47 protein-coding genes (2 of these 47 cut by a window edge) are annotated in these 57671 nt (G+C 49.8%); 22 read left to right on the top strand and 25 right to left on the bottom strand.

The features are described from left to right. Positions 1-142 carry the beginning of a glycosyltransferase family 2 protein gene (locus B153_RS0113255; RefSeq protein ID WP_020597206.1) on the bottom strand. Its footprint begins 551 nt before the window's first position, so the window shows 142 of its 693 coding nt (coding positions 1-142); its start codon is at positions 140-142; the stop codon falls past the left edge of the window. Between the two features lie 40 nt (positions 143-182). Then, positions 183-785: a TIGR04282 family arsenosugar biosynthesis glycosyltransferase gene (locus tag B153_RS0113260; protein ID WP_020597207.1), complete on the bottom strand. Its 603-nt coding sequence runs from the start codon at positions 783-785 to the stop codon at positions 183-185. A 96-nt stretch (positions 786-881) separates the two neighbouring features. On the opposite strand from B153_RS0113260, the gene B153_RS0113265 reads away from it, so the two are divergent. Next, a complete protein-coding gene (locus tag B153_RS0113265; RefSeq protein WP_020597208.1) occupies positions 882-1703 on the top strand; it encodes a purine-nucleoside phosphorylase in 822 nt (273 codons plus the stop codon). 1 nt (position 1704) lies between these two features. On the opposite strand, the gene arsS is transcribed toward B153_RS0113265, so the two are convergent. From arsS to B153_RS0113295, 6 genes are all read right to left on the bottom strand, one after another. Further along, positions 1705-2751: an arsenosugar biosynthesis radical SAM (seleno)protein ArsS gene (gene arsS / locus B153_RS0113270; RefSeq protein WP_020597209.1), complete on the bottom strand. Its 1047-nt coding sequence runs from the start codon at positions 2749-2751 to the stop codon at positions 1705-1707. A gap of 89 nt (positions 2752-2840) precedes the next feature. After that, the gene (locus B153_RS0113275) at positions 2841-3173 is read right to left on the bottom strand and encodes an arsenosugar biosynthesis-associated peroxidase-like protein (RefSeq protein ID WP_020597210.1); all 333 of its coding nucleotides are present in this window, start codon (positions 3171-3173) and stop codon (positions 2841-2843) included. Between the two features lie 67 nt (positions 3174-3240). Continuing rightward, the gene (locus B153_RS0113280) at positions 3241-4170 is read right to left on the bottom strand and encodes an SDR family oxidoreductase (RefSeq protein WP_020597211.1); all 930 of its coding nucleotides are present in this window, start codon (positions 4168-4170) and stop codon (positions 3241-3243) included. Beyond that, the gene (locus B153_RS0113285) at positions 4154-5164 is read right to left on the bottom strand and encodes an NAD-dependent epimerase/dehydratase family protein (protein ID WP_020597212.1); all 1011 of its coding nucleotides are present in this window, start codon (positions 5162-5164) and stop codon (positions 4154-4156) included. The genes B153_RS0113280 and B153_RS0113285 overlap by 17 nt, the downstream gene beginning before the upstream one ends. Then, positions 5164-5856, bottom strand: coding sequence for a TIGR04283 family arsenosugar biosynthesis glycosyltransferase (locus B153_RS0113290; RefSeq protein WP_020597213.1), 693 nt, complete (start codon positions 5854-5856; stop codon positions 5164-5166). Before B153_RS0113290 ends, B153_RS0113285 begins: the two co-directional genes overlap by 1 nt. Before the next feature lie 76 nt (positions 5857-5932). Continuing rightward, complete coding sequence (locus tag B153_RS0113295) at positions 5933-7039, bottom strand: BamA/TamA family outer membrane protein (protein ID WP_020597214.1); 1107 nt, start codon at positions 7037-7039, stop codon at positions 5933-5935. Between the two features lie 130 nt (positions 7040-7169). Here B153_RS0113295 and B153_RS0113300 point away from each other — a divergent pair, with 130 nt between their 5' ends. Genes B153_RS0113300 through B153_RS0113315 form a run of 4 tightly spaced genes read left to right on the top strand, consistent with a single transcriptional unit; the run spans position 7170 to position 11518 of the window. Continuing rightward, positions 7170-7925 carry a DUF547 domain-containing protein gene (locus tag B153_RS0113300; protein WP_020597215.1) on the top strand — a complete coding sequence of 252 codons (756 nt, stop codon included), beginning with the start codon at positions 7170-7172 and terminating at the stop codon, positions 7923-7925. A gap of 21 nt (positions 7926-7946) precedes the next feature. Next, a complete protein-coding gene (locus B153_RS0113305; protein WP_020597216.1) occupies positions 7947-9320 on the top strand; it encodes an NAD(P)/FAD-dependent oxidoreductase in 1374 nt (457 codons plus the stop codon). A 12-nt stretch (positions 9321-9332) separates the two neighbouring features. Next, on the top strand, positions 9333-10883 hold the full coding sequence (locus tag B153_RS0113310; protein WP_020597217.1) for a 4Fe-4S binding protein: 1551 nt from the start codon (positions 9333-9335) through the stop codon (positions 10881-10883). Further along, positions 10880-11518 (top strand): DUF6134 family protein, encoded by a 639-nt coding sequence (locus B153_RS0113315; RefSeq protein WP_020597218.1) that lies wholly within the window; start codon positions 10880-10882, stop codon positions 11516-11518. The genes B153_RS0113310 and B153_RS0113315 overlap by 4 nt, the downstream gene beginning before the upstream one ends. Before the next feature lie 188 nt (positions 11519-11706). On the opposite strand, the gene B153_RS0113320 is transcribed toward B153_RS0113315, so the two are convergent. From B153_RS0113320 to B153_RS0113360, 9 genes are all read right to left on the bottom strand, one after another. Continuing rightward, a complete protein-coding gene (locus tag B153_RS0113320; protein ID WP_211221673.1) occupies positions 11707-13311 on the bottom strand; it encodes a S41 family peptidase in 1605 nt (534 codons plus the stop codon). A gap of 75 nt (positions 13312-13386) precedes the next feature. Continuing rightward, positions 13387-13800, bottom strand: coding sequence for a hypothetical protein (locus B153_RS0113325; RefSeq protein ID WP_020597220.1), 414 nt, complete (start codon positions 13798-13800; stop codon positions 13387-13389). Between the two features lie 56 nt (positions 13801-13856). After that, entirely contained in the window at positions 13857-14306 is a 450-nt protein-coding gene (locus tag B153_RS0113330; protein ID WP_020597221.1) for a hypothetical protein, read from the bottom strand. Next, the gene (locus B153_RS0113335; protein WP_245564881.1) at positions 14303-14854 is read right to left on the bottom strand and encodes an RNA polymerase sigma factor; all 552 of its coding nucleotides are present in this window, start codon (positions 14852-14854) and stop codon (positions 14303-14305) included. The genes B153_RS0113330 and B153_RS0113335 overlap by 4 nt, the downstream gene beginning before the upstream one ends. A 497-nt stretch (positions 14855-15351) precedes the next feature. Continuing rightward, entirely contained in the window at positions 15352-16692 is a 1341-nt protein-coding gene (locus B153_RS0113340; RefSeq protein ID WP_157634672.1) for an aspartyl protease family protein, read from the bottom strand. 458 nt (positions 16693-17150) lie between these two features. Further along, positions 17151-17999 carry a metallophosphoesterase family protein gene (locus B153_RS0113345; protein WP_020597224.1) on the bottom strand — a complete coding sequence of 283 codons (849 nt, stop codon included), beginning with the start codon at positions 17997-17999 and terminating at the stop codon, positions 17151-17153. Then, on the bottom strand, positions 17992-19344 hold the full coding sequence (locus B153_RS0113350) for a sodium:solute symporter family transporter (RefSeq protein WP_020597225.1): 1353 nt from the start codon (positions 19342-19344) through the stop codon (positions 17992-17994). The genes B153_RS0113345 and B153_RS0113350 overlap by 8 nt, the downstream gene beginning before the upstream one ends. Positions 19345-19354: 10 nt before the next feature. Further along, entirely contained in the window at positions 19355-20803 is a 1449-nt protein-coding gene (locus tag B153_RS0113355; RefSeq protein ID WP_026262126.1) for a SusD/RagB family nutrient-binding outer membrane lipoprotein, read from the bottom strand. A gap of 37 nt (positions 20804-20840) precedes the next feature. After that, the gene (locus B153_RS0113360) at positions 20841-24065 is read right to left on the bottom strand and encodes a SusC/RagA family TonB-linked outer membrane protein (protein ID WP_020597227.1); all 3225 of its coding nucleotides are present in this window, start codon (positions 24063-24065) and stop codon (positions 20841-20843) included. Between the two features lie 159 nt (positions 24066-24224). On the opposite strand from B153_RS0113360, the gene B153_RS0113365 reads away from it, so the two are divergent. Further along, positions 24225-24773, top strand: coding sequence for an RNA polymerase sigma factor (locus tag B153_RS0113365; RefSeq protein WP_063672822.1), 549 nt, complete (start codon positions 24225-24227; stop codon positions 24771-24773). Positions 24774-24962: 189 nt separating this feature from the next. Here the strand turns inward: B153_RS0113365 and B153_RS0113370 are convergent, their stop codons facing one another. The 6 genes from B153_RS0113370 to B153_RS0113395 form a co-directional block, all read right to left on the bottom strand. Beyond that, positions 24963-26096, bottom strand: a complete 1134-nt coding sequence (locus B153_RS0113370; protein WP_020597229.1) for an efflux RND transporter periplasmic adaptor subunit — start codon at positions 26094-26096, stop codon at positions 24963-24965. A 16-nt stretch (positions 26097-26112) separates the two neighbouring features. Further along, on the bottom strand, positions 26113-29376 hold the full coding sequence (locus tag B153_RS0113375) for an efflux RND transporter permease subunit (RefSeq protein WP_020597230.1): 3264 nt from the start codon (positions 29374-29376) through the stop codon (positions 26113-26115). 10 nt (positions 29377-29386) lie between these two features. After that, a complete protein-coding gene (locus tag B153_RS0113380; RefSeq protein ID WP_051097279.1) occupies positions 29387-30826 on the bottom strand; it encodes a TolC family protein in 1440 nt (479 codons plus the stop codon). Between the two features lie 74 nt (positions 30827-30900). Then, positions 30901-32292: a sensor histidine kinase gene (locus tag B153_RS0113385; protein ID WP_020597232.1), complete on the bottom strand. Its 1392-nt coding sequence runs from the start codon at positions 32290-32292 to the stop codon at positions 30901-30903. A 2-nt stretch (positions 32293-32294) separates the two neighbouring features. After that, positions 32295-32969 (bottom strand): response regulator transcription factor, encoded by a 675-nt coding sequence (locus B153_RS0113390; RefSeq protein ID WP_020597233.1) that lies wholly within the window; start codon positions 32967-32969, stop codon positions 32295-32297. 359 nt (positions 32970-33328) lie between these two features. Beyond that, entirely contained in the window at positions 33329-35794 is a 2466-nt protein-coding gene (locus B153_RS0113395; protein WP_020597234.1) for a glycoside hydrolase family 95 protein, read from the bottom strand. A gap of 824 nt (positions 35795-36618) precedes the next feature. On the opposite strand from B153_RS0113395, the gene B153_RS36615 reads away from it, so the two are divergent. The 16 genes from B153_RS36615 (at position 36619) to B153_RS35090 (ending at position 52639) form a co-directional block, all read left to right on the top strand. Beyond that, entirely contained in the window at positions 36619-38445 is a 1827-nt protein-coding gene (locus tag B153_RS36615; protein WP_020597235.1) for a serine/threonine-protein kinase, read from the top strand. A 51-nt stretch (positions 38446-38496) separates the two neighbouring features. Next, complete coding sequence (locus B153_RS36620; RefSeq protein WP_083928198.1) at positions 38497-39810, top strand: protein kinase domain-containing protein; 1314 nt, start codon at positions 38497-38499, stop codon at positions 39808-39810. A gap of 85 nt (positions 39811-39895) precedes the next feature. Continuing rightward, positions 39896-40576 carry an FHA domain-containing protein gene (locus B153_RS0113415; RefSeq protein ID WP_020597237.1) on the top strand — a complete coding sequence of 227 codons (681 nt, stop codon included), beginning with the start codon at positions 39896-39898 and terminating at the stop codon, positions 40574-40576. A gap of 109 nt (positions 40577-40685) precedes the next feature. Next, a complete protein-coding gene (locus B153_RS0113420; RefSeq protein ID WP_020597238.1) occupies positions 40686-42080 on the top strand; it encodes a hypothetical protein in 1395 nt (464 codons plus the stop codon). A gap of 50 nt (positions 42081-42130) precedes the next feature. Then, positions 42131-42910 carry an FHA domain-containing protein gene (locus B153_RS38560; RefSeq protein ID WP_026262129.1) on the top strand — a complete coding sequence of 260 codons (780 nt, stop codon included), beginning with the start codon at positions 42131-42133 and terminating at the stop codon, positions 42908-42910. A 31-nt stretch (positions 42911-42941) separates the two neighbouring features. Further along, complete coding sequence (locus B153_RS36625) at positions 42942-44582, top strand: protein phosphatase 2C domain-containing protein (RefSeq protein WP_020597240.1); 1641 nt, start codon at positions 42942-42944, stop codon at positions 44580-44582. Positions 44583-44586: 4 nt separating this feature from the next. Further along, on the top strand, positions 44587-45357 hold the full coding sequence (locus B153_RS0113435; RefSeq protein WP_020597241.1) for a caspase family protein: 771 nt from the start codon (positions 44587-44589) through the stop codon (positions 45355-45357). A 162-nt stretch (positions 45358-45519) separates the two neighbouring features. Next, on the top strand, positions 45520-46098 hold the full coding sequence (locus tag B153_RS0113440; RefSeq protein WP_026262131.1) for an RNA polymerase sigma factor: 579 nt from the start codon (positions 45520-45522) through the stop codon (positions 46096-46098). A gap of 49 nt (positions 46099-46147) precedes the next feature. Next, positions 46148-47026 (top strand): tetratricopeptide repeat protein, encoded by an 879-nt coding sequence (locus tag B153_RS0113445; RefSeq protein WP_020597243.1) that lies wholly within the window; start codon positions 46148-46150, stop codon positions 47024-47026. Between the two features lie 38 nt (positions 47027-47064). After that, the gene (locus B153_RS0113450; RefSeq protein ID WP_020597244.1) at positions 47065-47505 is read left to right on the top strand and encodes a hypothetical protein; all 441 of its coding nucleotides are present in this window, start codon (positions 47065-47067) and stop codon (positions 47503-47505) included. A 45-nt stretch (positions 47506-47550) separates the two neighbouring features. After that, a complete protein-coding gene (locus tag B153_RS0113455) occupies positions 47551-48162 on the top strand; it encodes a hypothetical protein (protein ID WP_020597245.1) in 612 nt (203 codons plus the stop codon). An 81-nt stretch (positions 48163-48243) separates the two neighbouring features. Next, positions 48244-48807 (top strand): BUD32 family EKC/KEOPS complex subunit, encoded by a 564-nt coding sequence (locus B153_RS35085; protein WP_020597246.1) that lies wholly within the window; start codon positions 48244-48246, stop codon positions 48805-48807. A 138-nt stretch (positions 48808-48945) separates the two neighbouring features. Continuing rightward, positions 48946-49446 carry a hypothetical protein gene (locus B153_RS0113465; RefSeq protein ID WP_020597247.1) on the top strand — a complete coding sequence of 167 codons (501 nt, stop codon included), beginning with the start codon at positions 48946-48948 and terminating at the stop codon, positions 49444-49446. A gap of 98 nt (positions 49447-49544) precedes the next feature. After that, positions 49545-50237 (top strand): DUF4339 domain-containing protein, encoded by a 693-nt coding sequence (locus B153_RS0113470; protein WP_020597248.1) that lies wholly within the window; start codon positions 49545-49547, stop codon positions 50235-50237. 172 nt (positions 50238-50409) lie between these two features. Then, positions 50410-51303, top strand: a complete 894-nt coding sequence (locus B153_RS0113475; protein ID WP_211221674.1) for a hypothetical protein — start codon at positions 50410-50412, stop codon at positions 51301-51303. 7 nt (positions 51304-51310) lie between these two features. After that, positions 51311-52639, top strand: coding sequence for a PrsW family glutamic-type intramembrane protease (locus B153_RS35090; protein ID WP_020597250.1), 1329 nt, complete (start codon positions 51311-51313; stop codon positions 52637-52639). A gap of 12 nt (positions 52640-52651) precedes the next feature. On the opposite strand, the gene B153_RS0113485 is transcribed toward B153_RS35090, so the two are convergent. Continuing rightward, complete coding sequence (locus B153_RS0113485) at positions 52652-56617, bottom strand: FtsW/RodA/SpoVE family cell cycle protein (RefSeq protein WP_020597251.1); 3966 nt, start codon at positions 56615-56617, stop codon at positions 52652-52654. 47 nt (positions 56618-56664) lie between these two features. Continuing rightward, positions 56665-57671: the 3' portion of a protein phosphatase 2C domain-containing protein gene (locus B153_RS36630; RefSeq protein ID WP_051097282.1), read on the bottom strand. 487 nt of this gene lie beyond the right edge of the window; the window shows 1007 of its 1494 coding nt (coding positions 488-1494); the start codon falls outside the window, past its right edge; the stop codon is at positions 56665-56667.

Raw genomic sequence — 57671 nt, forward strand, 5'->3', positions numbered from 1 at the left:
CCACAGCGGTCTGATCGTTGGAGTTGTTATTGACGACAATAACTTCCTGTACAAGTTCAGCGGGTATTTCACGGATCACCTGCCCAACAGAATTTTCCTCGTTGAAGGCGGGAATAATAACGACGATAATTGGCGGGTTCAAACGGAGTGGGGTAGTGAGGGCGAAAAGTATATTGCACGGATCATAACGGCTGGCCTGTTTTCAGAAGATAAGCTTCATAATCAGCCCATTCGTCAATGTCGGTTAGTTCATCGAGTTGGGCGAAGGTTAGTCCATGCTGCATAATCGCCAATTCGGTCAACTGCCTTAGTTCGGGCTGGCTCCAGGGCATATCCTGAAATAAAAAAGGCTGAAGCTGATTCATGCCCAGCAAATAATACCCGCCGTCGGTAGCTGGCCCGATAACCACGTCTACGGTATCGAGTGTGGCAAACGCAGTATGAATATGGCTGGGCGTTAGATCAAAACAGTCGCTGCCAATGATAACCACTTTTCCGGCCCCGGCTCTAAATTGTTCCGCAAACGCATGATGCATACGCTCGCCCAGATCCGCCCCAGATTGCTGATACTTGACAAATGGATTCCAGCCATCATCGGCATTCACAAAATCGCCGTAATACACCGCGCAACATTCCCTGAAATCAGATGCCAACGTTTGGGTGTACGTCAGTAAATGCTGGTATACGTCCAACGCTTTCGCATCACCCACCGTTCGGGCAATGCGGGTTTTCACCTGACCCGGAATGGGATTTTTGACAAATACAATCAGTTGCTCTGGTGTCATGAATACTGATAACGAAACAAGCGAACAATCGGTTAATGAAATCGTGTGATTAATTTTCAACGATTATCTTGCAAAAAAGATAGCCTACTCTCATTTATGACCATACTTGAACAGGTTCAGCAGACCACCCAGTTTATTCAATCGAAAACGCAGCTTACCCCCCAAATCGGGATCATTCTGGGAACAGGTCTTGGCGCGCTGGCGCAGGAGCTAACCATCGAAATGACCTTACCCTACGAATCCATTCCTCATTTCCCACTGTCGACGGTTGAGTTTCACTCGGGGAAGTTGCTGCTGGGTACGCTTGGCGACAAACCTGTGGTAGTGATGCAGGGACGGTTTCATTTTTATGAAGGCTATTCCATGCAGCAAATTACGTTTCCGGTACGGGTCATGCACGCCCTGGGCGTTCGAACGCTGCTGGTCTCCAACGCAGCTGGTGGCCTGAATCCCGCTTTTCAAACGACAGATTTGATGGTCATCGACGACCACATCAGTTTGCTGCTTCCTCAAAACCCGCTGGTAGGGCCAAACCCTCCCGAATTTGGCGACCGTTTTCCCGACATGAGTGAACCCTACAGCAAAGCCCTGGCTGATCAGGCATTTGCTATTGCCGATGAACTGGGCATTCGTCTCCAGCGAGGGGTCTACGTCAGCGTAACGGGGCCACAACTCGAAACCCGGGCTGAATACCGAATGCTCCGCCAGTGGGGAGCCGATGCCGTGGGTATGTCGACTGTGCCGGAAGTGATCGTAGCCAATCAGATGGGAATGGCCGTTTTTGGCGTATCCGTCATCACAGACATGTGCATACCCGAAACTCTGGAAAAAGCCGACATTCAAAAAATCATAGCCGCTGCGGGTACCGCAGAGCCCCATCTTACTCGTCTGATGCGGTCGTTGGTCAGTCGGTTATAAATCAGGCGGTTGTGCCTCCGCAACTGGACCCCGCCCCGGCGGTGCAACCGTAGCAATGCTGATTGATAACTATCGAGCGCTGATTTAAGGTAGTCAGGTCGAAATCCGCTACGTGCTGGACTGGACTGGCTACTTTTAAATCGAGCATCTGGTTAAAATCACAGTCGTAAATAAACCCATCCCAGCTGATAGACAGGGTATTTCGGCACATGACGCCAGCAGCCGCTACGGGATTGAATGCATTGACCAGTTTTTCCATGTAGCCGTCGTAGTTACCGGACGAAATCAGGTAATCCAGGAATCGACTGATCGGTATGTTGGTAATGGCGTACAGATCATTGAACTGAATCCCAAACTCATCCTGCAAAACCCGCTTGAACTGTCGTTTCAAACTCTCCTGCGAACCCGGCAGAAAAGCGCCATTCGGATTATAGACCAGATTCAGCAGCAGACCCGTATCGGGCTGACCATAGCCCACCGCGTTCAGCATACGTAACGCCCGAACAGAGTCTTCAAAAACGCCTTTCCCGCGCTGACGGTCGGTTTTGTCGGCATTGTAAAAGGGCAATGAACTAACGACCTCAACCTCGTGCTGCCGAAAGAAATCAGGCAAGTCATTGTATTTAGGGTTGGCCACGATGATCGTCAGATTGCAACGTACCATGACCTTCCGGCCCAGCTTCCGAACCTCTTCTACGAACCAGCGGAAATTTGGATTCATTTCTGGTGCGCCCCCCGTTAGATCGACCGTGGGAATGTTCGTTTGGGCCAGCGCATCCAGACAAGCCTGCATGGTTTCGCGGGTCATGATTTCCTTCCGGTCGGGACCCGCATCGACATGGCAATGCCGACAAACCTGATTACACATTTTTCCCAGATTGATCTGAAAAACAGCCGGTTCAACGGTGCTTAGCGGAAACAGTCCAGCGGTTTGAAGTTTCTGGTGAAATAGGGGTAATTGCAACGTATCGGCCACTTCGCTTTGCAGCGTTTGCAGTTGTACGTCAACGTTGGCTAACTGATGCCCACTGGCTTTAAGTGATTTCATAAGCATAATGAGCGAAAGAGTGAATGAGCGAAAGAGCGGGCTGCCGGATGGCTTTCGCTCTTTCATTCTTTCGCTCTTTCACTCTTTTATTACATCGATAATTCTTTGGCTTTGTTCATCATTTGGACGCCGTGCACCAGCGAAGCCCCGCCACGAATGGCGGCTGCTACGTGGACGGCTTCCATCATTTCGGCTTCCGAACAGCCTTTTTCGAGCGTATCGGATGTGTAGGCATCAATACAATAAGGGCATTGCACCGTATGCGAAACCGCCAGGGCAATCAGTGATTTCTCGCGGGCTGTCAGAGCACCTTCCGCAAAAACAGAACCGTAGTACGAAAAAAACTTGTCGGCCAGTTCTTTCTGAAACTCACCAATTTTGCCAAACTTCTTGAGGTCTTCAGGATTATAATAGGTCTGCATAGGGATCGGGCCGGTGCACCGGCTGAATTAAGTTAATATGAATACGAGAACAAGCTAAAAATAGATTTCACTCATAAAAGTGCCGGAGTCTTCGGGTCGTGGTGAGCACAATCCAGTCGCCTAGGCGGGGCAGGTGTGTATGAACCAGCACGATCAATCTTCCCAGTGCCGAAATCACGGTCCGTTGCCGACGTCGCCGAATATGATTGAGAATGATCCGGGCAACGTCGGCCTGACTTTTCTGCCAGCGGGGAGGCCGATGCGCAATGGGTACAGGCCGGCCCGTTGCATCGAGTACGCGTTTGTCTGGATCATTCTGCGTGAACCCTATGTGTACGACACCAATCTGAATACTTGTATGAGCCAGTTCGAGACGTAGCGTATGAGCTAAATTAGCCACGGCTGCTTTTCCGGCACAATAAGCGGAGCCGCTGGGCATGCCATTCAGCGCCGAGATGGATGAAATGAACGTAACGACGCCCTTAGTTTTGGTTAGATGCGGTAAAGCGGCTTTCAACGGATATACCGTTCCATACACGTTGCTATCGAGCACCTGCCGGAATACGTCGGGAGTCATATCCGCAAAGTAAGCCCGCATCGAAATACTGGCGTTCGTGATCAGAATATCCAACTGCCCGAAATTGTCGATAGCGGTTGCAATCAACCGTTCGCAGTCGTCGAAGCAGGTTACATCGGCCAGGCAACTCACGACGTCCAGGCCCTCGTCAAGCAGCTCATCTTCTGTTTGTGCCAAACGCTCCGTTGTGCGTCCGTTTAAAATCACCTTCGCCCCAGCTTTGCCCAATGCCCGCGCTGTAGCTTTACCAATGCCCGATTCCGAACCGGTCACAATGGCAACTTTTCCAGCAAACGGCCCTGTAGGAGTTACTACCCCGGATTTACGCTTTTTCGAGGCCTCCGAAACAGCAGTGGGTAAAGCCGACGTTTGTAGGTCTACAGGTTCCGTTGATGTGATGGGCTTAGTTAGTTCGAGCACGTTGAGTAAGGTAGTTATGTTGTGTAAACCAGTTGAAGGCTTCGTCTATGGCTTCTTCAATCGGCGTTTGGGGTAGTCCCAGTTCGGTAATGGCTTTCTGCGAACTGAAATAATGACCATCGTTCGCTACGGCAATCATGGCTGAATTTAGCCTTCCCGGACGACGGGTTAGTTTGGCAAAAGCGTCGCAACCGATACCATACAGCCTGGCCAGGCCGGGTGGAATGGGCCAGCGCGGAGGGGCTACCCCCATGCGTTGCGCTATTAGTTGAAACGCTTCCTGATAACTCATGTTTGAATTTCCTAGTATATACGACTCCCCCAATCGTCCCTGCATCAGGGCATTGACCGTGGCTACTGCTACGTCGCGTACGTGAACATAATTTTTTCCACCGGCTGGGTAACCCACCACGCGCCCTCGATAGAGTTCCAGAAGCATTTGCCCAGACGTCGGTTTGGCATCAAATCCGCCCAGCATAAAGGTCGGATGCACCAGAATGGCGGGAAGACTACCCCGTTGAACCGCTTCCTGAACCCGATCAGTAGCCGCCCGTTTACTGTCGATGTAATCGGAGCCGTATCGCTTTCCCGCAAACGGATACGTTTCATCGCCCGGTTGTTGCTTTGTCCCGAACCCAAAAACGTTGGCCGTTCCAACATAAACGAATCGTTGAACGCTGCCCTGCCGGGCTGCTTCAATCATGTTTTCGGTTCCGGTCTGATTCACGGCCCATACCACCGGATTTCGGGCCGGGTTCACCTGAGCCTGAGCTGCTGCGTGAATAACCGCGTCACAACCTGCCACTGCTGTTTGCAACGACCGAACATCTAAAACATCACCTTCAAACCACTCAATAGGCAGACCCGCCAGCGTCGGGCAGCGCTGTTGATGCCGAACGAGTACCCTAACCCGGTATCGACGTGCCAGCAGTTCGCGGGTCAGATTAGCCCCCAGAAAACCATTGGCTCCGGTTAGTAGTACGGTTGTTTTCATCAACGATAATTCAGCATGGCTTTATAAGTGCGGGCAATCCGACCGGGCGACACGTTCATAAAGAACAGCGAAAAAGCGGTTAGGTTGGCTATTTGTACACGGAACCAGCTATTGGTGTCGTATTTTCGGGCCGATACCAGTACGTCTTTCGGGATGATACAAAACCGGGCAACTTTCCGAATCCGGATGATGATGTCAAAATCCTCCATGATGGTGTAGTATTCATCGAAGCCGCCCAATCGGTCAAATAGCGCACGGGTTATGAATAGAGTCTGATCGCCCCCGCGACTCATAATCCCCGGAAAACGGGTTCCATAACTGTTGAACCGGAGCATGATTTTGTCCGAATTGAACCGAAACCGATAACAACCCGCTTCATAACCCGCTTTTACGGCCTGCTCAATATCTGCAACAAAATCAGGGTTAATACCGACGTCGGCATGGACAAAATACAGAACGTCCCCTTTGGCCAGCGTAGCCCCGAAATTCATCTGAGCCGCCCGGCCCGGCTTGGGCGATTGCCTGACTACAGCACCCGCCTGTCTGGCCACCTCAGCCGTACCATCAGGGCTTGCGGCATCAATCACCAAAACCTCCAGTAAAGAACTTCCCCCGAGTGTCAGCAAATTCTGAACTAACCGGCCAATTGCCTGGGCTTCGTTGTAGGTGGGAATGATAATGCTAAACGTCATTGGCAATTGATAAGTAAGCAAAATAGGGTTTTTATCAGCCTCTGACAAACCCTCCAGACGGGAAGCTTCTTTTCCGTTAAAAAGCCTCTCCAATGGTTAGATAAAAACCGCTCGACTGCCGTCCCATCCCGTAATCCAACCGGATGTTAAGATGGTCGCGACGGTTCATGGTAAAGCGCAATCCGGCTCCGTAGGCCACTTTGGGCTCATTAACTCGTAGCCATGATTGCGCATCTCCCAGAATACCAGCGGCTCCGAAAACCACGCCCCCCAACCGTTTGTACAGATCGAACCGGAGTTCACTCTGAAGTAAGGCTACATTCTGGTTGCGGTAGCGACCTTCGTAATAGCCCCGCATTCGTTTGGTGCCTCCCAGCAATGACAGGGCATTGAAGGGAGCCTCGCCCGTTGTAAAACTTACGAAATAATTGACCGCTAAGATTGCATGATCGCTCAATGAATGATAGGACGATACATCGGCAGTATAGCGGTCGAAGCGGACATTGCCGCCCAACACCTGATTATGAGCCAGATACGCAATGTCGGCTACAACGCCTTTGGAGGGAAAGAAAATGACATTACGTGAATCATAAAACAAGCCGAGTCCAGCCCCCGACAAACGACTGCCCAATCCGCCAGCTACGGAACCCGACGCCAGCAACCCGCCCGGCTCGACGCTAGTTACCTGATAATCTTCGTATTGATACCGAATCCCAGCATAGAGCTTTCCTCGACTTATATTGGGACTGATACGCCGGAAGGCATTGATCCGTATACGCGGGAAGTTTACGCCGTATAACTCACGGGGAACTTCCTGCTGGCCAACGCCATAGAAATAATAATTGTAGCGATAATACCCAGCCTCGCCATTGATGTAATAGTTGTCGCGGTCGTAAAAAATCTGAAAAGGCAGGTAAAACAGGATTTGCTTGTTCTGGGTATAGGCAAAGCCCAGCGTAACCTGCGACGGACGAATGGAGGCTCTGGCCCGCCCGGACGAATCGGATCGCAAGAAGGCCATATCGCGCTTAAAACGGAACGTAGCTGTGGCCGCTGCCCCATACGCCACCCGGGTTTCGGGTGTATAATAAACGAGTGGAAGGGGTAAGATACTGAACGCCTTTGGAACACTGTCGGGCGGAGGGGAAATCAATAAGGCAGTTACCAGCGACGAAAAGAGCATTGAAAAGTTGAGTTGCTTACCGTATCATACGAAAAGAGTGTCGACAGGGTTTGAATTCATGAATATTAAAACCATTCGGTAGATTGGGCCGTATATCTCTGTATAGCAAAAGTTGAACTGAATTATGACAATGCACCCCACGTATAAATTCCTGCTGGTTGGATTGGTATGCCTGCTAACCTCGGCCTTCACCGAACCAGTAGTAGCGCCTGTCGATCACAGCGCCTATGACCGATTGCTGAAAAAGTACGTCAACGAAAAAGGTCTGGTCAATTACAAAGGCTTTAAATCGGATGAGAAAGCCTTGAACGACTATCTGGCTACGCTTAGTAAAAATCCTCCGGCGGCTTCGTGGAGCAAAAATGAGCAGATGGCTTTCTGGATCAATGCCTACAATGCGTACACGATTCGGCTCATTCTCGACCATTATCCCGTAAAAAGCATCAAGGACATTGGCTCCAAAATCAAGATTCCGTTTGTGACTACGCCCTGGGCTGCCAAGTTTTTTACGATCGGTGGCGAAAAAATGAGCCTCGATAACATCGAGCATGGCATTCTGCGCAAAAAATTTAACGACCCCCGTATTCACTTTACCCTGGTCTGTGCGTCCATTTCGTGCCCCCGCCTTCGGAATGAAGCGTATACAGCCGATAAACTGGATGCCCAAATGGACGATCAGGGACGCGATTTTCTGAATAATCCGAGCAAGAATAAAATCGGTAAAGACGAAGCCCAACTGTCGAACTACTTCAACTGGTATAAAGGCGACTGGACCAAGAATGGGCAGTCGGTCGTGAAATGGGTCAATAAATATTCCAATACAAAAATTTCAGATAAGACCGACATCGAGTTCCTGGATTACAACTGGAATCTCAACGAGCAGTAATCACTGTTGAAACGGGCGGTTATGAAGCACCTGATCATCATCGGAAACGGCATTGCCGGTATCACAACCGCCCGGCATGTCCGCCAGCAGGATTCCAGAGTAGGGATAACGGTCATTTCGGCTGAATCCGAGCATTTTTACTCGCGAACCGCGCTCATGTACATCTACATGGGGCACATGACCTACGCGCACACGAAGCCCTACGAAGACGGTTTCTGGGCCAAAAACCGTATCGACCTGCTACAGGGATACGTCGAGCAGGTCGATACGTCGACGAAGCGGATCCGGCTGGCTGATGGAAAATGGCTCGATTACGACGTACTGGTGGTAGCTACCGGCTCGGTGTCGACTACGTTCGACTGGCCTGGTCTTACCGCTTCGGGTGTACAGGGGCTATATGGGCTGCCCGATCTGGAGCGGATGGAGCAATTCACTACGGGCATCGACCGGGCGGTAGTCGTGGGTGGTGGACTCATTGGTGTCGAGCTGGCCGAAATGCTCCGATCCCGACACATTGCCGTAACGATGCTGGTCCGCGATCCCCACTACTGGAGTTCGACGTTGCCCGCCGAAGAAGGTAAGTTGATCGGTCGTCATTTGCTCCGGCATGGCATCGATCTCCGGCTTGAAACCGAGCTAAAAGAAATTCTGGCCTGGCGTGGCCCGGCCGGGCCGCGTTCGGCGGATGCATCGGGTCGGGTGCGGGCGGTCGTGACGAAAGCAGGCGAAGAAATTCCCTGCCAGTTTGTGGGCCTGGGTATCGGTGTCACACCGAACGTAGCCTTTCTGAAAAACTCAGGAATTGAACTGGGGAAAGGGGTTTTGGTCAACGAGTATTTCGAAACCAACGTAGCCGATGTGTATGCCATTGGCGATTGCAACGAATTCCGGCAACCCATAGTGGGTACAGACGGAGCTTTGCGCAAACCCATCGAACAAATCTGGTATACGAGTCGGATGCACGGTGAAACCCTGGCCCGAACGATTTGCGGCTCGCGAACGGCTTACCGACCGGGTGTCTTTTTCAACTCGGCCAAATTCTTCGACATCGAATACCAGACCTATGGAACCCTGAACGCCCAACTTACCGACGACGAACAAACCTATTACTGGGAGCATCCGGCTGGTGAGCAGTGTCTGCGCATCAACTACCGGAAAACTGACCAATCCGTTGTTGGTATCCATGCCTTTGGGCTACGGTTGCGTCAGGCTGTCTGCGAACACTGGATTCAGCAGCGTACCCCTGTCGAGAATGTACTGAGTCAGTTTCGGCAGGCCGATTTCAATCCCGAATTTTCAGAATTCTACACCGACCAACTGGCCGGGCACACTCCTGCCGGATCGCCGAACCGCCGAAAGGGGTGGTTTAGGCGGTTATTTTCAACTACGCATTAATCCGTTATCACTATGCAAACTACCGGGCAACGCATTGGTCTCACCGCTTTTCTGATCGGATTTGCGCTTTTTATAGCCACCCTTCCCCTGAGCCGGTATGTATTGACAGACAAGGTCCTGAGCCAAACCATCAATAAGGAGCAGTTAGCGGCTGTCCGAATGGCTACGGCATCCATGCAGGGAAAGGTGTACGGGTCGTCGGTCGGATTTGTCGGGGATTTTCGGGCTGCCATTGCCCGGCTTAATGAAGGCTATAAGCAGCGTAATGAGACTAGTCGTTTTATTCATGATTATGCTTTTCCGGTAACGAAAGCCGCCAGCACTGGCTTTTTTTCGGATAATAGCCAACTGTTTTTCTGGCTGATTCTATTGCTGTGTGTTGGCGGAGCCCTGCTTTATATTTTACCAGCTCAACGGGCGTTGCCCGGTATAAAAAACAATGGCATCTATCAGGACCCGGCAACCAACCGGGGCTGGATTGGTGTCGTGGTGTGTGGTTTTCTGATTGGGTTCTACGTCCTGCTCTATTTTTTTCCAGAATACATGACCAATTGGGTGTTGCTGTTCGACCCACTGAGCCAATTACTGAACGGTGGGCCCGCCAGCCAGTGGTTCGTATATGGGACGCTGTACACGCTGGTGATTCTGGTAATGGGCGTGCGGATGATGGTTAAGTACCGACATAGCCGCTACCAACAACTGCGCACGCTTTCGGTTATGTTTTTCCAGGTGGTCTTTGCGTTTCTGATTCCTGAATTGCTCGCTTTTTTTCATCAGCCCGCGCAGGATTTGAAAAATATGTGGCCGCTGGATTATAGTTTTTATTTCGATTACCGAATCGACGAAAAGATAAAGGCGGGTACGTTTGGCATCTTTCTGCTCGTCTGGGGAACGGCTCTCTGGATGCTGGGTGTGCCGATCCTGACGTATTTTTACGGCAAACGCTGGTACTGCTCGTGGGTATGTGGCTGCGGTGGTCTGGCCGAAACCCTGGGCGATCCGTACCGACAGCTATCCGATAAGCGGCTGGTTGTCTGGAAGCTGGAGCGTATTATGGTGCATTCGGTACTTGTATTTGCGGTTGTGATGACGGCATTGGTGCTATACACCTACTGGAGTGGGCAACCGTCACTATTCGGATTTCTGGATTCCTATGGTATCCGTTCGGTATACGGGTCTGCTATCGGGGCTATTTTTGCAGGGGTATTGGGCACTGGATTCTATCCCGTTTTCGGGAGCCGCGTCTGGTGCCGGTTTGGCTGTCCGCTGGCGGCTTACCTGGGGCTGGTTCAACGCTTTAAATCCCGATTCCGCATCACGACAAATGGCGGTCAATGCATTTCCTGCGGCAACTGCTCGACCTACTGCGAAATGGGTATCGACGTGCGCTGGTATGCACAGCGGGGACAGGATATCGTACGCTCGTCCTGCGTCGGATGTGGTATTTGTTCAGCTGTTTGCCCACGGGGTGTTTTAAATCTGGAAACGGATTCAGTAACCACCCGAAACACCAATCCTGGCCCAATTTTGCTGGGAAATAACAGTTTTCGTATTCAACCATGAACGTAGATTACTTTCGAACGGGGCTGATCAGCCTTGTCGTATGGATGGGGCTGACACTGACGGGCTATGGACAAAATACTCCGGCCGATACAGCGCGCACAAAAGAATATGCGATTGAAGTGGCCGGAATTAAAGTGGGTACGATGACCGTTAATCGGCAGCAACGCGATAAACAAAATGTGATTTATACCCTGATCAGCGACGTAAAAGTCAATTTTCTGGTTTACAAGATCAAAATCTACTATAAAGTCATCAGCCTGGTTCAGCAAGGCAAATTAATGCGGTCTACGGTCGAAGCCCATACGAATCGGGGGGATTTCTCGTCCCGGACCGAGTGGAAAGGCGACCATTATGAGATTGCTGCCAACCAATATAAATACACGCACAACGCTACCGAAACCCGGCGTATCGATTATACGGTTACGGATATGTTCTTCTCAGAGCCAACGAATCGAAATCGGGCCTATTCGGAATATTTCGGCGATTATTTTACACTGACCTCCTCCGCAAAAGGAACCTATCAGGCTAAGTTGAATGACCGGGAAGATGAATACCACTACGAAAACGGGCAACTCGTAAAGATCATCAAGAAAAATTCGTTGAAAAACTTCATTATTCGGCCCATCGGGAAATGAAGTATAAGAGGCTACTGGAAAATCACGGGTAGTTTTGCCTTTTCGTTCAAAATCTGTCACTTATGATTAATTCCGTGTAGTACGAACGGAGCATTTACTGAGAATGTAAAAAGGGAGTTACAAAGTCACAGTATAATGCCAATCAAGAGCTTGCAAGGTACATCACCCCAAAAATCAGCTATGGATGGCTATTTCTTTTGGAGTAAATCCAGGCAGTATTGTAGTTGAACATCCCGCTTCGTTAGCAAGTCATTAACTGTTGGAATAATCTCATAATCCGGCAGTATACCCCGATCTGGATAGAGGATTGGTTTGACGGCATTTACATACTTGAATCGGGGAATTAGCACATTTAGTTTACTATGGGGCAATTCTATTTTTAGCAGTTGGCCCGACGTGTTTCCGTAGTAGCCTCCCCCAGTTTCTTCGCCAATAAACCGCGCTCTTCCGTGACTTCTAGTAATCGCACAGAACTCCGCCGTCGTTGAAAACGATAACCCATTAATCAGGATATAAACGTCCCCTTTGAAGGTAGACTCCTGGACTAACTGACGTTTCAATAAGTGATTTTCTGCCTCCGTCGATTTTTTATGCGTAGATTCAACAGAGGTAAAGTAATTGAATGGACCTTCGGCTAAATACGAATAAAGTAAGGCACCATATTCATCTAATCCACCCGCATTGTTGCGTAGGGCCAGGATTAAAGTAGCCGGTTTAGTTTTGTTGAGTTCTGCAAAAGAGCTTCGAAGAAACGCTCTAAAATCAAGATTTGCATTGCTGAGTCTAGGTTCATCAAACGTGGTTATCGTCATCAGGGCCACATTCGGTCGCGGGAAGCTTAAATCCAGCAGTTTACCCGTCGATGCCCGTCTATCGAACGTACAGGTAAAATTTTTAACCAACTCAGCTCCAATCGTTGCCGATCTTACGGGCTGATCACTTGGTTTATAATCGATTGCTAGGGAATCACCGTGGCCAATAATCCATTTATACAAAAAAGGAAAAGCGCCGTTGTTTAACGTGTGGATTTTTTTGGTCTGAATGCTGCCATCCGAAGGCAAATACGAAAACAATTCGTGTTTGATCGAAGTAATTGATCGGTTATTAATCGAGAGCAGTTCACTGCCTACCTCAACTTGACCGGAATTACTACAGACGATAAACGCTTTATCGCCAGCAAAGTAAAGATCGATTGGAAACAGTTTGGTTGACTCCTGATACCGTCTCACTAAAGCACCCGTAAAGGTAGTCCCTGTATGGCCATCCTGAATATGACTAATGCTGAACAGAATTTTTTTAGCAAACTCACTGCTTGTCAGGGGGCGATCAATGGACAGCAGGCAGCTGTCCAGCAACTTATCTATTTTTTCTTTTGGCTGATAGCGATATAAGCCGGGGTGTTCGTTTTTCAGGTAGTCTCGAAAAACCACAAAATCCATGGCTAGTTGTTCAGTAGGCAAGGGCAACTCAGCTTGGGCCGTCGTAGTCAAACCGTTAGGGGCATTCCCAACGACGATTTGAGTCAGGCACGTATCTTTTCCGTGGAGTAAAATGTTAAAGGCATACTGATGACCCGGTTTGACCGAGAAAGCAATCGAGTCAATATCGGTATAAAAGGTAATCGTTTTATTGGTAAAGGGCTCTAAGGCCGTGTACGTATCCGGCTTTAGTTGGGGTGACACCGTCCAGATACCTTCCCGTATGACATACCCATCTTTGATCCGTACCTGAGTGGAGTTCGCCTTGATTAACGGTAAGGTGGGTTGAGCCAGTAAGGGACCAGTCTGTAGCATAACGGGCAAGAATAGGGCAATAGATACCCTTACCCAAAAGGGGTGATCAATACTGAATTTCATGATTCGACGCGTTTATTTTTTAGGAGAACACTGTTTCAGGAAGAGAAAATAGCCCAGGAAGCTGGCCGCCAGGCAGAAAGCCAGGATGGCCAGGGAATGGATACCCAGGGGCAGGGTAAAATGAACCAGGGTAAGGCCTAGACCGAGCCCCAACCAGATAGAAAACCACTTGAGGGTGGTAAGGGCTTCGTCTGTTTCTCTGGCAGGTATTTCGGACACGCCCAATTCCAAAGCTCTTCGTTTTAGTTGATAGTCAAACAGGCGTTTAATCACTTCGAGCAGGGCCAACAAACCAACTCCCCCCGCTAGAATGGCCACCCCCAGCGCTACCAAATCCCGATCAATATAGGGCGTAGCGGTTTGTGCCTGAACCAGGCCAGGTGCCATCACCGCTAGCAGTGCAGGAATCTTTTTTAGGATACTCATTTTTTAATTTTGTAGTTCTACTGGATTAGACCGAACCTCCACTCATTTGTTGCAATTCAGCTAAGCGTAAGCCTCTTCATTTTGCCCTGAAATTCCTGATACAGGCTTATCACCAGGAAAATAAGTAAGCTGCTACCTGTTAAAAGGATAAGATAAGTGGCCATTGCTGAAAGCCGGGTAAACAGAGTGGCTAATTCGTGGCTAGTCCAGTGAAAAATGATGCATAGCCAGCTCAGCATACTAAACAGAGTAACCCCCACAATGACACGACTAAAATCAATTCTTGACTTAGCGGGTTCGATCTGAGAAATTACCTGACTGGCTAAATCAACGTTGAAAACAGGTTTTTCCAGGTTAGCCACCTCTTCCAGTACAGATCGGTAAAGAGTAGCCTTTAGCTGACAGTCCTTACAGGTAGCCATGTGGGTAGTCCACGGCTCAAGTCCATGGCCTTGCTGGAAGACAAACAATTGTAGTTGCTGATCCGTGAGATGGGTAGTATTCATCCGATTTTCGTGTTGTAAATCCATAAGACATGTTCTTTCAGTACTTTTCTGGCTCTGAATAAATAGCTTTTAACCGTCCCCTCGGGTAGCTGTACGATCTGTCCGATTTCCGAATAGCTTAATTCTTCCTGGTGATAGAGAGTAATCAAGGTCCTATAAATGGGATTCAGTTGATCCATGGCATCGGCAACCAGTTGAGAAAGCTCTTCCCGAATCAGCTGACTTTCAATTTCATTCTCAAAAGGTGTGGAAAATCCTGGCGAGGGTTCTAGGTCAGAGTCTCCAATGGGTACTAGGGCTATTTTTTTTCGTTCCAGGTGGTGCAGACAGGTATGGTAAGTAATTTGTCCAATCCAGGTGGAGAGCTTTGCCTGGAATCGAAACCGACCTAATTGCTGATAAACCTTCAGATAGACATCCTGAGCCATGTCTTTGCGGTCATCGGGATTGGCAATCATTTTGAAAATGATTTGAGCCACTAGGCCCTCGGTCGCTTTAATGATCTGGCTAAAAGCCCGCTGATCACCAGCTAAGACTTTACGGACCAAAATTCGGTCATTGGCTAGTTGATTCGGTCTGCTTTCCACTACCTGGATTAGACCGAACTTGAGGAGAAATGTTGCAACGTATGGGTAGGGATTTTATTAATCTTGGCCTACTGTGACTTGTCCGTCTGTTTAAACGCTCCCAGCTGATACTTAAATCTCTATTCGTCTCAGTTGGGAGCATTTACTGAGCCAGTTAGCCGATATGTCTAATCAATCGCCGTCTTAATAATCAACAGCAAAAAATGTAAGGCTACCTCATTAAAAGTAAAGTTTGGTGAAGTATCCATTTCGTAGTTTGGGAAGTATAGTACGAAAAGATAAGTCTCCAAATAGGCTCCAACTGAGACGAGGGAGCGTCTATAATTCGAGGAAATAGTAAGACTATCCAATAAAATTGGATGGCAGGTTTAACAAAATGGCGGATTAGCGACAACTGAACGGCTGACTTTTTGTGTACTATGGAATGTCAATCGGAGGTTTCGTTCCTAAGAGCTTGCTTACTTAGCTTTCCTGGCTTTTCTATAAAATACGATCCCAGCTAAAACAAGCACCATTCCGGTCACTACCCTTACCACATAATACTCATCACTGTTTCCATAAGGCGTATGACTAAGTGAATTGGGCTGCATATACAAATACCCGTTTTTGTTATCCAATACCAGATTAAACCTTTTTAATAAATCATTGCCCAGAATCAGGTGCAGCCCTGCTGAGCCCATATCACCTGTTTTATACTCAAAACCTGAAAGCTGGTAATGTCCGATACTCAGCTTTGGCCCAATCGACTCATCCAAACCGATCATACCGGCCAGTTGGCTGACTAGTCGGTAAGCCATTGGCGTATCAGCACTATTTAAAATGGAGGTGCGGGCACCCGTGTCAAACATAGCCCAGCCCCTTTGTTTCTTATCGCGGATTGTCAGACTTACTCCAACGTAGGGTATGACACCACCGTCCAGGAGCATGTCGTGACGGGTGTAAGAGCCTAGGTGAGTCGGTAATTCATCATGGACAACAAGTATTTTCTGGTCATAGTTAATTTCCAGAATTTTGCCCCTGAACAAAGAATTGCCAATGATCAGATCCTCATGATCCTTCATATTTTCCGCAATGGCTATAGGCACACCGTCCCAAACTAGGCTTCCTACCTGGAGACGATTCGTACTGGCCGAGGGAACCTGGTTCACACCATCCGAATTGGCAAGGGTAACTTTCTGATCAAAGTTTATCTTTACTTTGTTAACGGCCGTTTTATTGATGACTGTTCCTCCGGCACCCAGATCAAGCTGTACATTGGTTAGCTTAGCACCATTTAGCCGGGCTTCGACATATACTTTTCGGGTGTCGCCCAACGTGAAGGGGATGGTGTCTGGTCCGGTGCCGACACTTTTTGGAGCGGAAACCTTAAAATCTTTATAGCTGGCTGCAATGCGAGTAAAACAGCTATCCTTTCCATTGAGCAGTATGACAAACTCATACTGCTTACCGTACACCACGTTGAAAGTAATGGAGTCCAGATCGGTAATAAAGGTGACTAAGTGGGATTTTTCGGGGATCTCGGCATAATAGTAGTCAGGTTTCCTTTCTGGCATAAGGGCCCAATAACCTTTCCTAAAGTGCTTTCCGTCCCGAATATCCACCGTCTTAGAGGAAGCCCGTACTAGGGGTAAATTAGTTTGGGCGAAGGCCAATTGCGCGGATATGACCCCAAGGAGTGGCTTAACTAGATAAGCCCTGGTCAGCCGTAGGCGTTTGTTCATTGATAATCCGTTAACGGTATTTGGGCTTGAGATGGCTAGTGATGCGTATTCACCCAGGATGAAGCAAAACAAAGCCAAAGCGCCACTGGATTTTACAAACCTATTGACTTCGTATATTGCAATGCAATGTACTGTGTATTGTCAAGTACATTACTATTGTTATATGGAAGGATTAATCGCTGGATAACCGGCGTATGTTTTTACAAAAGCTCACGAATGGGGCGTCTGAAAAGGTGGCGAATTATAAAGTTATTAGCTAGTTAATCATCTGGTTAAGTCAAGCTCTTTACAATTCACTCAACATAGTGTTGTGCGCCATATAGCGGAACTATAAATGGCTGATAATTAACCATTTATAGTTTATTGATTAACTATTTGTGACTTTGATGTCTCGTTTATCGCTCGTTTCTCCGAGACAGCATGTACTAACTAAACGTGCTGTCTATAGAAGTTGGCTGCAATCTCAAATTACCATCTCACTAATCAACGTTTCATTTTCGGGCAAACCTACCCAATCACCCGCTTCTATCGTTCTACTACAATGTAATGGCCCGGCCTTGCAGCGCTTTTTCTGCGTCGGGCAAAATCTCGCAGTTGTCCCAGATGCCCGTCAGGAGGGTCTGGGCGTAGGATTCGGGGAGTTGATTAGCCACCATTAGCTGATGAGCCGTAAGGTTGTCGTATGTAAAAGCGTGAAAGGTGTACGTCAATACGCCATCGGTATCGTCGAGTAGCAGGTACCATACACGGGGCGTGCCCTCATTGGCAGGCATCCCGATTACCCCTGCGTTGAGCCAGTATCGACTAGCTCCTGTTTCGGAAATTTGCCTATCTGCAAACGGTAGTCCGGCGTGACCAGCCAATATTACGTCGGCCCCAGTAACTAAAAAGGTCGTTTCTTTCACCGACCAGGGTGTCGATGCGAATACAAAATCAGCAATACCACTAGCGGCCCCGTGCAACACGGTCACTGACTTACCGGCATATTGAAACGTGAGTTGAAGCGGCAACGTGCTCAGCCAATCGACTGATTCAGCCGAAAGCGTCCGAACCGCATACGGGAACCAGGTTCGGGAGAACAGATCACACCGACCGCCTTCTGTGAAGTTACAGCCGCAGTCATCTTCGCCCCGGATGATATTCTGCTCCACATTGCCCTGAATGGCGTGAATGCCCCAATGCTTCACCAGTTGTACCGACTCCTCGGGCTGGGCGCAGTAGCCGACGATATCGCCGGTGCAGATAATGTTATCGGGAGGAATCTGGTGTTGGTTAGCAATATCGCGAAGTGCTTCCAGCGCCTGCAAGTTGGAGTAAGGGCCACCAAACACGAGCAGTCTGCCGCTACGGGTGCCGAGGTCCTGGGTATCGGGTCGATCAGTCATGGGTCTTGGGTTGAAATAGCGCACTGCCTGCAAAAGCCAGAAAACAGAAAGCCGTAGTGATCAGGTTCACGCTAAGCAGCGATCCGTACTTGCCGTTGCCCAGCCGCCATGATTCGGGCAAGGGGAAAAACGTCAGAAAACCGCCCAGCAGCACCCCACCAACCACCGACAGGTGAAAAGCCAGCCGTGGCACCCGGACATTCCAGCACAAAAAGACGGGTGCCAGACCAAGTACCAGCGTGCCGCTGATGGTTGTGGCCGATAAGATAGCCGGATCGAAAAAAACCGGAATAGTCCCCAGTATTGTCAGGACAATCATAGCCAGACGTCCTCTGGTAACGCTCGGCACAACAGCCCGGCTCAGATCGATGCTGATGAGTTTGGAAAAGGACGCCATGGCCGAGTCGAGCGTCGACGAGGCCGAGGTCACCATAATCAGGTTCATCAGCAGCAACATCGGCACACCAAAATACCGTGCTACGGCCACGGGTGCTTCGCCCGTTAGCGCGTTGAGTTTGGCGAAAATACCGACGAAGCTAAAGAAGATGATGCATAATGAGCCAATAACGGCTGCCCGGATGTAAGCCCTCCGTGTGGTACGCGTGTCAGAAATAAAGCCCCGGTCGGTCAGTACGGGGTCGTGAAAGGGGTAGCTGAAACACTGTACCAGCGCCACCAGCAGCAGATCGACCCCCTGATTCAACTTCCAGCGCCCACTGCTCACAAAAGGTTTCAGACTTCCGCCATACTGCGGTAGAATAAAGCCCAGAATCACGGTGAGCAGTACCACAAAGAGCGACAGTTGAATCACATCGGTCATAATCGAACTGCTCATACCGCCCTTGAGCGTGTAGGCCAGTGTGAGCAGCGTAAATACGATAATGGCCACGTAGTATTCGGTAGAGCCCTGCGCCCCGAAATAGGAACCGATCACGATGGTGTTCGACCAGATTTCGTTGTAGAGCCGGATCATGATCAGGAGTGTAAAGACCACCACGGCACTCGCCCCAAACTTCGATTCCAGAAAGTGGTGGATGCTCCGATACCCTCCCTTGTTGCGCATCGACACGATCACGAACCCAGCGACCAGAAACGATAGGTAATAGCCCGCGTAGGCCACGCCCCCCACCAGCCCGAAGCTATGCCCCAGATTGGCCGCATTGGTGATCGACTTGGCAAACAGCCACGAAATAACCAGACTACTCGTCAGAAAAAGGGTGTTGGGGGTTCGCTCGTTGCGGGCACCCCTGAAAAATTCGGGTGCCGTACGGGCCAGGGGCGATACAAAAAACAGCGTAATGCTGGATGCCAGCACCAGCGCCCACTGCAACAGGGTTGTGGTCATGCGAAAATAATTAGCGGGTTGCCCACCAAACGGGTACGTTGATGCTATTGTTCTGGGTTTTGTCGGCGGCTTTTTTGTACTGTACCGCATTCAGTGCGCTCTCGGTACCGGGATAGGGCATTCGAACGGGAATCAGCCCGTTGTTGAGGCTGGCCGAAATCGTTTTCAATCGTGGGAATCCGGTCCGGCGGTACTCGGTCCAGCCTTCATAAGCATTGTTGATGTTGCCCAGCCACTTCTGCGTCAGAATCTGCTCAATTGGGTTCTGCCCGTTCTGTGCGTAAGCTACTTTAGCAATGCTCAGGTACCCGGCGGGTAAGGCGGTGAGCCAATAGGCGAATGCCTGCGTAATACCCCGCTCATACCACTCCTTGCCCGAAGCCGATACCAGCCCCCGCTCGGCAGCTTCGGCCAACCAGAAACTGGTTTCATGGGCGGTCATGTAGTTGGCGTACAGCTTATCGGATTCCTCCCGGAAGATCGTTCCTGTCAGCGAATAGTCGGCCACCGAAATCGACAGTTTTGAGGCATCCGGGCCATTCAAGAGACCTTTGTAGGTGCCCGGTTTAGCGGCAGTGGGCCGGAAATATACCCCAACGCGCGGATCGTTCAGACTGGCGAGCAGTTCCTGACTAGTCAGCGACATAATAAACAGGTTGTAGTCGCCAATGCGGGCGGTCGACATACGGAAGTTGTTGGGTTGCGTAAGCGAGAAGCGAAACACCGCATTGTCCGTATTGGCCTTAATGAAGTTCCCCTCCGTCAGTACTTTCTGCAACGCTTCCTTCACATTTACCTTGCCCGATATACGCATCAACGCTTTAATCTTCAACGAATTGGCAAATAAAATCCACTTGTTTCGGTTGCCGTTGTACAGAATGTCGCCATCGAGCGCGGTGGCTCCTTTGTAGTTGTTGATGGCGGCAATGCCTTTATCGAGGTTGTCCAGTATGCCCCCGGCGGCTGTGTAGATGGATTCCTGCGTATCGTAGGCGGGTGTAATTACGCCCGATTTACCTTGTAGGGCTTCGCTATAAGGTACATCACCGTAGAGATCGGTGAGGGCAGCCGCCATGTACGCTTTCATAATCAGGGCCGGACCTTCGTAGACGCCGAAAGCTACGTTGGTACGAGACTTCTGTAACAGAATTTCGTTGTCGCGCAGGTTCGTATAGATGAACGGCCAGGGGTTGCCGCCATACTGCGGTTCGCTGAGACTGTGCCGATCAAACAGGTTGAAGTCGATAGCCGTAAAATACTGCCCCAGCAGATTGCCCGCTACAAACGCTTCGTAGGCCATCTGCTCCCCATAATCGAATAGAATTTTGCGGAACAGCAGCGACGGCTGCACATCGACTGGTGCGTTGGGGTTGGTGTTTATTTCCTGAAAATTCTCCGTACAGCCGGGTAACACACTGGTTAGCGAAAGCAGCAGGAGCATACTATATATCCGTTTCATAATCCGTTTCGTTGAGGCTCGTATCGTATGGTGGGGATTAAAAATTCACGCTTAGTTTCACCCCAATGTTACGCGAGGTAGGGTAAGTCATGTCTTCGACGCCCGTTTGCAACTGATTCTGCTGAAACGACGTCTGTTCAGGATCAAAATGCGGAATGTGCGACAGGGCCAACAGGTTCCGACCTACCAGGGCTATCGTCAGCCGCTGCATGCCCAGTTTCCGGGCGAGGTCTGCCGTTGCGGGCAGTGTGTAGCCGATGCTCATTTCCCGCAACTTCACGTACGACGCGTTGTAGGTGTTATTTTCCTCATTGTTGCGGTCGTAATACATCCGATAATAGGTTTCGGCCGGAATGGCAAGGGTATTGGGCTGGTAGTTTGGTTTATCGGCCGTGCCTGTATTCACCACACCTTTTGCCACGATACCCGCGTCGGGACGGTTGGCCGTTTCGATCAGTTGCCCCGCTACACCCGCCAGAGCCAGCGTGCGCGATACCAGGATGCCGCCCTGCCGCCAGTCGAGCAGAAAGCCCAGGTTCCAGTTTCCAACGCTGAGCTGGTTCGACAGGCCCACCATGAAGTCGGGATTGTAATTGCCCAGTTTTTTCAGCGTATTGTCGGCGATGTACTGCCCGTTGCTGCCCACGATAAACTCGCCCTGAGCATTGCGCAGGTAGCCTGTTCCCCACATATCGCCCATCCGGTCGCCTTGTCGTACCTGATACCAGACGGTTTGGTTCACGTTGTCGTAGATGCGGTTATAGCCCAATGTCAACGTACCGGCCTCTTCGGGTAGTGATACCACGATGGTCCGGTTGCGGCTGAAGTTGAGGCTCACATTCCACCGGATGCGGCTCGTCTGGATGGGAGCGGCCGTTACCACAGCTTCGATACCCCTTGACCGAACTTCACCGCCGTTAATGACCCGTTCGCTGTAACCCGTTGGGATGGCAATGGGCAACGACAGAATCTGGTTGCGGGTGCGGGCATCATAATAGGTCAGGTCAACACCAAGTCGGTCGTTCAGGAAGCGTATATCAGCCCCTACTTCAATTGAGGTGATCGACTCCGGTTTCAGATTGGTATTGGCAATTGTACTCTGGGCGCTGAAGGCAGGTTGTGCGAACACCGGGTTGCGAGCGTTGAATACGCCTGTAGTCTGGTAGGGACTTGTATCATTACCGACGTTGGCTACGCTGGCCCGGACCTTGGCAAACGACATAACCGCTGGCAACCGGAACTGATTGGAGAGCACCCAACTGGCCGATACAGAGGGGTAAAAGAAGGCCGTGTTTGCCGTCGAAGTGGGCGTTGCGAGAGCACTCGACCAGTCATTGCGACCCGTTATGTCCATGAACAGCACGTCTTTGTAGCTCAGTTTGGCTAGTGCATAGAGGCTGTTGATACGTTTGTGGGCGCTCTGCTGGTAGGCTTCCACCGGAGAAGCCGCATTGGTAAGCTTAAATACCCCCGGTTGGGCCAGTGTCAGGGCCTGATACTGATCGAACGACGCCAACTGATCCATGCGGTTGCCCCCGGCCGACAGATCGAGCGAGAGTGGTCCCAGGCTACGGGTATAGTTCAGCAAAAAGTCGGTGTTGATTTCCCGGAAGAAAACAGCGTTTTCGGCATAGGCGCCATTCTTGAAACGATTGCTGCTGAAAGCCCGTCGAAACTGCCGTTTTTCGCTTGAATAGTCCATGCCGCTTCGTACCATCAAGGTCAGGTTGGTGGCCAGTTCACCCGTTATAGCCACGTTGCCAATGAGCCGATCACGATTGAATGAGTTCCGGTTTTCGTAGAGGGTAAAATACGGGTTGTCGAAGTACGTGTAGTTGTACGAAAACTGCTGAATTCCTTCCAGTCCCGGTTGCCAGTACTGCTTCATCGGGTTCACATCGGTTTGTCGACCCAGCCAGGCACTCAGGGCGTAGTTGATGTTTTCTGAACCGTATTTAGTAGCCGGGCGATTGTCGCTACCCGAGTTGATGTAATTGATAGACGAGCTGAATTTCAGCCGCTTGATGGGTTCAAACTGCAACCGGGCGGCCAGCGTTTTACGCTTCAGATCGACTCCCGGAATGATGGACTGGCTATTCAGATCGGTGTACGACAGCCGGTAGCTGCCTTTATCGTAGCTACCCGAAATCGCCAGGTTGTTGATGGCCGTATGACCCGTTTGGTAGAAGTTTTTGAGGTTATCGGGGTGCGATACAAAGGGAGTTGGGGTGATGGGTAGTCCACTGTATACCCGCGTGTCGGCTCCGCGCACCACCCGGCCGTCGGGCAGATTCACGGGGCTGTCGTACTGCTGAATCAGCAAACCTGCATCAAGTTTAGGGCCATAGCTGTAGGAGATGTTGTCGTTGATGCCCCCGCCCAAACCGTCGACGTATTTGAACGCGCCACTGTTTCCCTGGCCGTAAAGGTTCTGGAAGCGAGGCAGTTGAAACGGTCGCTCAGTGTAGAATGTGCTGTTGAAACTCACGCCAATCCCTTTTTGCGACGAACCGTCTTTGGTCGTAATCAGAATGACACCGTTGGATGCCCGGGTGCCGTAAAGAGCAGCCGCACCGGGCCCTTTCAAGACCGACACCGTAGCTACATCGTCGGGATTGATTTCCATAGCACCGTTACCAAAGTCGATTTCCTGAAACCCGTTGGCATCGTCATCGACCCGGTTCACGACGGTCGCATTATTGATGATAATACCATCGACCACAAAAAGAGGATTATTGTTGGTGAACGATGATTCGCCCCGGATCGTAATCCGAGAGGACGCCCCAACTCCGGTAGACCCACTCGTTATCATAACACCCGCCACCTTACCCGACAGATTGTCGAGAAAATTGGAAGCCTTAACATCGCTGACCTGCCGTCCATCTACTTTCTGGATGGTATAGCCCAGGCTTCGGGCGTTGCGCTCCAGGCCAAGGGCGGTGACCACTACTTCGCTGAGTAACGTTCCCGCTACCAGTTCAACGGTCAGGCTGGTTTGCCCTGTATAGGTAACTTGCTGCGTCTGATAACCCAGATAAGATATTGTCAGGATGTCGGCTGGTTGCAGGTTGGGCAGAGTAAATGTGCCTGTGGCGTTGGTGAGCGTGCCCGCCTGTGTACGTTTAACCTGAACCGTAGCGCCTACAATCGGTTCATGAGAGGCCTGGTCGACAACCTGCCCGGTTAGTTTCTGAGCAGACGTACTGCCTGAAATGAAGGAAACAAAGGCAATGAGTAGTAATAACCGCATAGAACGGGGCATAGAGAAGAAAAGTAATACAACGCATATACGTGGTATGGGCGGAGATGGATGTTTGCGAGATGAATATGCATGCCGCCACAGAGCGGATAAAAACATTCTACACTGAATCGGGTTATTTACTAATTCGACCTAAAGAACCCTTCCTTTTGACTGATGGCCATGACTTTACCGAACGAAGAACATTTTTTGCGTAGTCTACGGGATAATGAGCCCAATTCGTTCACTACCCTCTATAATGCCTATGCTCCTGCCCTGTACGGTATTCTTCTTCGGATGGTCAATGATCGTGAACTGGCCGCAGATCTCTTACAAGATGCTTTTTTGAAGATCTGGAGCAAACGGCAGGATTACGATCCTGGGCAGGGTCGGTTATTCACCTGGCTGTTGACAATTACCCGTAACACCGCTATTGATGAACTCCGGCTACAAAAATCACGGGCTAAAGCAAGTTCGTATCGGTATGATCGCCTTGAAAAAGCAGAGTTGCCTTCGGAGGTAGCCAGCCGGGCAACGGCCAGCGTCGTTGACCAGTTAGAAGCCAAATACCGGGTTGTTGTCGAAATGCATTGTCAGGACGAATACTCCTTGCCCGAAGTGGCCGACCGGCTGAAACTTCCCCTGGGTACAGTCAAGACCCGGTATCGAAAAGCCCTGCAATTGCTCAAATCGTATTTTAGCCAGGATATTTATCACTATCAGTTACGATGATCGCCAGAATAATCGGCTGATCCATTCTTCGTTTAGTTTGGTGTATATTTCTGAATTACAGAGACTTATCTGTAGGTGACGGGTGTGCGAAGTGGAATGAAATCATAAGCCGACACGGATAGGAGAGGCATCCGTGCCGGCTTAGAATGAAGAGACTGTTTTGGGAAAATAATAGGCTGATAAGCCTGTTTATGAATTTCCTAATTGCGTTTTAATGGGGGCTTGGTCATCGATGTCTTCACTGGCCGTTTTAAGAATAATATCTCCCGGCTTTACATCGCCAAAGATCTGGGTCTGCCCAGCCGCATCGTCACCTTTTTGTACCGTTGTCCGAATGGCTTTTCCTCCAACAACCTTCTGAACAAACGTGCGCTCCATCGTACTTATAACGGCTGTCTTGGGTACGTAGACACTGCCTTCGCCCGATGAAGACACGGGTAGCCGAACCGACGCAAACATACCGGGTTTTAACCTGCCCCCTTTATTCTGAAAATCGATCTCTATCATCTCCGACCGGGTTTCGGGCCGTACACTATTGGAAATGCGATTGATTCGTCCTGTAAAGGTCTGGTTAGGAAAACTGCGGACTGTAAACTGCACCGGATTGCCACTGCGAATATCACCCAGATAGGCTTCCGGTACGGCTATCCGTAACCGGAGCCGATCCAACTGCTTTATTTTGAGGATAGGTACACCATTTTGCCCTCCCGGCCCTACAAAGGCTCCCGGGGCAAGTCGACGGTCGGTGATGACACCAGTAAACGGAGCGGTGATTTTCAGATAACTCACCAGTTGATTTACGGAGCTGTAGTGGGCATTGGCAGCCACTACGGCCAGGCTATCGGAAATGGCTTTGGTGCGGGATGATTCCAGATCGACGGGCGAGATAGCTCCCAGTGTCCGGCTGGTGCGTAACACACGCAGAAAGGTCGCTTTACTGGTGCCAAAAACCGCTTCGGCCGCTTTAACTTTCGAGTACGCTTCCGTCAGGTTGGCGGTAAGCTCCGGGGCTTCCAGTTCGGCCAGTACCTGCCCTTTTTTTACCTGATCGCCAATGTCGACATGCAGGGCTTTGACGTAGCTGCTCACGCGCGGATAAATATCGGTTTCGTAATAACTTTCCAGTTCGCCCGGCAGGTTTAGTTCCGAGGTTGGCCGGGAAGTGGTTACCCGTATGGCATCATAACGGATTTCTTCGTCGGCTGGCGCTTCGTCCATTCGACTTTTTTCGGCCGATGAGTTACCACACTGGCTCAGTAAGAACGGCATTGCTGCAATAAAAGCCAGTTGAAATCCAGATCGGAGAGCAGAATAGAGTTGCATAGTATTGATCGACTGATTAATAGGTTAAACTGGTTTGGTGAGATTCCGCAGGGGCCACGGGGGTTCCATCGTATACCGTACTGGTTGGGTCGTCGGGGTCCAGCGAAGGCGAATCGAAATCGGTTTTTCGTTGAACAGCCGCAAAAACGACGGGCAGAATCAACAATGCCGCCACGGTCGAAAAAAGCAATCCGCCAATTACGGCCCGGCCCAGCGGAGCCGTTTGCTCGCCCGATTCGCCCAGACCACTGGCCATGGGAATCATCCCGGCAATCATGGCCAGGGCGGTCATCAGAATGGGGCGCAGGCGAGCCGCCCCTGCTACCCGTGCAGCCGCCCGGGCATCCCGATACCGGAGCCGCAGCGATTCGGCATTGGTCACCAGCAGCAGCGCATTCGCCACCGATACACCTACCGACATGATGATCCCCATATACGATTGCAGATTGAGGGTCTGGCCCGTTGCCAGCAGCAGAGTAAGCGCCCCTGCCAGCACGGCCGGGATACTGACCAGTACCACACTCGCTACTTTGAACGATTGGTAATTGGCGGCCAGCAGGAGGAAGATCACAACAATGGCGAGGCCCAGTCCGAATTGCAGGCTACCAAGGGTTTCCTGAAGGAGTTGTGCCAGACCACGCAGCTCAACCACGGAGCCTTTGGGTGGATCGCCCGCAGCCGTAATGGCGGCCTGCACATCGTGCGTGGCCGACCCCAAATCCCGGTTGTTGATATTGGCCGATACGGTAATGATTCGCCGGGGGCCGATGCGGTCATACTGGCCGGGTACGGTAGTCGGTGTAATTGTAGCGACATCGCCAAGTGTAGGACGCAGCTGCCCTTTTACGAGTGGAATAGCCTGAATATCGGCTACGGATTTCATCTGGTCCTGCTCCAGTTGAATCTGCACCTGATAGGCAAACCCTTTGGATTGATCGAGCCACAGGTTTTTGGCCGTAAAACGACTCGACGAAGTAGCCGCCACCAGCGATTTTGAAATCTCATCGGTACTCAGCCCCAACTGAGCCGCCCGCTCGCGATCGACCTTCACCGAAACCGTCGGATAGCTAAGGGGTTGATTGATGCGCAGATCGCGTAAGTAAGGAATTTCCCGTAGGTGGGTGAGTAGCCGATTGGCATAATGCTGGCCTTCGGTCAGATCTTTGCCGCCCACCAGAATTTCAATGGGTGTCTGGGCTCCCTGGCTCATGATCTTGTCCGTCAGATCAATGGGTTCGAACGATAACCGGACGTTGGGCATCTTCTGTCGAACCCGCCGACGAATCTGCTCTTTGAGCGCATCCAGCGACTCAACCTTATAATCTTCAGACAGATTGATCTGTAATACCGCTTCGTGCGGTCCGGCGTTGAAGACGTACAGGGCGCTGGTGCCGTAACTGGAAGGGGTCATGCCCACAAAAGCCGACGAAATAGCGATGTTTTCAGAGCCAACGATCTCACTGATTTGTTTGATAACCCGTTTGGTGAGCGCTTCTGTTCGTTCGATCCGTAAGCCCTGTGGCCCTATGATCCGCACCTGAAACTGATGGGCATGATTTTGTCGGGGCATCATATCCTGACCGATCTGCGTGAACCCAACACCGATCAGGAGCGCGCAAACCAGTGCATAGATGCCAATGACCAATAGGCGCCGGCCCATTAATTGATCAAGCCATTGCAAATACCCCAATTTAAACCGTTCGAAACCCGTTACCTTTTCAGGGTGGTTTTCTTCGTAGTGCTCCTGTCGGGTCTCCGGCTGGTTCTCTAAATCGGGCAGGATGCTCAGGTCATGCGGACGGGCATGTTCGTGGTTTTTCAGCCACCAGTTGGCCACTACGGGCACAAACGTTTGTGAGAGTATGTATGAGGCAATGATCGAAAAGCCTACCGACAGCGACAGCGGCAGGAACATCCCGCGCGGAACCCCATTCATCAGGAAGGCCGGGGCAAAAACAGCCAGAATACAAAGCGTGATCAGCAAAAGTGGAAACGACATTTCCTGGCAGGCATCCAGAATAGCGCGGGCTTTGGGCTTACCCATTTCCAGGTGCTGGTGAATGTTTTCAATGACCACCGTTGCCTGATCGACCAGAATCCCGATAGCCAGTGCCAAACCCGACAGGGTCATGATGTTGATGGTTTGCCCGGTCAGGTTGAGGAGCAGGATGGCGCTCAGAATAGACACCGGAATGGTCAGAATTACGATTAGCGAACTGCGCCAGTCGCCCAGGAAAAGCAGTACCATCAGGCCCGTCAGGATAGCGCCCAGACCCCCTTCCACGGCCAGGCTATGGACGGCCTGGGTAACATAAACGGACTGGTCGAATTCGTAGGAAAGCTGCACGTCGTCGGGCAAGAGGGCTTTCATTTCGGGTAGCCTGGCTTTCAGGGCATTCACTACACTCATGGTCGAGGCATCGGCGCTTTTCGTAACGGGTATGTATACCGACCGTTTTCCATTGACCAGGGCGTAGCCTACCGTTATATCGGTGGCATCCTCTACCGTGGCCACATCCCGCAGAAATACCGTGGGGCCCACGCCCTTACGCAGCGGAATATTCATGAACTCGCCTACTTTATCGAGTACCGTATTGCTGGGCGTCATAACGGTGTAATCGCCCATCTGAACGCTTCCGGCTGGCGAAATCTGGTTGTTCTTCACCACCGCCTGAACAATTTCGTCGGGTGTCAGCTCGTAACTGCGCATCCGTTCGGGGTTTACTTTCACAACCACGGTTCGTTCGTTGCCACCAAAGGGAGGTGGGGCCGAAGCGCCCGGAATCTGAGAGAAGAGGGGCCGGATACGGGTAGAGGCTAAATCCTGCATCTCGCCCAGTGAGGCCCGGCGGCTGCTGAATACCAACTGACCGACTGGCAGGCTCGACGCATCGAACCGAACCACGGTAGGGGGCACAGTTCCTGGCGGCAGGTAATTCATAACCCGGCTGACCTGATTGGCCACTTCGCCCGATACCTGCGCCATGTTGACATCTTCGTAAAAGGTACATTTGACCAGGCAAAGGCCCTGAATGTTTTTTACTTCGACATTTTTGATGCCCGATACGTACAACAACTGATTCTGATACCGGGTCGCAATAAAGCCTTCCATCTGGGCGGGGGTCATACCGCCATAGGGCTGAGCAATGTAAATCGTCGGGAGATTGAGCCGGGGAAAAATATCGACTGGGATCTTGAGCAACGCCAGCACTGCAAACAGGACAATCCCGGCCAGAGCAACGAGTACGGTAATGGGTTTGGCTAAGGCAGTTTTGATCATGACAGTTGAGTTAGTGGGGAAGTTGTTGCAGAAACGAATCCAGATCGCCAGCCGTAGCGGCCCGCAGAAGTAAAGCTCGCCAAACACTGCTGGTGACCAGAGCCTGATCGACTTCGGCCCGGTTCAACAATGCACTGGTTTGGGTCAGCGCCTGAATATTGTCCAGCCCGGATTCGTACCGTGCCTGCGCCTGGATGTACGCCTGTTTGGCAGCGTCGAGCTGTAAGGGAGCTTGCTGAGCCCTCGCTTTCGCCAATTCGACCTGCAACACGGCATTTTGACTCGCAGCCTGTATGCCCAGCGCCTGCTGGTCGTATAGCTGCTGACTGGCATTGATCCGTTCCCGCTGGGCCGATAGCGCATACTTGGTACGCCATAAGTCGGTTGGTCGCCAGATGGCCGTCAGTCCCACAATGTAGTTGTAGGCGCGTAAGGGTAAACCGGCTCCTAATGAGGGGTCGATCCGGAATGTACCGTCGGACTGGGCCTGTTCATGAATGCCGGAACCCCGCCCCTGAAGTGAACCAAGTACTGAGATTGACGGCAAGGCGCTGGCCTTCAGTAAGGTTTCGTTGGCGCGGCCTATGTCGATGTTCTTTTGATAGACCCGTAGCTGAGGATGCAGGGCTGGGTTGCTGCCGGGTGCTGCAGCTACCTGCGGAAGCTGGTTGTAAAAAACCAGTGAATCGAGTTGCACCGATGGATTCGGCTGGCCAATCAGTTCGGTGAGTCGGAGTACCTGCTGTTGGGCCAGTTGCTGACTTTCCAGAACCAGCAGACGAGCGCGGGCCACTTCGGTATTCGCTACGGCGCTATCGATACCCGGCCGGAGCCCTCCTTCCGTACTTGCCCGAATGATTCGCTGGAGTTCCTGAGACCGCTGAAGATTGGCGCGTTGCAACGCGACCGACTTTTGGGCATTAAGGGCCAGAAGATAGGCGTCGCAGACGCGCACCTGATGGGTAAACAACTCGCCTTCGTAATCGGCCTGGGCCTGCTCGATCGCCAGTCGCGCCTGATTGCGTCGGGCCTCCCGCCGTCCGAAGGTAATGGCTTCCCAATCTACAACCAGCGAAGCGCCACTGGTCCAGGCTGCCTGACTATTGAACCCGTCTGTCCGTACCCCAGAAATAGGCAGTAAAAGCCCCCCATTGGAAACGTAGGCCCCCCGCACCTGGTTGGAAGTGGCGTTTAAAGTTTGCGCCTGAATGCCTGCCTGAGGAAGTAAGGCCATGTTTAAGGCCTGTGCATCGGCTTCCGTAGCCCGTATCACGGCCAGTTTATTTCGTAAGCCCGGATAATTGCTTCGGGCCAGTTCCAGGGCTTTCGACAGGGTGAGTTGGTTGGGTAGGGCCGAGGGCGGATTGCCTGTTTGAGCCAAACTTTGCCCGAACCAGCCACTAGTCAGGAGCACTATGAGCCAGGAATATCGTTTATCTCTGCTAAGCATGAGCCTATTTCAATGAATAAGGCCAAAGCTAGAGCGCCCAGATTAGAGCCAGATTAGAGCCAGATTAGTTCATATTAGAACGGGGTAGCCTGCAAGGGTAAACTGACTTCGGTGATGGTGCCTCCGCCGGAGCGGGGTCGTAAATGGAGCTGCCCCTGATGGAGCGCAATGATGCGATGAGCCAGTGTTAACCCAATGCCAAACCCACTGATGGTTGCTACATTAGACCCACGCACTAGCGGTTGTAAGACCCGATCTTCGTCGCCAGGGGCCAGGCCAATCCCCCGATCTTCGATCCGTATTCGGGCCCGCGCTTCAGTATCCATTTCCAGGCATAGCGTAACCGGCTGACCACTGGAATACTTAGCTGCATTGTCCAGCAGGTTCAGCAGGGCGGTTTTGAGCAGATGCGCATTGCCCAGGACCGTAATGGGGGTGGTTTGTTCAAGGATACCGTCGCTGACCTGTACCGATAAGGATTGCCCAACGCGTTGCTGCCCAAGAGTATCGGCTGCATCGAGTACAATCTCTACCAGTTCGAGAGGATGGCGGTCGAGATGCGCGTCGATTCCGTCGATACGAGCCAGTTGCAGCAGCCCGTTGGCCAGAGCCGTAAGTTTATCCAGTTCGGTAACGGCCTGCGTGATACCTCGTTTAAGCGTATCGGTGTCGGCATCATACATCAGCGATGTTTCCAGCCAGCCTTTCAGGGTCGTTAATGGGGTTCGCAGCTCATGCGAAGCCTGGGCAATGAAGGAGCGCTGATTCTCGACGAGCCGTTCCTGACGGGTCAATAGCTCATTGAACGCCTGGGCCAGTACACCAACCTCGTCCTGGGGGTTTTCGGCCTGTAATCGAAACGAGTGTTTACCAGCCGTAGGCGTATTGATCTGATCGATGAGCCTGGTAAGCGGTTTGAGGGCCTGCCGGGAAAAAAAATAACCCAGGAAAATCACCAGGCCAATAGCCACCACGTTGCCAACGATAAACAGATCCCGGAGTTCCCGTTGCCGCTGATACCCGTCCTGGTCATAAGCCGTTACGATGGCTACATACTCCCGGCCATCGGGTGAGGGCGATAGACCCGCATACGTCAGGGCTACGCCATCTTTAGGGTAGGTATGGCCCGAACTCGTATACTGAAAACGCACCAGCCGTTCCCGACGAACCCGATTGCGAAACACCGGGCCAGCCATAAAGTCATTCGTATCCTGGCTTTTGTAGATCAGGCTATCGGCTGGCGAATAGACAAACTCAACCTGCTCAGGCATGGAGGTGATCACACTGCCTGCTACGCCTTTCAGTGTTAGCAACTGCTCCGTAACCCGGGCTTTTCGTTCCAGCCGATCTTCGATGGACCGTTGCCGGAAACTGGCGTAGGTACTGTACACATAGACCGAAAAGATGAGCAATATGCTGGCCACCAATGCCGAAAACCAGAGAATGAGTTTGTGCTTGATCTGCATGATTAGCCTCGTAAGACATAGCCCATTCCCACAATGGTGTGTAGCAGTTTTGGACTGAAATCCTTATCGATTTTCTTGCGTAAGTAATTAATATACACTTCAATGACATTGGTATTGGTGTCGAAGTGTAGATCCCAGACTTTCTCGGCTATGTCGATTCGACTGACAATTTTGCCCTTGTTGATCATTAAATACTCCAGGAGTGCATATTCCCGGGCGGTCAGATCAATCCGTTGGCCCGCTCTGCTCACAAAATGGGCTTCCGTATCTAGTTCCAGATCGGCAACGCGCAATATCGTTTTCAAACCGCTGTAATCGCTATGTCGGCGGGCCAGTGCTTTAATCCGCAGCATGAGTTCACGAAACTCGAAGGGTTTTACCAGGTAATCGTCGGCCCCTGCTCCAAAACCACTTTCTTTATCCGATAAACTATCCAATGCCGTCAGGACCAGTATGGATTGCTTAGGCGAATCTTGCTTGATCCGTCGGCATAATTCAAATCCGTTAATGTAAGGCAGGTTAACGTCCAGTACAATGACGTCATAGCTATTATTATCGGCCATACGTTGCCCTACCAGTCCATCGTAAGCCAGATCGATTTCGTAGCCTTCGCTCTCGATGCCTTTGCGGATAAATGAGGCCAGGCTTACTTCATCTTCAACGAGTAGTATTTTCATAGGTTAAACGCGTTCGATCCCCTTGTGTCAGGCCTTGATTGTACCGAAGTGAGATGGCTTTAGTAAGCAAACGAGATGAACCGTGGGTACAATGCAATAACGTGTCAAATCAGCTTGGGGTTTCCCGAACTCGACCAGATTCAGTAAACGTAGTCAGGCCAATGTCCTCTATGCGGCTAACCAGCAAAACAGCAGGGCCGTCTACCTGATTGGCTGCAGGGAGGGCATTGGCGAGCGGTTCGAAAAAGTGTAGACGATGTCTTGTAATGGCGCTTTTGCGCGAGGATTAGCCGATTGATCGTCTGATTATACCCAAACGCCCTAAAACAGGTTTTATGAAAAAGCCCTGCAGGATGTATTTAGAGAACTTTTATCGTATATACTTTATTCTTTACGGTTTTCAAGCGCATCGTGTAGCCCTCAGGCGTTTTGGTGGCTTTCTCTCCGTCTAGCTGAAAGGGGACGCTGGTTAGCAAGACCAGTTCATCTCCGGCCAGCGATTGAATCTGCGCCTGGGTTAACGCTCGATTTTTCCAGTTCATCGATACCGCAAACCCTCCCCGTGCCTTCAGGCCCGTAACCTTCCCTTCCGACCAGTTGTCGGGTAGGGCAGGTAGCAGATGAACACGCCCCAGATGGCTTTGTAGCAGCATTTCGGCCATACCGGCCGTTCCGGCAAAGTTACCGTCGATCTGGAAGGGGGGATGCGCATCGAAGAAGTTGGGATAGGTTCCACCGCCGTGGCTCATCTGGGTGCCTGTTGTGTTGGTGTATTGCATGAGTTGGCGAATCAGGGAGTAAGCGTGATTTCCATCCTGCAATCGGGCCCACCAGTTAATTTTCCAGCCCTTACTCCAGCCGGTTCCTTCGTCGCCCCGGAGTTCGAGCGTTTTTCGGGCGGCTGCAAAATACGTTGGCGTCAGCGGGGTGATCTGCCGACCCGGATGCAGGCCAAACAGGTGGGAGATGTGTCGGTGATGAGGATCGGTTTCGGCAAACTCCTTATTCCATTCGAGCAACTGGCCTTGCCTGCCAATCTGGAGCGGAAACAACTTACTTCGCTTGGCCACGAGCAACTCCCGGAAAGCGTTATCCTGATTCAATGCGGTTGATGCCTCGATCACATTCGTGAACAAATCCCAGATGATCGACATATCCATCGTGGTGGCTACGGAAACGCCCTGCGCTTTGCCCGTCGAATCGATGAATTTGTTTTCCGGGGTGGTCGAGGGAGCCGTCACCAGATTCCCTGCTTTGTCAGGAATCAGCCAGTCCAGCGAGAATAAGGCCGCTTCTTTCATAATGGGGTAGGCTTGTTCCAGAAACTTCTTATCGCCAGTGAAGCGATAATGTTCCCACAGATGCTGACATAGCCAGTTGCCGCCCATCGCCCAGTTGGCCCAGACCGGATCGCCCGCTCCCCGGTCGCCGACGGCGTTACTCAAGGCCCATATATCGGAGTTATGGTGAGCAACCCAGCCCTTGGCCCGGTAGTATTCCTGCGCAGTCTGATGCCCGGTTTTGGCCAGGTTTGGAATCCAGTCGAGCAGAGCCATGTGCATTTCCGACAAATTAGTGACCTCGGCAGGCCAATAGTTCATTTCCGTGTTGATATTAATGGTATAGTTCGAACTCCAGGGTGCCCGTAATTCTTTGTTCCATATACCCTGCAAATTGGCAGGTGGTCCGTCGGGACGAGACGACGAAATCAGCAGATAGCGGCCATAATTGAAGTATAACGTTTCCAGATTTGGATCATAGCGGCCCGTCGAATAAGCCATCAATCGTTCATCGCTGGGAAGCGACAGGCTGGGGTTGGCCGTTGTTGTATCCCGAACAGAGAGCTGACACCGATCAAAATACCGATGATAATCAGCTTTGTGGGCTTCCAGTAGTTTCGAATAGGGTTGCTGAGTGGCCCTGGCCAGATACATCGCTGCCAGCTTTTTCTCATCTTTCCCTTCCTTGTCCGGGCATTTGTCGAAACCGTTGAAACTAGTTGCGGCTGTTACATACAGAATCACTTCGCTGGCCTTGTCGATGGCAATACCCGCCGTATCGGTCTTTACAGAGCCGTCTTTGGCTACGGCTTTAATTCGGTACTGAAACCGCATTCCGTTGCAACCCGTGCTATCCTCGTAAATGATTGGCTTCCGTCCCTTAATGTTGTAGTACGATGGGTCAACTTTGGCAGGTGCTTTCCCACTTACAACCAGTTCATTCGAGCTAAATGGTGTTTTCTGAATTCGTAGTTGTGATCGCGTCCCGATCGTCAGCGTCAGCTGGCGGGCTTTATCGGCACTGATGCGAATAATCAAGCTGTTGGCTGGCGCACTCGTAAAGAGTTCACGCTTGTAGGTAACCCCATCCATAGTAAATCGGGTTGTAGCTACGGCGTCAGCCATGTCGAGGTCCCGGTAATAGGCGGATGGTTTGCTATTTGGGAGTTTCTGGTCGAGCATCAGATCCGCTAGTGGCAGATAGGATTCGGTATAGAACCCCTGCATTTTTTTTGTCAGCTCATCCGCTTTCGTATAATCCTGTTGATTCAGCAGTGCGTCACGAATGGCAGGAAGGTATGATGCCGCCGTTGGATTAACATTCTTCCTGACCGGGCCACCCGACCAGAGAGTCGATTCGTTGAGTTGGATAAGCTCATGCTCCATCCCGCCAAATACCATGGCGCCAATATGCCCGTTGCCGAGTGGTAAGGCTTCTACCCACTGCGTTGCTGGTTTATTATACCAAAGTTTTGGCGTTGGCTGAGCCTGCGTCTGCGTTGCCACTAGCAGGAACTGAAGCCCGCAAAGAAGAAATGATTTCATATACTGTGTGTTAACCCGCCATTTCTGTAAGGCTTCCTGACAAAGAAAGAGCAATAATAGGAGATTGATCTACTCCTTTTTGCCAATGAGCTAAGCTATTTTAGTCAAATAGAACCTTCCCGCTATTTTTTACCCGAAGAGACTCCGTTTTATTGTCAAAGGGAAGGGAAACGTTGTGGATATTCCGATATAACCGGGTCGATTTGCCCATACACGAAAATAGACTCTTTACGGGATGGCAGACAGACCCATTAGTTGAGGTATTGAAAGCCCAAGAAGGTTAAGGCTGTTGGTCCTAGACATGCAATGAAGCCCTGACCAGCATTCAATTTCAAGACAGGATTTGTGTATGTAATTTTCTCAAATTAATTTCAAGCGACTTCACTGATTTTTACGTGAAATAGAATCCTTTATACTTTTTCTTAGTCTAAAATTTAAAAGTATAACAGTATATACTATATAAGCTAAGACGGGTAACTTACTTTTTGGTACGTAAACTTTTGCCAATTGCCCTGTCTTTACGAAATACTATTTCTGGCAAATTTTCTTCAGTCTATGGGCGGACCTGATACCGTTATCATAGATTTTTTTAGCCCTGTTTGATTATTTAGAGTGGATTAGCCCAACCTGTTGTGGCTGGTATTATACGTTTTGACATATAATCTGAAAGGCTACAAACCCGTAGTGCTTTGTAGTTGACGGTATAGGTTACAGTTCCCCATTGCTTAATGGGACAGATTTTATAAAATCTCGCAATTCTCCATTGACATTTTATCAATAAGCTGGATATACTCTTAGTATGACCAAAACTAATACTTACCATTATGATTCCTAAAATACCTGCTTACAACAACTTTAAGAAATTAGGAGAGGGGGGGATGGCGGTTGTATGGTACGCCGAGAATGCGCTGGGAAAACCATTCGCCATTAAACTTCTCAACCAGGAAATGGTGGGCAAGGAAAAAATTGTAGAACGTTTTCGGAACGAAGCGAAGTTGATGGTCGGCCTTAATCATCCTAATATCCGGCAGGTCATAAGCTACTACGAAGATGAGAGTACGATGGCCATCATTATGGAATACCTGGAAGGGCAGGACTTGGGCAAGTACCTGACAACCTATGGAGCTGTACCCGAAGCTATGGCTGTTCGCTGGTTTAATGATATTCTGGATGCAATGACTTATGTGCACCGCAAAGGGTACATTCACCGTGATATTAAACCCTCAAATTTGTTTCTGACAAGCGGAGGACAAATGAAGATCATGGATTTTGGCATTGCCAAGATCGTTGATTCGACTCAGGAACTAACCCAGATTTCGATTGGCTCTCCGCAATACATGAGCCCGGAGCAAGTACTTACGCCAAAATCCATCGACCTCCGTACCGATATTTATTCGCTGGGTGTCACCTTATATGCTTTGTTGACTGGTAAAAAGCCTTACAACGACTCCTATAGCTCATCCTATACTATCCAAACAGAAATCACTAAAAATCCGCTACCTTATATTCAGGGGGTATCCTCTGCACTCAACGCAGCGATCCAAAAAGCCACCAGTAAGGATTCGAACTACCGGTTTCAAAGCTGCGAAGAGTTTAAGGCCGCTTTGAATGAGCCTGATAGCCTGGACTCTGACCATATTGAGGTAGAAATCGATGAACGACCGCCAGTCATTCCGCCTTCGTTCGACCATCGCCCTCCGGTCAACCCTATACCTATACCTGTCTACGATAATCCGCCAGTCAGGCATTATCCCGAAAAGCCCAAATCCAACATAGGGCGAAACATTATCATTGCTGTCGTCATTATCATCGCTGTGTTTGGTGGGTTGGTTTTGATCGGCCTTCAGATTGAGAAAAGCGAAATAAATAAAGGGGTTGGCCTGTATGAAGAAAAAAACTATACGGAAGCCTTTAACCTGCTTTACAAAAACCGGGGGTCGAGTTCACTGACTCCGCAGGCCATGCACGATCTGGGTTATATGTATGACACTGGGAATGGTACGCAACAGGATTATACAGAAGCCCGGGAATGGTATGAAAAAGCAGCCGATAAAGGGATTCCTATGAGTATGAATAACCTTGGCGTTATGTATCGATATGGGTCGGGCGTCGATAAAGATTACAGCCGGGCCCGATCGCTTTTCGAACGGGCAGCCGCTGAGGGGGTACATCTGGCCAATTATAACCTGGGCGATCTGTATGAGAATGGATTAGGGGTTGAGGCTAACCTGTATAGGGCATTTAATTATTATTCAAAGGCTGCCAAAGAAGGGCATGCGGCTTCTCAGTATCGACTTGGTCTCATGTATGCATTGGGTAAAGGGGTGAGTACAAGCAACTCGGAGGCCGTTGCCTGGTTTCGAAAATCGGCCGAACAGGGATATGCCGAGGGGCAATATGGACTAGGCTACATGTATGGAGCAGGTTATGTTACCGGGGAGAATGATTATGATGCTGCGATAGCCTGGTTTGAAAAAGCTGCCGATCAAAACGAACCCAGAGCACTCTACTATCTGGGGCAATATTACGAATATGGTTACGGCAAAAGCAAAGACTGGTCTACCGCACTGTCCTATTATAAAAAATCGGCTCAGTTAGGTAATGAAAATGCCCAGAAAATACTGACTGGTTATGGATATAGCTGGCGGTAACGCTTGCCTGGCCGACGAATTCCCGTTTCTATCGTTTTTAATTTTACACCAATGCTTACACAGATAGGCCTTTATCAACTCAGGCATCAACTTGGCTCAGGCGGCATGGCTACGGTTTGGTACGCCGAAAATGCGCTGGGGAAAGAATTTGCGATCAAGATTCTTAAACCCGAGTTGATGCAGTATCCGCAGGCAGCCGAGCGATTTCGGAACGAAGCGAAAATTATGGTGAGCCTGCGCCATCCCAATATTCGTCAGGTGTACGATTATTATGAGGACGAGACGACGATGGCAATCATCATGGAGTATCTCCAGGGCAGCGATTTATTTGAGTACGGAACAACCCACCAGTCGGTTCCGGAAAGCCAGGTCGTAACCTGGTTCGAGTCGATTCTGGACGCTGTGGGCTATGTGCATCAAAAGAATTATTTCCACCGTGATATTAAGCCCTCTAATCTTTTCTTAACGGACGACGGGCAGGTGAAGGTAATGGATTTTGGTATTGCCAAACTGGTAGACTCAGACCTGAACCTGACGGTAACATCGACGGCTATAGGTTCTCCACAATATATGAGCCCTGAACAGATTATGACGCCCAAGCAAGTTGACTACCGAACGGATATTTACTCGCTGGGGGTAACATTATATGCTTTACTCTCAGGTCATAAGCCTTATGATGATTCGGCGGGTTCGGTGTTTACGATCCATAGAGAAATCATTCAGACCGCATTGCCCTGGCTCAGAGGGGTTTCGGACAAGGTGAATCATGTGATTCAAAAAGCAACCCAGAAGTCGCCAGTCGATCGCTTTCAGACCTGTCTGGAGTTTAAACGGATGCTGACAATGGTAGAGGAACCCACGCAGGTTTATAGAGCGCCTGCGGGTCAATCGGCCGAGTGGTATTCGTCGGAAAGTCGATCATTCGGGTCAACGGGTACGGCCGGGCCTAATCCCTCATCTGTTCCACCACCCGTATATGGTCAGGTACCGCCAATTCCCGTGTACGGAACTACGACCTCCCCACCGCATCCGCAGGCTCGCCCGATTATAATGCCTTCGGGTGGGCAGTCGATCAATACTCCTCCGAATCCAGTAATCATGGGGCAGGAACCTGCTGCTCAACGGCCTGGCAACTGGGTAGGCGGAGCCATTTTTGTTATCCTGTTTTGTTTCTGGCCGTTTGGTATTGCGTCTCTGGTTTTTGGAATCCGCGTAAATCCGGCTTTTGATCGGGGCGATTATGCAAGCGCACTGGCCAATGCATCCAAGGCTAAAAACTGCTTTTGGATCGGGCTGTTTCTGGCACCCATCAGTTGGTTTTATGGTTTTGGCCTGGTATCCAGACTGCTATACGATTTAATGTGATCTGTTGGGCGGCTGCAGTTGACCCTAAATCTACTGAACCCTAAACCGCCTTTGTTGAATTTCTTATTTCAACCTTTCTTAACCCATGACTTCCGATCCACTCAAACAGTCCGCACTGCGTGTAATTCGTATTGGTAAAAATCCAGACAATGATCTGGTGCTCGAAAAGCCAGGAGTTAGCCGTTATCATGCCAGACTTTCACTGTATACCGATTTTCTGGGGTTAATTGAAGACCTCGACTCTACCTATGGGACTCAGGTCGATAGCCATCGGGTTGTTCAAAAGCTGGTTACGCCCACTAGTAAAGTGATGCTGGGGCCAATTACGCCACTGGATATAAAGTCATTGTTTGACGAAGTAAAACCAAAACCTAACCCGGGTCCGACTCCACCGCCCATACCACACCAGTTTTTCAGTCAGGGGGGGACCTCCAAAGGGGTGTCGTATGCCGAGGAATTTAAACGTATTGAGTTCCATTACGACACGTACCTAAAGACCAAAAAAAACATTCAGGTTGATAAAACAAAGACATGGGCGCGTGTTGCGCTCATGTTTGTTCCCATGTATGGAATGCAGTTAGCCGCTCTGGCCGATGCGTATATGTTTAATCCGACAGAGAAACTGCATGTGCTGGATGAAGCATTTAAGCGCGATTACGTTTGCCCGAATCCCGACTGTCAGCATTTTTTAGGCTATACGCCTTATAAAGATTTACTTTTTCAGAAGCAGTGTCGTTTCTGCAAATGCAATTGGGTAGAAAATTGAAAATTTTTTTTGCAATAGGCACTGACATTCCGGTTTCATGCCGGATATATAAACAGACGACTCGCTAAACGTAGTCAAAACATATAAACAGCCAAAACTTTCTTTTACCATGCAATCTCAATCAGAATCTTTCGATCAGCCTACTCAGGGCGGCAAACCCGTCGGTAAAAAGTTAACCCCCAGACAAAAAGCCAGCATTTTTGCCGGCCTGGGCGGTGCCGCTACACTCGGTACCATCGGCACAGCCCTGGCCTGGGGAATGAGCCAGGATGGTTCTGTAAATGATAAACTTCCCGAATCTGCACCCGATTCTGATTCGTCGACTACGCCCGCCGAATCGAAAACCAATCCGGTAAGTGACGAAACCAAACCCGAAAAACCTGGTGACAAACCAGCCACCGAAGAACACCCTGTTGCAACAACTGATCCGGCCGACGAGAAGCCACATCAGGATAAACCAGCCGGGGAAAAACCTACAAATACGCACCCGGAGTCACTCACCAAAACCGAAGGTGGGGGCGCTTCTACCACTCAACCCAATTCGCACACCACAACGGAAGAGCACCCCTCCGATAACCACCCTGGTTCGCATGTATCAACCGAAACGGAGGAGCCGGTTGATACAACCATCCCTGAGCCTGCCCTGGCTACCCACGTCAATGATAACATGACGCAGGAAGATGCCTTTAAAGCGGCTCGGGAGGAAGTGGGAGCTGGCGGCTTTTTTGAATGGCATGGTGAACTATACAATACATTCTACAAAGAAGAATGGGAGGGTATGTCGCCCGAGAAACGTCAGGCGTATATTGACAAAATATACGGCGACGACGAACAGAGCACCAGCCGTGATTACGATGTACACAACGATTCGACTACGCAGGAACCCACTCCGTCGAGTAATGAAACAGACAACAAACCCGATATCAAAGTAGGGCAATACGAAGGCCATACGATCGGTCTGGGAGATACTGACCACGACGGAGATGCCGAAATTATTATTATCGACAACGGTACGGTTGGCGCTGTAGATACCGACAACGACGGGATAATGGATACACGGGTGGAATTGAATGCCGAAACCCATCAGGTAGAGTCCAGTAGCCCGTTAACATCGCCTTTCGCTGCCCCTTCAATGAATGCGCTGGACGACACGACATCGACGGATCAGGATCAGATACAGCAAACCAATAATGCCGACACCAGCGATGAGCCAGAGGTCGTGCTGGCTACTGTCGATGAGCACGAAGTGTTGTTAAGCGATGTGGACCAGGATGGGTATGTCGACGTTATGCTTGCCGACAATGGCGTCATGTTTGTCGATACAGACGGGGACCACCAGTTCGATTTGGGGGTACTGTATGATACAAATACGGGAGATGTGGAGCAGGTAGGCTACCTGAATCAGGGTGTTGACGTTCCCCATCTGGATCATCATACAGAAAATAATATGGCAGATACTCAGGATTACGACAATGACTCCGACATGAGTGAATGGGCCGCTTAAACATAGCGTACCCCTTTGACTACCCAGGCCTTTTTTCATCTTACTCGCTCATGAATGTTCAAGAACTGACCCTTGTCTGCATAAATGCCAATTGCCGACGTCGGCTCACCGTCCGCGTAAAGCTGCCGACGAAAGCTACAACCGTAAAATGTCCAAATTGTGGTCAGGTAAATCCGTTGCCTACATTTGCCACGCCCCCGCCCATACCCGGTAATCCTACACCGCCCCCAAACCCATCGTACGTTCGAAAGAGGCCCGATGGGACTTTTGAGGGGGGCTACCAGGCAAATCCGGGTCAACCTGCCGACGAAAGTACCTTACTAAAGCATCAGCAGGATGATGAAACGCTCCTTCGGGATGCAAACGGGCCGAAACCTCCTTTGCCAGAGATACTAGGGTGGTTGATTGTACATGACGAGAAAACGAAAACGCAGAATTTCAATCTTAAAAAAGGATTCAACTCAGTAGGGCGTTTATCCCAACAATCCCCTTCTGATCTGATGATTGAAACTAATGACCGATACATGAGCCGACCACACTGTACGGTTGAAGTGAAGATCAGTAAAATGGGGGTGGTAGAATATGTGCTTCAGGATGGGGCCATTCAGCCAGATGGGTCCTGGAAAAACAGCCGGAATGGTACCTTCCTGAATGGGCAAGAACCTGCCTTACACCCTTCGGAACGCATCTACCTGAAAGACGGCGATACCATCCAGCTCGGTGAGACCAAGGTTGTCCTTAAAACTTTCCAGATGTCTGAGTCGCTACAAAAAGCCTATCGGCAGGTTGAAGGGACCGATTACACCCGAACTATTCTATCCTTTACCTGACTCGTCGGCTATTCTTAGAACCCCTATTTTCATGGAACTGACTATTTATCAACCTTTAGGATACTCTCAGCAGGGAGGACGTGCGAATAACGAAGACAACATCTTCCCGGCAGCCGGAAAGGCTACGCCAGATCAGAAATGGTTCATGGTCTGTGATGGGGTGGGAGGTATGGCATGGGGCGAAATTGCGAGTGCCGTGGCCGTCGAAGGCTTCAATGATTATTTCCTGAATCACCCGGAAACCATGGCCACTCCTGATTACATTAGTCAGGCTTTGGCTGATGTACAAACTAAGTTTGACCATCAACTGGCTAGCCGACCAGAAGCTAAAGGGATGGCCACAACCTTCACCCTGCTTTATCTGCATCAGGCTGGGGTAACGGTAGCACACATCGGTGACAGCCGGGTTTATCACCTGCGCGACGGAAAAATTATCTGGCGTACACAAGATCATTCGCTTGTTAACGAATTGCTTAGAGCAGGAGTTATTTCGCCACAGGAGGCCCAAACGCACCCCAAACGTAATGTGATTGACCGGGCCATTCAGGGTAGTGAACGGCCTGTTTTGCCTGATGTACAGATTCTTAACGATGTACGGCCTGGCGACTATTTTTTCCTTTGTACGGATGGCGTACTTGAGCAGGTTACCGAAGGCTTTCTGGAATCCGTACTGAGCGAACCGATTTCCAATGAACAGAAGCAGCAGAAGCTAATTGCCCAGTCGACCGGGCAAACGAAAGATAACTTTTCTGCCTATCTGGTTCAGATTGAGACGGTTCAAGGTGAGATAGCCCCCGAATATCGTGTTCCTTCACCAGCTTCCTACATTCCTGATACTAATGATACCTCCGATGACGACGATGTAGCGGTCATTAGTATATCGGCAAGTCCAAGCCCTCGTACAGCGCCACCAGTCCGACCACCTATGCCGGTACTGCCAACGTCCAAACCCGCCGATTCATCTCCCCCCGCTTTTTCGGCCCCTACCCCCACAAATTCACAGCCTGCTCCTTCGGCTAAAATGTCGGTTGGGCAATCGCTGCTTTATGCCTTGGTCCTAACGGCCCTTCTGGTGGCTGCCTGGATATTGTTTGGCCCGGATAAGGATGCGTCGAAGCCCAGCAGTGCCAAATTTCCGGATAAGCATTCCAGAAAGAACAACGAAGGCATAAGCCCAGATAATTCGGGCGGTGGTAAAACACAAGAGGCTACTGATGGGGTAGACGATGCGCTCAGCAAGACCCAGGATCTGGCTGAAGCCATGGATAATGAGCGAAAATCTTCCTCTGATGAACCCATAAAATTAGTGGCCGACAAGCTCTTCAAGAAAAAGGTTGATGATGGCTGGGTGCTACTTGACGAAAATAAAAATGCGATTAATAACCATAATGTTTATCAGACGATAAAAAGCCCTGGCAAAGACACGGGGATCATGGCCGTACAGGCTACTGGCACCCATAAATGGGGGTACATCGACTCTGAAGGCACAGAAATCATTGATTGCCGCTTTGACCGGGCTGAGGATTTTAAAGGCGAAAAAGCCAGAGTTAGCGAAGGAGAGGATACCTATGAAATCGATAAAACGGGTAAACGGCTGAATTCGTCTCAGGCGGGGTCTTCACCAGCCAAATCATCTAAACAAACGGGACCAAAGCCATCTGATCCGAACTAATACTATGTGTAAGAAATCTGTTTGCCTGAGTCTTTTGGTTATAGGTGTTGCGTTTCGTGCTTTGGCGCAGCAAACCTACGTAGTTGTTGTAGGGGTCGCTGATTATCAGAACTTGAGCAATACCCAGGGAGATTTACGGTATGCCGACGATGATGCCCAGCTAGTGACGCAGTTTCTGAAAAGCCCGCAGGGTGGAAGTGTGCCCAGTGATCACATCATTACCTTAACCAATAGCCAGGCTACCCACGCCAATATCTTAGAAGCTCTTCGCATTTTTGAGCGGGCTCGCCCATCGGATCGGGTCATTTTTCACTTTTCGGGTCATGGCGATGGGGGTGTTTTTTATCCTTACGATGCCCCTAAAGAGCAATTGCTCCATCAGGAACTGAAAGCGGCCTTCCGGCGGTCTGCGGCCAAAACAAAAATTGTTTGGGCAGATGCCTGCCTGTCGGGTAGCCTCAAAAAGCGGAATCCTCAGCCACAGTCCAGTCAGTCCTATACGCATTTCAACGACCCCAAGCTGAGTATCGTGGTTATGACCTCCTCGCGCTATAATCAGAATTCCGCCGAAACCTCCCGGCTGCGACAAGGGGTTTTCACGTACTTTTTAATAAAAGGGGCTCAGGGAGAGGCCGACAGAGATCGAAACGGGATTGTAACCGTACAGGAGCACTATGAGTATGTTCGCAAACAGGTGTCTACGCTTACCCACAATCGGCAGATTCCTACCATTTACGGACATTTCTCGAATACAATGCCAATAATAAAATTGTAACTATACTTAGAAAACGTTTTATATGTTTTTAATGGCTTATCGGTCTGTCAGGTAAAATGTTGTTGAGTGTTACTGATGCATGGATTTAGAATTGATATTGTGCGAAATTGCTGTGTATATTGAACAGCTTTTCATTCCACAATCCATTAGTAAAACTACTCTATGCTCCTTCCTCACAATCCGTGTAGGCCTTACTCTACCGATGAGTTGCTGTACGATGGTCTGAAGCAGAATGACGACCGCGCTTACGCTTGTTTATACGCACAAACATTTCGTTCGTTTGCCCATTACGTTCAGAGTACACAAGGGACTCCCGAGCATGCGCAGGATGCTTTTCAACAGGGTATCGCCGAGTTTTACGTAGCCATTCAGTCTGGAAAGTACCAGGTGTCTCCGAAAGCTCGTCTGAAAAACGTTCTGTTTGAATTCTGCAAACGTAAGTGGATCAATGAATTACAAAGCGCAAGGCACCGGAAGACTCAGACTTTGGAGTCTTACATGGACCAGGAAGAGGAAAATATACTGGACGAGTTGATGACCTTAGCCAGTAATGTTGAAAAAGTAACGTTACTGTTAGATCAATTGGGGAAAGGGTGTCAGCAAGTGATCCGCCTGTTTTACATAGAAGAAAAATCACTGGCCGAGATTGCCGAAGCTTTAGAATATACCCCCAAAACAGCCCGGACAAAGCGTTACGAGTGCACCGAGCAGTTAAAAAAATTATTCTGGAAACATAACTAATTGAATTGCAGACGATACTGTCCGTCGTTAGAAAGCGTATTGACAAGCCATGACCGAATCCGAATTTGAGCGTATTGATGATTTCCTGGCCGGAAAGCTTACGACTACCGAACAGCAGCGTATGGTAGAGGCTATGGCGCAGGATGATCAATTAAGGCAGGCTGTTGAGCAACATCGGGCTGTCCGTGAAAGCTTGCAGGTGCTTGCCGCCAAAAAGCGCTTTGAAGCCATGCATCTCCAGTTAGATCGAATGGGGTTGCTGGCTGAGCCAGAAGATGAAGAGGAGCCTGAAGTGAGTCTGGAAGAAGATACTACGCCTGATCTGGAAGTTATTCGGTCCGAACCCCAGGAGCCTGTTATTCGACGAGACGTTCCCGTCGTTTCCATACGGCGGAATTATTTCTGGCAATATGCCGCAGCGTCTGTCTTTGTCGGCGTTCTCCTGGGAACCTTATTTATCGTTCAGTACCGGGGGAAAGAGGGCGACCAGTCGGAAGTTACGTTTCGACAGTATTTTCGGCCCGACAGTACCAATAATGCGCCACAACTTCCCTCCGAAGTGACTGAAAATGAGAAGGAATTGTCGAAAGCCATCGACGAATATAGACATAATCGGCTGAAACAGTCAGAAGAAAAATTTAAAACGATTAAACCTACTTCCAAAGGAACAGCCCAATACTATCAAGCCTATTATATTGGTCTTATTGCCCTGGAGCATAATCAAACAGCGAAGGCAATCGACCAATTAGAGACGGCCCGTCAGGCTCCGATCATCGAATTACAACAACGGTCAGAATGGTATTTAGGACTGGCCTATCTGAAAGCACATCGGTCAGATGATGCCAGGCAACTTTTTACTCAAATTGCCAATACGCCAGGCCACGCGTACCAGCAGAAGGCCAGCAATTTATTACAACAGCATTACTGATTTTTCAATGATTTATACATCCTGTTTCTATCCATACCATGAAAAAAAGTATTCTGATTTCTGCAATCGTACTGTTGCCCCTATTTGGCTTTGCCCAGATCCAGGGTGTATATGAAATCCGCTTCACATCGGGTACAACCCAGCATCGAGCTGCACTTATTATTTTTTCAGACGGAACGGGGAAAATACGTGTTCGCTATTTCAGTGAAGGGCGGACAAAAATGGTTGAACAATACGTTCGAACTGAAAATACGCGGTATGGTCTTCGATTAGCTTGTTACAATCCGGTTTACCCAGGTACATCAACTCGGTTTCCGAATTACATCACCGATAATTTTTACTTATCCCAGGATGAATATGGGAACGTATCGGTTGTAAATGTCGATGACAGCGGGGGCACTTCACGCGCCTGGGTACGAGTTTTTCAGTCTACTTATGATCGAAATCAATTTCTCTCAGATTTCAACTGGCGTATGTGATTTATCCGTATTTCTGAAGCTCCATCTATTAAAAGAACCACACAAATGAAAGGGTATTTAATTTCCCGGATTCTATTTGCATTCGGCATTTGTTTGCTGCTGCAGAACTGTTCAAGAAAATCAGAAGAAAGTTCTGAGTCACACCATTTTTCGGAGCCTTATAAATCATCCGAACCAGACCAGTCTACAACGTCCGAAAGGGATGGCTATACACCTGATTCAGAGCAGGAAACGCCCGAGCAGGATTATTCCGGCAATACTGAAACTGAAACCGGAACGGTTCAGATTTTTGATATTCGTTTTGTGGTGGAGGTTACCCAATACAAAGCGGCTTTATGGCTAAAAAATGGAGAAGGCTTAATGCGGGTTCGCTATTATAAAGAAGGGGTCGGTCCGGTAATGGTTCAGCAGAAAATGAGGGTGGAAAACACAGATCGGGGTATACGATTGACAGGGTATAGCCCGGTTAATCCCGAAACGGGAGAGCCTGCCAATTACATACCCGATAATTTTTACATATCCCGCAATGAAAATGGTGAATGGTCGGTAACGAATATTGACGATCAGGGAGTAACTGCCGACGCTTCCATTTCAGTCGTAGAAGGTATAGATGAGCAAAATCGCTTTTTGAGCAATTTTAACTGGGAGATTAATTAATCATGTAGGTCAGAAAAGTTCACTCTGGCCTGATTGGCTTTATAGCCTCATAAATCCTCAAACAGTAAATAAAACTACACCATGAATTTTCATTATTCTCACTATTCCAGTAAAATGCTTGCCTTCGGAAGATATGGTGTTGTTGTGGCATTAAATCAAAAAGAAGTAGCAAAAATAGCGTATACTAACTCGCGGGCTTCGCTTGAGTTAGAAGCAAAAAATATGAAGTTCGCGAATGAGGTAAATGATTTAGTCGTAAAGTTTGTCGATATAAGGCAGGATGAGGATGAAACCAATTTGCTGGTCATGGAAAGGCTCTATCCTTTGCAGCATTGGGGTATAGAGATGGAGGCAAGGCAGAAATTTACTGAAGAGTTTAAACAAAAATTAACCGAGCTTCATAGCGCAGGATTTGTGTTTAATGACTTTAATAGAACGGTTATAAAGCCCTCCCACGGTCAGACTATTGCGAATAATGTCATTCTTACTTCCGAGGGTATCCGTTTGGTCGATACGGGACTGTCGATGCTGAAAGATGATATAGGGAGCGCGTGCTTTAAAGAGGCCGTTTCGAATGAACTGGGTGAGATGGACTCCGTTTGTAAATACTTTCTACAGGGATTTTATCAGGAAGATTTAACCTAATACGGCTCGAAAGCGGCATTTGGAGTAGCCAACCCATGCTTTGGATTAGAGTACCGTATTTTTTTTCGTATTGGGCACTGACATCTTGCTCAATGGTCGGATATAGTTAATGAAACCGTCATTCTAAATTCGACTATCATGAAGTACTTACTGACTCTTACAATCATCGGCCTGCTCATCCTGCAAACTTCGCCCACAGATGCTAAATCGCAGCGTATCAACAAGTATCATCCTGTTACCGGACCGTTGTTTCAGTCTGGCCATGTTGGGGTTTTTGAACTCTCCTTTAAATCGAACGGAATGCGCCATCATGGTCTAATGTTGCTTCGAAATGGTGTGGGCGTGGTACGTATTCAATTTTACAGCGTTCAGCGCCAACGCCAGGAAACGGTAGAAGAGCTGATCGAATGCGAAACGACAACAACTGGGGCACTAATGCTGGCTTGTTATAAGCCGGTTTATGCCGGATCGAGTGTGCGGCATGCGACCTACGCACCTGATAATTTCATTCTGTGGAAGGAAAATGGCAGATACCGATTAACAAACGTAGATGATAGCAATCAGGTAGCTGAAATGTACTTCCGGTCTGTGGAGAGCGAAAGTGAACAAAGACAATTGCTCCGGCAATTTGGCTGGTAGCCCGATTGGCTGACACATTCAATGTGTCAGCCAATCGGCACAATTTTCTTAGGTATACCTCTTTAATTTTTTTACAATATAACACGCTGATCAACCTTATGAACAATTTATTTTACTCCGTAAATGGCCAGCCTGGTGTAGGCCCAGTCACATTGCAGCAGTATCTCCAATTGAATCTTCCGCCTGATACCCTGGTGTGGTTCGAAGGGCAGGCGGACTGGAAAAAGGCAAGCGACATCCCGGAACTGGCTCCTCAACAACCACCAGCCCCACCTATTTTCCTGAGTACCCCACCTCCGGCAAACCCAACAGCTTATGGCACCCAGCCGCACCTTCCTGGGTATCCACCGGCCTCACCTTCGACCAACCGGAAGACTATACTCTATATTGTTGGCGGGGTTGTCGCCTTGTTTGTCTTGTTCAAACTGTTTGGCTCAAGTAAAGATAAAAGCCGGGAGCCGTATGTGCAGACGTATGCCAGCCATTTTGCTGCAAAGCTAATGCAGGCTACCTATCCGGTAACGGGCAAGAACCCAACCTATGATGTTGTGGATTGGGAATACAGTGGCGGGGTTTATGAAATAGAAGTGAAGACCAACTGGCAGGGAAGCTGCACCATTTTCGATAGCCCCTGCGATGTAGGGTATACGGTGTTGCTGCACGTTACGGAGAATGGCAAATTTCAGGACTATGAGATTACGCAACGGAATACTTGTGCTACGCAGCATCAGATTTGTGACGTGGCGCTTGGAGCGGTTCTGAATGCCCTCGAGAATACAGACTTAAACTAGCTCTTTCTTAATTTGCAAAGTGCCTTATCGGTCTGTATATTACCCATCTATTCTCATTACTTTGCCGATAACAAACCTTTCCTCCAATTTTAAACTGATGCGACGCTTTGGTTTTTTGCTGGCGGTGATTCCGCTCTTAGCCTTATTACAATCCTGTTCAAGTTTATCAACGATGGTATCTGGTGTGGGAACCCAAACGGTACTTAACCCAGACGGTTCGGCTACAGTCCGAATTGCTGTGGAGATGGAAGGGTATAGTTCCTCCGTTGCCAGCTATGTCTCGAACGCTATGACTGAGCAGGGCTTCACGATAATCGATAGTGATAACGACAATATACTGCTTAGCGAAAAAACGTTGTCGCCGGGCGATCGGCTTTTCAGGAAAGATGAGATTCCCTTTATTGAACGAACCAATCTCTTTTTCTACGAAAACATTCGAATCAATTATCTTCTGGATTTGGAACGGTTGGCTGGTCGAGACATCAGTACCTATTTTAAGATAAAGGGCTATTGCAAAATTGTGCCACCCGAAGGATTCTTCATCACGGGTCTAAATGGAGAGAAAGTAAAGGATACAGAGGAGGGTAAAAAAGGTAACGACCGAACCATCTGTGCCTGGGATTTCAACCTGACGAATGATTATGCCCAGCCCATTCAGGTGACATTTCAGTACGTCAATAAGTGGGCTATTAGCATTGTTTTTTTACTGGGGGCTTTTTGGTTTTTTCGTAGCCGAAACCAAACTCGCCGAACAGGGATGCCTAATCCTTCTTACCCGGCCCAACAGCCCGTTTACTCCCAGTCGATGCCACCAGGCCAGTCTACCTATGCGGGGCCGACTCCTCCGCCCATAAATCAGGCCTGGCAGCCACAGCCACCTTATATGGCTCCTTCGCCCACCTATACGGACGAAACGCAGGTTCGTCCGGTTCATAGAGATCAATCGGAAGATACACTCGTTGGGCCTACTGAGTCGGAGACAACGCAGCTTTTCCCACCTGCACTCCCAACCAAACCGCAGTTTCCCCATCAGGATGATGAACCTACCTTAGTCGGTCCTAAGTAACTGGATTATGCAGCCTCCGACAAATAATTTTCAGTCTCCCTACGTATTTTACTGTCTGGCAGGGCCTGATAGTGGCAAATCCATCGCATTACCGATCAGTAAGCAGTTGTCGCTGGGACGTTCGCCCCAGAATGATGTTGTCTTGTCTGATCCGTATGTGGTAGATTTTCAGTTGGTTATTGGGCTGGTTGGGAATCAGCTTAGCTTCAGTACGTATGAAGGGAATTATGTGTATATGGGTTCGCAGTTGACGCCAAGTGGGTTACTGTATACCGAGGGCAACAGTGATTTGCAGATCGGACAGTCCTTATGGCGTTTTAGCCGACAGGCCGTGCCCGTTCAGCCGCTATCTCAGTTGGGCCGAATGAAAGAGTGGCTGGGCCTTCAGCATTTAGAGAGCGATTTCAAACTGAGTAGCATTTTTTCGGCTGTATGGGAAAAACGGAGTGATGAAGATATCGAGACGGCTTTTACGGTCGGGTCGATACAGACAACCCCTCCCGTTCAAACGCTGTCGTCTACCTGGCCGAAACCCTGGTTATTTGCCCGAATAGGTCTATTTGCCCTTATTGTGTTTATAGGGCTTTACATTTGCGTGTCTTCGTTCAATAACCCGATTCTTATTCCTGGACTTCTGGTCACAGGTTCGCTGGCCGTTCCGATGACGTGTCTGTTGTTTTTCTGGGAAATGAATGTTCCTCAGAATATTTCAATCTATCAGACTCTTAAACTGGTGCTGTCGGGTGGGATTGCGTCCTTACTGATTTCTCTTTTACTGTTCAGTAACACAGGTTTTCTGACTACCACGATAGGGCCACCGAGTGCAGGTATTATTGAAGAGTCGGGCAAACTGCTGGCCGTACTTCTGTTGATGCGGAATAAAATACGGTATTCATGGACCCTAAACGGACTGCTGCTGGGGGCGGCAGTGGGTACGGGCTTTGCCGCTTTTGAATCGGCTGGATATGCCTTCATCCAATTGTTTGAGCAGGGGGGAAGCCCAATTCAAAACATTGTGTTGCGGGGCATTATGGCTCCTTTTGCTCATACCATCTGGACGGCTATTGCTGTGGCTGCGGTTTGGCGGTTGAAAGGGTCTCAACCTTTTGACTGGAGCTTGCTAACCAATAAGGCATTTTTACGGCTGTTTGCTGTGCCTGTTGTTCTGCATATGCTATGGAATATGAATATTCAGCTTCCCTTGGTTCCGTATATACTGGACTTCTTCCCTACCAAATTTATTCTGCTGGGGCTAATGGGCTGGACGGTGATTTTTAGCTTAATTCAGGAAGGCCTTAAACAAGTTCAGGATGCTCAGAAGCGGTCGCTACAATAGGCCCGTGACGGCTTACATATAGGCAAATTTTCGTAAAACAGGAATCACCACTTCTTTGGCCAGACTGACCGCTTCTTTTGAGTTTGTACCGGCTTCGACCCGAATACAGACAACCGTAAAGGAGCGGTCGGTCGGATGCCGCGCGAAGAATACATAGATACCGTCGTTCCGAAGGCCTTTGCCACTAATGATGCGGTTGGGAGTCCCGGTTTTACCGTACAAAACGAGTCCGGTTTCCTGGCTTAACTCTTTTGTGTTGGTTTGTAAGGCCATGTAACCTTGAACGGTGGCAGCGTAGGCGGGTTCGGTAAGTTTAAGCGTTGGATTTTGTGCTGAATCCTTCCCACTCACTGAGAGCAGAAAACGGGAGGGGGCCAGCCTACCGCCATTAGCGATGGTGGCTCCCAGGCGGGTCAGGCCCAGTGGGGTAGCGTCAAGAACACCCTGTCCCCAGGCTACCTTCGACAGTTCGCCACTAAACCGTATTTTACCAGGTCCATTGCCAGAAAAATTACGGCGTCCTTTCTCCAGGATCTGGTTCATTGCCTGAATCGTTTCTTGCTCTACAGGGGGCGATACAGGATCGGTTGTGAGCAGGTTCGCGCCAATAATCTTTAATCGTTTGTCGACTGTGGTGCCCAGCCGAAATCCTAAAGGATAGTATAGGTTTACTAATTCCTGTTTAAGGTTTTTGTCATTTGCCAGTTTGATAAAATAAACGTTACTGGATTTCACGATAGCGTCTTGCAGGGTTACGTGTGGGCCAACGGGCTCGCTTGGGTTGCCTCGCTTATCCCGGCGAATGGCCTCGTCCTGTTTCACGGCGTAAGTTACTGTATCTGCCGCAGGGCCGAGTTTATTGAATCCAGCGAGCGCGGTAAGGATTTTAACACTGGAGCCAGGTGCTGTCGCGTAAAACATACCTAGATCCTGATCGGTTGGGCTAAGGTCATCCGGTTGTTCGCTGCTGTAAGCACTCGTTTCGTCGAGTGAGGATTCTGCTAATGGCCACACGGCAGATGCCAGCACGTCGCCCGATGTGGACCTGGTTACAACTACCGATATGCGTTTGTTTTTTGACTCTGATTCCGCTAAGCCTTTCTGAAGGGCCATTTGCAGGGCGGCATCCAGAGTTAACCTGAAATCCCGATTTTGAGCCGCAAATTGGTCCACTTCATCACTGCCAATCCCTTTTATCAGAAGAGGAGCCAGGGTATGATAATCAAACAGCCGTACATCTGTCTGTTTGGAATAAGATGGCAAAAAACGGTCGGGTCGGTAACGGGTGGCCATAACCTGCTGGTGGGAGGTAGCGTCCTCGGGTGTGGTGTTATAACCGCGAAGTTGCGTTAAATGCCGTAACTCGGCAAAGTAACCGTTGGTCTTATCCCATTGGTGGCGATTTTGGTCTCCTGTCCAGAAAAACGTATGCGCACCGAATGGATAGTAACGCCGTTGATGTCGATACGAAAGGGCTGTCAATTGATAGGGCGACAGATATTTTTCCAGTTCGGAGCGCTGTTGGGTTAATTGCTCTACACGGGAAGTCGCCAGGATCAAACCATTCCGGTCGTATATTGTACCCGCTGGAATTTTCTGGGCCAACAACGCTATTCGGGGATTATAACTAACCACTCGCTCCCCTTGTCGATTGGCCACCAGCGCTGGGCGAACAACATAGTCTTTAGCCCGAATCAGTTGAATCCAGGCCAGAGTGCCTAATACGACTAGAAAAAAAATACCAAATGCATTGCCTAATAGCCGCAGATAGGGCAGATATAACGGAGTAGCTGCCGGTTGCCGTGCTTTATTGGGCGAAGCCGACATGTGAATAAGTAGGCTGAGGGACAGCAGGTGCAAAAGCATGGAAATATTACCGTAACTCATAAACGGTAGGGCTACACCCGTTAACGGTAATAATCCAGCCGCTCCACCAATAATCAGAACGGCTTGTAAACCTATTGCCAAAAAGATTCCAACCCCGAGCAAAAACTGGAACGGACTAATCGATCGGATAGAAATCAGGAGAATGCGCTGCAGCAGCATGAAATAGATCAGGCAGAAAGCAAACAGGCCCAGCCAGCCGACTTCTTCGCCAAAACTGGCTAATATCATGTCGGTGTGGGCGGCTGGCAGCGTTTGAGCCTCTCCCTGTCCAAATCCCTGCCCTGTAAAGCCTCCCGAAGCAAACGTCCAGATACTGTGAGCTGTGTGATCGCCCCCCCGTACTTCGTTGTCCCACCGATTCAGCCACATGGCCGTACGCTCCACCAGCCTATCGCCAATGCCTGGCAGGAGCTGACCAATAAAGTAAAACCCAACTACCAAGGCTACGTAAGCGGTGAGAACCTGGGTATTTCGACGAATCAGATAAATAAACACGATCACCACCGTACAAGCTATCATAGCGGGTCCGGTGTCGCCCATCTTCATGAAAAGTGCCAGAATCAACAGGGTCAGCAGGAGAGGCTTCCAGACATAGGGTAATTGATCACGAAAACTGAATTTACGGTTGCCCACCACACGGAGGTCTTCGGCTGTGTAGGCCAGATAGAGTACGAGCAAAAATTTAATTAACTCGCTGGGCTGAAATTTGATTGGCCCTAGTGATAGATTGACCTGAACCCCGCTTCCCTCAGGACCACTGCCGATAAAGGCAGTCGCCAGGGCCAGAAGAAGGGCGAAGGCCCCTACGCTATTCGAAATCCATTGGCGTTTGGTTCGCTGATTGGTATACAAAAAGCCAGCTATGTCTACCAGCGACAAGCCACCCATTAGCAATACCCCCAGGGTTATGCCGAGCGGAACCGGATGCCCCCATACCATATATCGGCTGTAAAACGTATCGAGTACGGGTTGCTGCAAGCTGGAGACCGTCAGAAACGAGAAGCCGAACAACAGCAGTAGGATTGGTAAAAGCAGCGCGTCGCCGGCAAAACGTTGCCAGACCCACAAAAAATGAACTACCCAAAAGCTCCCTAACAAGCTAAGACAAAGCCAGAGATACGTCTGTGAGTACACTTTGGGGGTACGAACGGTCAAGGCCACATCATTCCTTAGGCGATTGTAAAAGCTGGGACTTAGCAAACGAATCTGGTGTTCGTGGCCTTCAAAACGGTATTTTTCGTGCCCAAACAAAGTCTTTAGCCGGTCGATCAGGCCAGGCCGATACAGTTTTTCGACCCCCTTTCGCGTTCCAAACTCATAGTAGAGATGAATAGGTAGCACACTGTAGGCGGCTCCTTCAGTGAGGCCACGAAAGGCAAAGCGACCGTCTGCATCTGTCCGGGCATATCGCTCGTAGAAAAGCAGACTATCGGCCTGACCCGCCTGACGTAATACAACCTGATAGCCACCTGCCTTATCTAGCGATGTGCGGATAAGTCCGGTCTGCTCTTCATCGAGGCTTACATCAGGTAGGTGTCGATGCAAACGTACCAGTACGCCCGCCATGGGGCGCTTGTTGGCATCAATCACTTGGCCGTTCATGGATAATCCGCCTTCGCCAACCTGAGCTGGTAACGAAACGGGATGCTTCTGCTCCTGATCCAGTAGAGTCGAATCCAGGCCAAGTTGCCGACGAGATTGCGAAACCTGCGCTTTGAAATAAGGCCCTCCCAGTGAGTCGGCCAGCCGAGCCGCCATTTTAAAGGCACTCTTATTAAGCATTCCCAGGTTTTCTAAACGGCCCACCTGCGCCAGAGAATCGCAGAGGGCGCTGGCCAGCAGATGCCGATCGCGCTGGTCTTCCAGGTAAAGGTTTTGCTTAAGAAACGATTCTACTTGCGGTACACTTAGCCCAGCTTCCAGATTTAGCGCCTGGCCGGTCCGATAAGCCAGGTCGACCCGTTCTACATCGGCGATCAGTACATGGTGCATTCGCCAAAAGCAGAAGCCTAATACGATTGTGATGATCAGTAACCATCGGAATTCCTGGGAGCGTTTTGTCGCAAACGAATGGGTTGGTAGTGGAGCCATACGGCTTAAAGACAGGTTTTGGATAGGATGCTAGAGAAAGTTTCCAGTTACTTTTTGAGAACGGGCTTTAGACCTCCAGGATGGGCAATCGCAGGCCGAAAAGAGTCTAGCCGAAGCGTATCCATTGCCGATTGACCAACGTAGCGAATCGGTACAGGCGTTTTTATAAATAGTAGACTATCTGCCTGATACGTAGATGTTGCTGTTTGTATGCCAACCGGAAACCCATTGAACCGAAGTTTACGAAGAATAATGGGCCGCTGGCCGGATAGGAGCAATGCGGCAGGCCCCTGAAAACTTGAGTCGGCCGTAATGGATACCGTGCCATCCCCAACAACTACCACTGAATCTTTTAGCTCAATCGGGCTGGTTAGGGTAATAGTTGGTCCAAAAATAGCTTTGGTTAAGCGCACAATCCGCTGGGGCGACTGGCGGGCCTGGTCGAGCAGTCGGCGTAGTGTAGCCTCTTCGGTCGAGCGGCTGACAATAGGAACCGTTTGTGGCTTATCAGTAACCGGCGGGGGGACTGCCTGGTTTACAAGCCAAACGACTACACTTATCAGGAGCAGGCAAAGCCCTGAAAGACTCCAGACAGCCCATGTCAATCGGTTTTTTAAGTTAGCAGATCCTGGCGTTGATCGGCTTGTAAATGACTCATCCGCATCGGATTGGAGAGGGGTCGCAACTGGCTCATGGGTAGCTTGATCCGACTTGACTTCAGTGGGCGAACACGTCTGATTGCGAACCAATACAAGGGTGATATTATCCCTGCCACCTGCCGCCAGGGCTTTTTCCAGCAACTCATCAACCTGGCTCTCAGGTGAAATCTGACTACTAAGGGTTGATTTGATGGACCGACTATCCACCATATCGGTTAAGCCATCACTACAAAGAAGTACTACGTTTCCAGGCAAAAAGGGAGCTTCCCCGATTTCCGCCAGTTCTTCGCCCTCTACGGGTACGGAACTACCGACATCCCGGATTATTTCATTGCGCCGAGGGTGGCTCATGGCTTCGGCTTCGGTTAGTTGACCAGCGTCTTCCAATAAACCGA

The organism is Spirosoma panaciterrae DSM 21099 (assembly GCF_000374025.1).
In the GTDB taxonomy this organism is placed as follows: domain Bacteria; phylum Bacteroidota; class Bacteroidia; order Cytophagales; family Spirosomataceae; genus Spirosoma; species Spirosoma panaciterrae.

Excerpts from the sequence above, each read along its gene's own strand:
- B153_RS0113260 (WP_020597207.1), bottom strand. The coding sequence starts at position 785 with ATGACACCAGAGCAACTGATTGTATTTGTCAAAAATCCCATTCCGGGT.
- B153_RS0113265 (WP_020597208.1), top strand. The coding sequence starts at position 882 with ATGACCATACTTGAACAGGTTCAGCAGACCACCCAGTTTATTCAATCG.
- arsS (WP_020597209.1), bottom strand. The coding sequence starts at position 2,751 with ATGAAATCACTTAAAGCCAGTGGGCATCAGTTAGCCAACGTTGACGTA.
- B153_RS0113275 (WP_020597210.1), bottom strand. The coding sequence starts at position 3,173 with ATGCAGACCTATTATAATCCTGAAGACCTCAAGAAGTTTGGCAAAATT.
- B153_RS0113285 (WP_020597212.1), bottom strand. The coding sequence starts at position 5,164 with ATGAAAACAACCGTACTACTAACCGGAGCCAATGGTTTTCTGGGGGCT.
- B153_RS0113290 (WP_020597213.1), bottom strand. The coding sequence starts at position 5,856 with ATGACGTTTAGCATTATCATTCCCACCTACAACGAAGCCCAGGCAATT.
- B153_RS0113295 (WP_020597214.1), bottom strand. The coding sequence starts at position 7,039 with ATGCTCTTTTCGTCGCTGGTAACTGCCTTATTGATTTCCCCTCCGCCC.
- B153_RS0113300 (WP_020597215.1), top strand. The coding sequence starts at position 7,170 with ATGCACCCCACGTATAAATTCCTGCTGGTTGGATTGGTATGCCTGCTA.
- B153_RS0113305 (WP_020597216.1), top strand. The coding sequence starts at position 7,947 with ATGAAGCACCTGATCATCATCGGAAACGGCATTGCCGGTATCACAACC.
- B153_RS0113310 (WP_020597217.1), top strand. The coding sequence starts at position 9,333 with ATGCAAACTACCGGGCAACGCATTGGTCTCACCGCTTTTCTGATCGGA.
- B153_RS0113315 (WP_020597218.1), top strand. The coding sequence starts at position 10,880 with ATGAACGTAGATTACTTTCGAACGGGGCTGATCAGCCTTGTCGTATGG.
- B153_RS0113320 (WP_211221673.1), bottom strand. The coding sequence starts at position 13,311 with ATGCTACAGACTGGTCCCTTACTGGCTCAACCCACCTTACCGTTAATC.
- B153_RS0113325 (WP_020597220.1), bottom strand. The coding sequence starts at position 13,800 with ATGAGTATCCTAAAAAAGATTCCTGCACTGCTAGCGGTGATGGCACCT.
- B153_RS0113330 (WP_020597221.1), bottom strand. The coding sequence starts at position 14,306 with ATGAATACTACCCATCTCACGGATCAGCAACTACAATTGTTTGTCTTC.
- B153_RS0113345 (WP_020597224.1), bottom strand. The coding sequence starts at position 17,999 with ATGACTGATCGACCCGATACCCAGGACCTCGGCACCCGTAGCGGCAGA.
- B153_RS0113350 (WP_020597225.1), bottom strand. The coding sequence starts at position 19,344 with ATGACCACAACCCTGTTGCAGTGGGCGCTGGTGCTGGCATCCAGCATT.
- B153_RS0113355 (WP_026262126.1), bottom strand. The coding sequence starts at position 20,803 with ATGAAACGGATATATAGTATGCTCCTGCTGCTTTCGCTAACCAGTGTG.
- B153_RS0113360 (WP_020597227.1), bottom strand. The coding sequence starts at position 24,065 with ATGCCCCGTTCTATGCGGTTATTACTACTCATTGCCTTTGTTTCCTTC.
- B153_RS0113365 (WP_063672822.1), top strand. The coding sequence starts at position 24,225 with ATGACTTTACCGAACGAAGAACATTTTTTGCGTAGTCTACGGGATAAT.
- B153_RS0113370 (WP_020597229.1), bottom strand. The coding sequence starts at position 26,096 with ATGCAACTCTATTCTGCTCTCCGATCTGGATTTCAACTGGCTTTTATT.
- B153_RS0113375 (WP_020597230.1), bottom strand. The coding sequence starts at position 29,376 with ATGATCAAAACTGCCTTAGCCAAACCCATTACCGTACTCGTTGCTCTG.
- B153_RS0113380 (WP_051097279.1), bottom strand. The coding sequence starts at position 30,826 with ATGCTTAGCAGAGATAAACGATATTCCTGGCTCATAGTGCTCCTGACT.
- B153_RS0113385 (WP_020597232.1), bottom strand. The coding sequence starts at position 32,292 with ATGCAGATCAAGCACAAACTCATTCTCTGGTTTTCGGCATTGGTGGCC.
- B153_RS0113390 (WP_020597233.1), bottom strand. The coding sequence starts at position 32,969 with ATGAAAATACTACTCGTTGAAGATGAAGTAAGCCTGGCCTCATTTATC.
- B153_RS0113395 (WP_020597234.1), bottom strand. The coding sequence starts at position 35,794 with ATGAAATCATTTCTTCTTTGCGGGCTTCAGTTCCTGCTAGTGGCAACG.
- B153_RS36615 (WP_020597235.1), top strand. The coding sequence starts at position 36,619 with ATGATTCCTAAAATACCTGCTTACAACAACTTTAAGAAATTAGGAGAG.
- B153_RS36620 (WP_083928198.1), top strand. The coding sequence starts at position 38,497 with ATGCTTACACAGATAGGCCTTTATCAACTCAGGCATCAACTTGGCTCA.
- B153_RS0113415 (WP_020597237.1), top strand. The coding sequence starts at position 39,896 with ATGACTTCCGATCCACTCAAACAGTCCGCACTGCGTGTAATTCGTATT.
- B153_RS0113420 (WP_020597238.1), top strand. The coding sequence starts at position 40,686 with ATGCAATCTCAATCAGAATCTTTCGATCAGCCTACTCAGGGCGGCAAA.
- B153_RS38560 (WP_026262129.1), top strand. The coding sequence starts at position 42,131 with ATGAATGTTCAAGAACTGACCCTTGTCTGCATAAATGCCAATTGCCGA.
- B153_RS36625 (WP_020597240.1), top strand. The coding sequence starts at position 42,942 with ATGGAACTGACTATTTATCAACCTTTAGGATACTCTCAGCAGGGAGGA.
- B153_RS0113435 (WP_020597241.1), top strand. The coding sequence starts at position 44,587 with ATGTGTAAGAAATCTGTTTGCCTGAGTCTTTTGGTTATAGGTGTTGCG.
- B153_RS0113440 (WP_026262131.1), top strand. The coding sequence starts at position 45,520 with ATGCTCCTTCCTCACAATCCGTGTAGGCCTTACTCTACCGATGAGTTG.
- B153_RS0113445 (WP_020597243.1), top strand. The coding sequence starts at position 46,148 with ATGACCGAATCCGAATTTGAGCGTATTGATGATTTCCTGGCCGGAAAG.
- B153_RS0113450 (WP_020597244.1), top strand. The coding sequence starts at position 47,065 with ATGAAAAAAAGTATTCTGATTTCTGCAATCGTACTGTTGCCCCTATTT.
- B153_RS0113455 (WP_020597245.1), top strand. The coding sequence starts at position 47,551 with ATGAAAGGGTATTTAATTTCCCGGATTCTATTTGCATTCGGCATTTGT.
- B153_RS35085 (WP_020597246.1), top strand. The coding sequence starts at position 48,244 with ATGAATTTTCATTATTCTCACTATTCCAGTAAAATGCTTGCCTTCGGA.
- B153_RS0113465 (WP_020597247.1), top strand. The coding sequence starts at position 48,946 with ATGAAGTACTTACTGACTCTTACAATCATCGGCCTGCTCATCCTGCAA.
- B153_RS0113470 (WP_020597248.1), top strand. The coding sequence starts at position 49,545 with ATGAACAATTTATTTTACTCCGTAAATGGCCAGCCTGGTGTAGGCCCA.
- B153_RS0113475 (WP_211221674.1), top strand. The coding sequence starts at position 50,410 with ATGGTATCTGGTGTGGGAACCCAAACGGTACTTAACCCAGACGGTTCG.
- B153_RS35090 (WP_020597250.1), top strand. The coding sequence starts at position 51,311 with ATGCAGCCTCCGACAAATAATTTTCAGTCTCCCTACGTATTTTACTGT.
- B153_RS0113485 (WP_020597251.1), bottom strand. The coding sequence starts at position 56,617 with ATGGCTCCACTACCAACCCATTCGTTTGCGACAAAACGCTCCCAGGAA.